The 57,671-nt window shown below is 72.3% G+C and carries 50 protein-coding genes, 1 pseudogene and 1 riboswitch (2 of these 52 cut by a window edge); of the genes and pseudogenes, 35 read left to right on the top strand and 16 right to left on the bottom strand.

Going from position 1 to position 57,671, the window contains the following annotated elements:
- The 12 genes and pseudogenes from ACN28C_RS17400 to ribH all read left to right on the top strand — a co-directional run.
- Window positions 1–513 carry the final stretch of a primosomal protein N' gene (locus ACN28C_RS17400; RefSeq protein ID WP_422774471.1) on the top strand. The gene continues 1,419 nt to the left of window position 1, outside the view, so the window shows 513 of its 1,932 coding nt (coding positions 1,420–1,932); its start codon lies beyond the left edge, outside the window; it ends in the stop codon at window positions 511–513.
- A gap of 243 nt (window positions 514–756) precedes the next feature.
- Window positions 757–1,740: an AAA family ATPase gene (locus ACN28C_RS17405; RefSeq protein WP_422774472.1), complete on the top strand. Its 984-nt coding sequence runs from the start codon at window positions 757–759 to the stop codon at window positions 1,738–1,740.
- Between the two features lie 145 nt (window positions 1,741–1,885).
- Entirely contained in the window at window positions 1,886–2,506 is a 621-nt protein-coding gene (gene def / locus ACN28C_RS17410; protein ID WP_422774473.1) for a peptide deformylase, read from the top strand.
- A gap of 7 nt (window positions 2,507–2,513) precedes the next feature.
- Window positions 2,514–3,440, top strand: coding sequence for a methionyl-tRNA formyltransferase (gene fmt / locus ACN28C_RS17415; RefSeq protein WP_422774474.1), 927 nt, complete (start codon window positions 2,514–2,516; stop codon window positions 3,438–3,440).
- Entirely contained in the window at window positions 3,437–5,014 is a 1,578-nt protein-coding gene (locus ACN28C_RS17420; protein ID WP_422774475.1) for an RsmB/NOP family class I SAM-dependent RNA methyltransferase, read from the top strand. The genes fmt and ACN28C_RS17420 overlap by 4 nt, the downstream gene beginning before the upstream one ends.
- Window positions 5,015–5,125: 111 nt before the next feature.
- A complete protein-coding gene (locus ACN28C_RS17425) occupies window positions 5,126–7,261 on the top strand; it encodes a xanthine dehydrogenase family protein molybdopterin-binding subunit (protein WP_422774476.1) in 2,136 nt (711 codons plus the stop codon).
- Complete coding sequence (rpe, locus tag ACN28C_RS17430) at window positions 7,258–7,938, top strand: ribulose-phosphate 3-epimerase (protein WP_422774477.1); 681 nt, start codon at window positions 7,258–7,260, stop codon at window positions 7,936–7,938. The genes ACN28C_RS17425 and rpe overlap by 4 nt, the downstream gene beginning before the upstream one ends.
- Window positions 7,935–8,942, top strand: a complete 1,008-nt coding sequence (locus ACN28C_RS17435) for a GGDEF domain-containing response regulator (RefSeq protein ID WP_422774478.1) — start codon at window positions 7,935–7,937, stop codon at window positions 8,940–8,942. The genes rpe and ACN28C_RS17435 overlap by 4 nt, the downstream gene beginning before the upstream one ends.
- 81 nt (window positions 8,943–9,023) lie before the next feature.
- A riboswitch (FMN riboswitch) is annotated at window positions 9,024–9,196 on the top strand.
- Window positions 9,197–9,357: 161 nt separating this feature from the next.
- On the top strand, window positions 9,358–10,419 hold the full coding sequence (gene ribD / locus ACN28C_RS17440; protein ID WP_422774479.1) for a bifunctional diaminohydroxyphosphoribosylaminopyrimidine deaminase/5-amino-6-(5-phosphoribosylamino)uracil reductase RibD: 1,062 nt from the start codon (window positions 9,358–9,360) through the stop codon (window positions 10,417–10,419).
- A gap of 4 nt (window positions 10,420–10,423) precedes the next feature.
- Complete coding sequence (locus tag ACN28C_RS17445; protein ID WP_422774480.1) at window positions 10,424–11,134, top strand: riboflavin synthase; 711 nt, start codon at window positions 10,424–10,426, stop codon at window positions 11,132–11,134.
- Window positions 11,131–12,333, top strand: a pseudogene (locus ACN28C_RS17450) (bifunctional 3,4-dihydroxy-2-butanone-4-phosphate synthase/GTP cyclohydrolase II); the annotation flags it as partial. The gene ACN28C_RS17445 and the pseudogene ACN28C_RS17450, both read left to right, overlap by 4 nt.
- 143 nt (window positions 12,334–12,476) lie before the next feature.
- Window positions 12,477–12,956, top strand: a complete 480-nt coding sequence (gene ribH / locus ACN28C_RS17455) for a 6,7-dimethyl-8-ribityllumazine synthase (RefSeq protein WP_422774721.1) — start codon at window positions 12,477–12,479, stop codon at window positions 12,954–12,956.
- A 37-nt stretch (window positions 12,957–12,993) separates the two neighbouring features.
- Here ribH and ACN28C_RS17460 read toward each other — a convergent pair whose 3' ends face one another.
- The 3 genes from ACN28C_RS17460 to ACN28C_RS17470 all read right to left on the bottom strand — a co-directional run bounded on the left by ACN28C_RS17460 (window position 12,994) and on the right by ACN28C_RS17470 (window position 15,505).
- The gene (locus tag ACN28C_RS17460; protein ID WP_422774481.1) at window positions 12,994–13,770 is read right to left on the bottom strand and encodes an amino acid ABC transporter ATP-binding protein; all 777 of its coding nucleotides are present in this window, start codon (window positions 13,768–13,770) and stop codon (window positions 12,994–12,996) included.
- A complete protein-coding gene (locus ACN28C_RS17465; RefSeq protein WP_422774722.1) occupies window positions 13,767–14,582 on the bottom strand; it encodes an amino acid ABC transporter permease in 816 nt (271 codons plus the stop codon). The genes ACN28C_RS17460 and ACN28C_RS17465 overlap by 4 nt, the downstream gene beginning before the upstream one ends.
- A gap of 65 nt (window positions 14,583–14,647) precedes the next feature.
- Complete coding sequence (locus ACN28C_RS17470; RefSeq protein ID WP_422774482.1) at window positions 14,648–15,505, bottom strand: ABC transporter substrate-binding protein; 858 nt, start codon at window positions 15,503–15,505, stop codon at window positions 14,648–14,650.
- 207 nt (window positions 15,506–15,712) lie between these two features.
- Between ACN28C_RS17470 and ACN28C_RS17475 the strand changes: the two genes are divergently transcribed.
- The 5 genes from ACN28C_RS17475 to ACN28C_RS17495 all read left to right on the top strand — a co-directional run bounded on the left by ACN28C_RS17475 (window position 15,713) and on the right by ACN28C_RS17495 (window position 20,144).
- Entirely contained in the window at window positions 15,713–16,234 is a 522-nt protein-coding gene (locus ACN28C_RS17475) for a SigE family RNA polymerase sigma factor (protein WP_422774483.1), read from the top strand.
- Complete coding sequence (locus ACN28C_RS17480) at window positions 16,231–17,454, top strand: GerMN domain-containing protein (protein ID WP_422774484.1); 1,224 nt, start codon at window positions 16,231–16,233, stop codon at window positions 17,452–17,454. The genes ACN28C_RS17475 and ACN28C_RS17480 overlap by 4 nt, the downstream gene beginning before the upstream one ends.
- A gap of 148 nt (window positions 17,455–17,602) precedes the next feature.
- Window positions 17,603–17,866: a phosphoribosyl-ATP diphosphatase gene (locus ACN28C_RS17485; protein WP_121159833.1), complete on the top strand. Its 264-nt coding sequence runs from the start codon at window positions 17,603–17,605 to the stop codon at window positions 17,864–17,866.
- Between the two features lie 89 nt (window positions 17,867–17,955).
- Entirely contained in the window at window positions 17,956–18,801 is an 846-nt protein-coding gene (gene hisG / locus ACN28C_RS17490) for an ATP phosphoribosyltransferase (protein ID WP_422774485.1), read from the top strand.
- Between the two features lie 209 nt (window positions 18,802–19,010).
- Window positions 19,011–20,144, top strand: a complete 1,134-nt coding sequence (locus ACN28C_RS17495; RefSeq protein WP_422774486.1) for a hypothetical protein — start codon at window positions 19,011–19,013, stop codon at window positions 20,142–20,144.
- Window positions 20,145–20,215: 71 nt separating this feature from the next.
- On the opposite strand, the gene ACN28C_RS17500 is transcribed toward ACN28C_RS17495, so the two are convergent.
- Together ACN28C_RS17500 and ACN28C_RS17505 are read right to left on the bottom strand one after the other, a co-directional pair.
- A complete protein-coding gene (locus ACN28C_RS17500) occupies window positions 20,216–20,512 on the bottom strand; it encodes a hypothetical protein (RefSeq protein ID WP_422774487.1) in 297 nt (98 codons plus the stop codon).
- The gene (locus tag ACN28C_RS17505) at window positions 20,509–21,744 is read right to left on the bottom strand and encodes a hypothetical protein (RefSeq protein ID WP_422774488.1); all 1,236 of its coding nucleotides are present in this window, start codon (window positions 21,742–21,744) and stop codon (window positions 20,509–20,511) included. Before ACN28C_RS17505 ends, ACN28C_RS17500 begins: the two co-directional genes overlap by 4 nt.
- 621 nt (window positions 21,745–22,365) lie before the next feature.
- Here ACN28C_RS17505 and ACN28C_RS17510 point away from each other — a divergent pair.
- A complete protein-coding gene (locus ACN28C_RS17510; RefSeq protein WP_422774489.1) occupies window positions 22,366–25,245 on the top strand; it encodes a helix-turn-helix transcriptional regulator in 2,880 nt (959 codons plus the stop codon).
- A 93-nt stretch (window positions 25,246–25,338) separates the two neighbouring features.
- Here the strand turns inward: ACN28C_RS17510 and ACN28C_RS17515 are convergent, their stop codons facing one another.
- The 3 genes from ACN28C_RS17515 to ACN28C_RS17525 all read right to left on the bottom strand — a co-directional run bounded on the left by ACN28C_RS17515 (window position 25,339) and on the right by ACN28C_RS17525 (window position 30,244).
- Entirely contained in the window at window positions 25,339–28,821 is a 3,483-nt protein-coding gene (locus ACN28C_RS17515) for a phosphatidylinositol-specific phospholipase C domain-containing protein (protein ID WP_422774490.1), read from the bottom strand.
- Window positions 28,822–29,087: 266 nt separating this feature from the next.
- Window positions 29,088–29,453 (bottom strand): GntR family transcriptional regulator, encoded by a 366-nt coding sequence (locus tag ACN28C_RS17520; RefSeq protein WP_422768617.1) that lies wholly within the window; start codon window positions 29,451–29,453, stop codon window positions 29,088–29,090.
- Entirely contained in the window at window positions 29,450–30,244 is a 795-nt protein-coding gene (locus ACN28C_RS17525) for a hypothetical protein (protein ID WP_422768618.1), read from the bottom strand. The genes ACN28C_RS17520 and ACN28C_RS17525 overlap by 4 nt, the downstream gene beginning before the upstream one ends.
- Window positions 30,245–30,461: 217 nt before the next feature.
- Here ACN28C_RS17525 and ACN28C_RS17530 point away from each other — a divergent pair, with 217 nt between their 5' ends.
- Complete coding sequence (locus tag ACN28C_RS17530; protein WP_422768619.1) at window positions 30,462–31,232, top strand: hypothetical protein; 771 nt, start codon at window positions 30,462–30,464, stop codon at window positions 31,230–31,232.
- Between the two features lie 160 nt (window positions 31,233–31,392).
- Window positions 31,393–31,806 (top strand): hypothetical protein, encoded by a 414-nt coding sequence (locus tag ACN28C_RS17535; RefSeq protein ID WP_422768620.1) that lies wholly within the window; start codon window positions 31,393–31,395, stop codon window positions 31,804–31,806.
- A 710-nt stretch (window positions 31,807–32,516) separates the two neighbouring features.
- On the opposite strand, the gene ACN28C_RS17540 is transcribed toward ACN28C_RS17535, so the two are convergent.
- On the bottom strand, window positions 32,517–33,104 hold the full coding sequence (locus tag ACN28C_RS17540) for a TetR family transcriptional regulator C-terminal domain-containing protein (protein ID WP_422768621.1): 588 nt from the start codon (window positions 33,102–33,104) through the stop codon (window positions 32,517–32,519).
- Window positions 33,105–33,206: 102 nt separating this feature from the next.
- Here ACN28C_RS17540 and ACN28C_RS17545 point away from each other — a divergent pair, with 102 nt between their 5' ends.
- From ACN28C_RS17545 to ACN28C_RS17560, 4 genes are all read left to right on the top strand, one after another.
- Window positions 33,207–33,680 (top strand): GNAT family N-acetyltransferase, encoded by a 474-nt coding sequence (locus ACN28C_RS17545; RefSeq protein ID WP_422768622.1) that lies wholly within the window; start codon window positions 33,207–33,209, stop codon window positions 33,678–33,680.
- A gap of 107 nt (window positions 33,681–33,787) precedes the next feature.
- The gene (locus ACN28C_RS17550) at window positions 33,788–34,177 is read left to right on the top strand and encodes a hypothetical protein (protein WP_422768623.1); all 390 of its coding nucleotides are present in this window, start codon (window positions 33,788–33,790) and stop codon (window positions 34,175–34,177) included.
- A 10-nt stretch (window positions 34,178–34,187) separates the two neighbouring features.
- Window positions 34,188–34,868 carry a hypothetical protein gene (locus ACN28C_RS17555; RefSeq protein ID WP_422768624.1) on the top strand — a complete coding sequence of 227 codons (681 nt, stop codon included), beginning with the start codon at window positions 34,188–34,190 and terminating at the stop codon, window positions 34,866–34,868.
- 62 nt (window positions 34,869–34,930) lie between these two features.
- Window positions 34,931–37,948 carry an AfsR/SARP family transcriptional regulator gene (locus ACN28C_RS17560; RefSeq protein ID WP_422768625.1) on the top strand — a complete coding sequence of 1,006 codons (3,018 nt, stop codon included), beginning with the start codon at window positions 34,931–34,933 and terminating at the stop codon, window positions 37,946–37,948.
- Between the two features lie 94 nt (window positions 37,949–38,042).
- Here ACN28C_RS17560 and ACN28C_RS17565 read toward each other — a convergent pair whose 3' ends face one another.
- The 7 genes from ACN28C_RS17565 to ACN28C_RS17595 form a co-directional block, all read right to left on the bottom strand.
- Window positions 38,043–40,019, bottom strand: a complete 1,977-nt coding sequence (locus ACN28C_RS17565) for a PQQ-binding-like beta-propeller repeat protein (RefSeq protein ID WP_422768626.1) — start codon at window positions 40,017–40,019, stop codon at window positions 38,043–38,045.
- 102 nt (window positions 40,020–40,121) lie between these two features.
- On the bottom strand, window positions 40,122–40,982 hold the full coding sequence (locus tag ACN28C_RS17570) for an oxygenase MpaB family protein (protein WP_422768627.1): 861 nt from the start codon (window positions 40,980–40,982) through the stop codon (window positions 40,122–40,124).
- An 8-nt stretch (window positions 40,983–40,990) separates the two neighbouring features.
- Window positions 40,991–42,235, bottom strand: coding sequence for an MAB_1171c family putative transporter (locus tag ACN28C_RS17575; RefSeq protein ID WP_422768628.1), 1,245 nt, complete (start codon window positions 42,233–42,235; stop codon window positions 40,991–40,993).
- Between the two features lie 26 nt (window positions 42,236–42,261).
- Window positions 42,262–42,774, bottom strand: coding sequence for a hypothetical protein (locus ACN28C_RS17580; protein ID WP_422768629.1), 513 nt, complete (start codon window positions 42,772–42,774; stop codon window positions 42,262–42,264).
- A 51-nt stretch (window positions 42,775–42,825) separates the two neighbouring features.
- Window positions 42,826–43,275, bottom strand: coding sequence for a helix-turn-helix domain-containing protein (locus tag ACN28C_RS17585; RefSeq protein WP_422768630.1), 450 nt, complete (start codon window positions 43,273–43,275; stop codon window positions 42,826–42,828).
- A 362-nt stretch (window positions 43,276–43,637) separates the two neighbouring features.
- Window positions 43,638–44,696 (bottom strand): polysaccharide deacetylase family protein, encoded by a 1,059-nt coding sequence (locus tag ACN28C_RS17590; protein ID WP_422768631.1) that lies wholly within the window; start codon window positions 44,694–44,696, stop codon window positions 43,638–43,640.
- 139 nt (window positions 44,697–44,835) lie between these two features.
- Window positions 44,836–45,930 (bottom strand): DUF4037 domain-containing protein, encoded by a 1,095-nt coding sequence (locus ACN28C_RS17595; protein WP_422768632.1) that lies wholly within the window; start codon window positions 45,928–45,930, stop codon window positions 44,836–44,838.
- A 293-nt stretch (window positions 45,931–46,223) separates the two neighbouring features.
- Here ACN28C_RS17595 and ACN28C_RS17600 point away from each other — a divergent pair, with 293 nt between their 5' ends.
- The 11 genes from ACN28C_RS17600 to ACN28C_RS17650 all read left to right on the top strand — a co-directional run.
- Window positions 46,224–47,150: a DMT family transporter gene (locus ACN28C_RS17600; RefSeq protein ID WP_422768633.1), complete on the top strand. Its 927-nt coding sequence runs from the start codon at window positions 46,224–46,226 to the stop codon at window positions 47,148–47,150.
- 89 nt (window positions 47,151–47,239) lie between these two features.
- Window positions 47,240–47,710 carry a PH domain-containing protein gene (locus ACN28C_RS17605; RefSeq protein WP_422768634.1) on the top strand — a complete coding sequence of 157 codons (471 nt, stop codon included), beginning with the start codon at window positions 47,240–47,242 and terminating at the stop codon, window positions 47,708–47,710.
- Between the two features lie 433 nt (window positions 47,711–48,143).
- Entirely contained in the window at window positions 48,144–48,764 is a 621-nt protein-coding gene (infC, locus tag ACN28C_RS17610; protein WP_422768635.1) for a translation initiation factor IF-3, read from the top strand.
- 20 nt (window positions 48,765–48,784) lie between these two features.
- Window positions 48,785–48,979: a 50S ribosomal protein L35 gene (gene rpmI / locus ACN28C_RS17615; protein ID WP_421493814.1), complete on the top strand. Its 195-nt coding sequence runs from the start codon at window positions 48,785–48,787 to the stop codon at window positions 48,977–48,979.
- 32 nt (window positions 48,980–49,011) lie between these two features.
- A complete protein-coding gene (gene rplT / locus ACN28C_RS17620; protein ID WP_101366673.1) occupies window positions 49,012–49,404 on the top strand; it encodes a 50S ribosomal protein L20 in 393 nt (130 codons plus the stop codon).
- A 31-nt stretch (window positions 49,405–49,435) separates the two neighbouring features.
- Window positions 49,436–50,317: a TrmH family RNA methyltransferase gene (locus tag ACN28C_RS17625; protein WP_422768636.1), complete on the top strand. Its 882-nt coding sequence runs from the start codon at window positions 49,436–49,438 to the stop codon at window positions 50,315–50,317.
- Window positions 50,318–50,748: 431 nt separating this feature from the next.
- Entirely contained in the window at window positions 50,749–51,810 is a 1,062-nt protein-coding gene (gene pheS / locus ACN28C_RS17630; protein ID WP_422768637.1) for a phenylalanine--tRNA ligase subunit alpha, read from the top strand.
- Window positions 51,811–51,887: 77 nt separating this feature from the next.
- Entirely contained in the window at window positions 51,888–54,515 is a 2,628-nt protein-coding gene (locus ACN28C_RS17635; protein WP_422768638.1) for a phenylalanine--tRNA ligase subunit beta, read from the top strand.
- Window positions 54,516–54,884: 369 nt separating this feature from the next.
- Window positions 54,885–56,264: a quaternary amine ABC transporter ATP-binding protein gene (locus tag ACN28C_RS17640; RefSeq protein WP_422768639.1), complete on the top strand. Its 1,380-nt coding sequence runs from the start codon at window positions 54,885–54,887 to the stop codon at window positions 56,262–56,264.
- Window positions 56,261–57,151, top strand: a complete 891-nt coding sequence (locus tag ACN28C_RS17645) for an ABC transporter permease (protein ID WP_422768640.1) — start codon at window positions 56,261–56,263, stop codon at window positions 57,149–57,151. Before ACN28C_RS17640 ends, ACN28C_RS17645 begins: the two co-directional genes overlap by 4 nt.
- Before the next feature lie 114 nt (window positions 57,152–57,265).
- Window positions 57,266–57,671: the beginning of a glycine betaine ABC transporter substrate-binding protein gene (locus ACN28C_RS17650; protein ID WP_422768641.1), read on the top strand. The gene runs 488 nt beyond the window's last position; 406 of the gene's 894 nt are visible here — the first part of the coding sequence; its start codon is at window positions 57,266–57,268; its stop codon lies beyond the right edge, outside the window.

Raw genomic sequence — 57,671 nt, forward strand, 5'->3', positions numbered from 1 at the left:
GTCGCGGAGGGCGGCTACGGCGCCGTGCTGCTGCTCGACTCCTGGGCGTTGCTGACCCGGGCCGACCTGCGGGCCGGTGAGGAGGCGCTGCGCCGCTGGCTGGCGGCGGCGGCGCTGGCCCGCCCCGGTGCCGTCGGTGGCCGGGTGGTGGTGGTCGCCGACGGGGCACTGGCCCCGGTGCAGGCGCTGCTGCGCTGGGATCCGGGCTGGTTCGCCGACCGCGAGCTGGCCGAGCGGCGGGAGCTGGGATTTCCACCGGCGGCCCGGATGGCCAGCCTGACCGGGATGGCGGCGGCGGTGGCGGACCTGGTCGAGGCGGCCCGGTTGCCGCCCGCCGCCGAGCTGCTCGGCCCGGTGCCGGCCCCGGAGGGGCAGGAACGGATGCTGGTCCGGGTGCCCCGCTCCCAGGCGGCGGCGCTGGCGGCGGCCCTGCACGAGGCGGCGGCGGTGCGGACCGCCCGCAAGGCCGGCCCGCCGGTACGGATCCAGGTCGACCCGCACGACATCTTCTGAGCGGCGGTGTCCCTGATTCTGACCGGATGCTGACCGAGAACCCGCCACGGAGGGTTGTTTCGGCCACGGTCACGGCCGGGTACCCAGCATGGTGGACGGACCGGGAGTCCGACCGGTGGGCCAGGTTTCGGGTGATACCATCGCCGCTCATGCTCCAGTGAAAGGCGTGACGGAGAGTGACCGCGCCGGTTCGGCGTACATACTATTGATCTTGAATAGCCTGGGATCAGGGGTGGGTAGGCCGTGACCGGTCATCAGTCGATCGTCCTGAACGGGGATCTTGGCAGCGGCAAGAGCACCGTCTCCATCGAGCTGGCCAAACGGCTCGGCCTGCGCCGGGTCAGCGTGGGTGACCTCTACCGGGAGATGGCCCAGCGGCGGAAGATGACCGCACTCCAGCTCAACCTGCACGCCGAGCTGGACCAGGCGGTGGACGGCTACGTCGACCAGCTCCAGCAGGACATCGCGGCCTCGGGCGAGCAGTTGATCGTCGACAGCAGGCTCGCCTGGCACTTCTTCAAGGACGCCCTGAAAATCCACATGATCACCGAGCCGACCGAGGCGGCGCGCCGGGTGCTCGCCCGCCCCTCCGGGCCGGCCGAGAGCTACACCTCGATCGAGGAGGCGCGGGCCAAGCTCCACGAGCGCAGCGAGAGCGAGCGGGGCCGCTTCCTCGTCCGGTACGGCGTCGACAAGGCGAAACTGCGCAACTACGACCTGATCTGCGACAGCACCAGGGCGTCGGCGGACGAGGTGGTGCAGCACATCATCGCCGCCTACGAGGGCTCCTTCGGCCAGCAGATCCTGCGCGACTCACCGCCGTTGCTGCTGCTCGACCCCTCCCGGATCTATCCGACCCAGGAGATCCAGGGGCTGCGCGGCCTCTGGGAGTCGGACTACGTGGCACAGATCGGGCAGGCCGGCGAGGAGGCGCTGGAGCCGCTGCGGATCGGCTACACCGGCGAGAAGTTCTTCGTGGTCGACGGCCACCGGCGACTCAGCGCCGCGCTGCGCAACGGCTTCGCGGTGGTGCCGGGACAGCTCGTGGCCGAGTGCGACGAGCCGGTGGTCGGCGGGCTGAGCGCCGTCGACTACTTCCGGGCCGAGGTCGGGGTCAGTGTGATCTACGACTGGGACGCCGCGCACGGCACCCAGCTTCCGCTCCCCGACCACGTCCTGGAGCGCACCGACGCCGTCCTCGCCGGTGAGCCCGGCAACCAGAGCTGACCGGGGCAGATCTCCGCAGCTTCCGCCGGCGGCTGCCACCTGTCCGGTCACCGGCCGGGGCGTGCCGGCGTACCGGTCGTTCCTCCGGTGCGCCCGTAGACTGGGCGGGGCACCACCGATCCCAGCCACGAAGGAGTCCTCCCGCGTGACCGTCCAGCCCATCCGTCTCTTCGGGGACCCGGTGCTGCGCACCCCGGCCGAACCGGTCGTCGACTTCGACGCCGAGCTGCGCAAGCTGGTCGCCGACCTGACCGACACGATGCGCGAGCAGAACGGTGCCGGCCTCGCCGCGCCGCAGCTCGGCGTGGGCCTGCGGGTGTTCGCCTTCGACGTCGACGACGTGCTCGGGCACCTGATCAACCCGGTGCTGGACTTTCCCGACGAGGAGGAGCAGGACGGCCCGGAGGGCTGCCTCTCCATCCCGGGGCTCTACTTCGACACCAAGCGCCGGCTCAACGTCGTGGCCAAGGGCTTCAACGAGTACGGCGACCCGGTGCAGATCGTCGGCACCGGGCTGATGGCCCGGTGTGTGCAGCACGAGACCGACCACCTCGACGGGGTGCTCTTCCTCGACCGGCTCGACGCCGAGGGGCGCAAGGAGGCGATGAAGGCGATCCGGCAGGCCGACTGGTACGACCGGGACGCCCCGCCGGTGGTCAAGGTCAGCCCGCACGACACCCCGGCCAACCGCCGCCAGGGCCGCACCGCCAGGCGGGGTCTCGGCGACCCGGAGCGCTCGGCGAGCCCGTTCGGTCTGGGCCGGTGACGCGGACGTGCGCCTGATCTTCGCCGGTACGCCGGCCGTCGCCCTGCCCGCCCTGGACGCCATCGACGCCTCCGGGCACGAGCTGATCGCCGTGGTGACCCGGCCCGACGCCCCCGCCGGCCGAGGCCGAGGGCTGGCTCGGTCACCGGTCGGCGCCTGGGCCGACGAGCGGGGCGTCGAGGTGCTGACCCCGGCCCGCCCCCGGGAGCCGGAGTTCCTCGACCGGCTCCGCCGGCTCGCCCCGGACTGCGTGCCGGTGGTCGCGTACGGCGCACTGGTGCCGCCGGAGGCGCTGGAGATCCCCGCGCACGGCTGGGTCAACCTGCACTTCTCGCTGCTGCCCGCCTGGCGCGGCGCCGCGCCCGTGCAGCACGCCGTGCTGCACGGCGATCAGGTCACCGGCGCCAGCGTCTTCCAGCTGGAGGCCGGGCTGGACACCGGACCGGTCTTCGGCACCGTGACCGAGGAGATCGGGCCCACCGACACCTCCGGCGACCTGCTGGAGCGGCTGGCCGCCAGCGGGTCCGGGCTGCTGGTCGCCGTCCTCGACGCGATCGGTCAGGGCACCGCGCGGGCGGTGCCGCAACCGGTCGACGGGGTGTCGCTGGCGCCGAAGCTGACCGTGCCGGACGGTGAGGTCCGCTGGTCGGAGCCGTCGTTCGCCGTGGACCGGCGGATTCGCGCCGCCACCCCGGCGCCCGGTGCCTGGACCATGTTCCGGGGCGACCGGGTCAAGCTCGGCCCGGTGCGGCCGGTCGGCAACGGGCCGGAGCTCAAGCCCGGCGAGCTGCTGGTCGAGCGAGGCCGGGTGCTGGTCGGCACCGCCACCACACCGGTGGAGCTGGGCGAGGTTCGCGCGGCCGGCAAGCGGGCCATGGCGGCGCCGGACTGGGCCCGGGGCGCTCGGGTCGCCGGTGGGGAGCACGTCGGGTGAGCGAGCGTATCGACCGCATCGGCGGCACCGGGCATGCCGGCGCCGCGCAGGGCCGCGACGACCGTCCACGGACGGGTGACGACCGCCCACGCACGGGCGCCGGGCGGCGCGACGACCGCGACCGCGCGCGTGGCGGCACCGACCGGCGCCGCGACGACCGCGACCGGGGACGGGGCCAGCCGGACCGGGACGGGCGGTCGCCGCGCACCGGCCGGCCGGCGGTGGACCTGCCCCGGCAGGTGGCGTACGAGGCGATCGAGGCGGTGCACCGGGACGACGCGTACGCGAACCTGGTCCTCCCCGCCATGCTGCGCGACCGGCGGCTGCACGGCCGGGACGCCGCCTTCGCCACCGAACTGACCTACGGCACGCTGCGGCTCAGGGGCACCCTGGACGCGATCCTCACCGCCGCGGCCGGCCGGGACGTCGCCCGGATCGACCCGCAGCCCCGGGACGCGCTGCGGCTCGGCGCCTACCAGCTTCTCCACACCCGCGTCCCGGCGCACGCCGCCGTCTCGTCAACCGTCGACCTGGTGCGCTCGGTCGCCCCGGGCGCGGCCGGCTTCGCCAACGCGGTACTGCGGGAGGTCGCCGGCAAGGACGCCGACACCTGGCTGGCCGAGCTGGCCCCGCCGGCCGAGAGCGACCCGGTCGGGCACCTGGCGCTGCGCTACGCCCATCCGCAGTGGATCGTCCGCTCGTTCTCCGAGGCGCTCGGCAGCGACGTCGGCGAGACCACCCGGCTGCTGATCGAGGACAACCAGCGCCCGCCGGTGCACCTCTGCGCCCGCCCCGGTCGGGTGGACGCGGTCGCGCTCGCCGACGAGGTGGGTGGCGCACCGGGTGCCTTCTCGCCGTACGCCGTCTACCTGCCCGGCGGTGCCCCGGGCGAGCTGTCCGCCGTCGCCGACGGCCGGGCGCACGTCCAGGACGAGGGCTCCCAGCTGGTGGCCGCCGCGCTCGCCGCCGCCGAGCTGGACGGCACCGACGAGCGCTGGCTCGACCTCTGCGCCGGGCCGGGCGGCAAGGCGGGCCTGCTCGGCGCGCTGGCCGCGCAGCGGGGTGCCCGGCTGACCGCGGTCGAGGTGGCCGAGCACCGGGCCCGGCTGGTCTCCCAGGCGGTGCGCGGGCTGCCGGTGACCGTGCTGACCACCGACGGGCGCGCCGTCGGGCGGGACGGCGACCTGCCGGAGCAGGGTTTCGACCGGGTACTCGTCGATGCGCCCTGCACCGGCCTCGGCTCGTTGCGGCGGCGCCCCGAGTCGCGCTGGCGCCGCCAGCCCGCCGACCTGCCGGCGCTGACCCGGTTGCAGCGGGAGCTGCTCGGCGCCGCGCTCCGGGCGGTCCGCCCGGGCGGGGTGGTGGGATACGTGACCTGTTCGCCGCACGTGGTGGAGACGCACGTCTCGGTCACCGAAGGGGCCCGGCGCTCCGGGGTGCCGGTCGACTTCGTCGACGCCCGACCGCTGCTGCCGGCCGGCATGCCCGGCCTCGGTGACGGCCCGACCGTGCAGCTCTGGCCGCACCGGCACGGCACGGACGCGATGTTCCTGGCCATGCTCCGCCGGGGCTGACCGGGCCGGCGCCCGAGGCCGAGCCACCGCTCGGCGGCCGAAGCCACCCGCACCCGAGCGAATTCGGCGGAATCCGGCCGGCGGGGCGGTTCGCATCCCTACATTGCTGGTGTGGACGGGATAACCCTGCCGGGCCGGGCCATCGGCACCCCACTGGACCGGTTCGACGGGCCGGCGAAGGTCACCGGCACCGCCCGGTACGCCTACGAGCACCCCGTCGACCGGCCGGTCTATCTCCATCCGGTGCAGGCCACCGTCGCCGTCGGGCGGATCGTCGCGGTGCACACCGAGGCCGCGCTGGCCGATCCTGGCGTCCTGACCGTCCTGACGCACGAGAACGCGCACCGGGTCGCCTCGCTCGACGATCCGGAGGTGGCGGTCCTGCAGACGCCGGAGGTGCCGTACCGGGGGCGGATCGTCGGCGGCGTCGTGGCGGAGAGTTCCGAGGTGGCGCGCCGGGCGGCCGGCCTGGTCCGGCTCGACTACCAGGCGGAGCCGCACGACGTGCTGCTGCGGGTCGACCACCCGGACCGGTACGCCCCGGAGGTCATGAACGGCGGCTTCGCCACCGACAGCATCCACGGCGACGCCGAGGCGGCACTTGCCGGCGCGGCGGTGCGCCACGACGCCACGTACACGACCCCGTGGCAGCAGCACGCCCAGATCGAGCCGCACGCCACGATCGCGATCTGGGTCGACGACCGGCTCATCCTGCACGTCGCCACCCAGGGGGTGCACCGGTTGCGGGAGTCGCTGGCCACGCTCTTCGGGCTCGAACCGGAGCGGATCCGGATCAGCTCGCCGTTCGTCGGCGGCGCGTTCGGCGGCAAGCTGCACACCCATCCGGACGTCGTACTCGCGGTGCTGGCCGCGTTCGCCGTGCCCGGCCGGCCGGTGAAGCTCGCGCTCACCCGGCAGCAGATGTTCGCCGAGGTCGGCTACCGCACCCCGACGATCCAGCGGGTCAGGCTCGGTGCCGGGCCGGACGGCCGGCTGGTCGCGGTCAGCCACGAGACCGTGCAGCAGACGGCCCGGATCAAGGAGTTCGCCGAGCAGAGCGTCACACCGACCCGGGTGATGTACGCGGCGCCGGACCGCAGCACCACGCACCGGGTGGTCCCGCTCGACGTGCCGGTGCCGACGATCATGCGCGCCCCCGGCAAGACCCCCGGGATGTACGCGCTGGAGTCGGCGATGGACGAGATGGCGATCGCCTGCGGGCAGGATCCGGTCGAGTTCCGGATCGCCAACGAGCCGCCGGTCGATCCCGAACTGGACCGGCCGTTCTCCAGCCGCAACCTGGTGGCCTGCCTGCGCGACGGCGCCCGCCGCTTCGGCTGGGCCGGGCGGGACCCGACGCCCGGGGTACGCCGGGCGGCGGGCGGTTGGCTGGTCGGCACCGGGGTCGCCTCGTCGATGTACCCGGTCTACCGGATGCCCGGTTCGACGGCGACGATCCGGTTGGAGCCGGACGGCCGGTACACGGTCTCGATCGGTGCCGCCGACCTCGGCACCGGTACCTGGACGACCCTGGCACAGATCGCGGCCGACGCGCTGGCCGCGCCGGTCGAGCGGATCGACCTGCGGATCGGCGACACGGATCTGCCGCCGGCGATCGCGGCCGGCGGCTCGTCCGGGATGACCTCGTGGGGCAGCGCGGTGGTCGAGGCGGCCCGGCGGCTGCGGGCCCGGGTGGCCGCCGAACACGTCGGCGCGGTACCCCCGCAGGGCATCGAGGCGAGTGCCGAGATGCCGGACAATCCCGAGCTGGAGCGCCTCTCGATGTACGCCTTCGGCGCCCAGTTCGCCGAGGTCCGGGTGCACGAGGCGACCGGGGAGGTCCGGGTGCCCCGGCTGGTCGGCGTCTTCGCCGCCGGGCGGATCATCAACCCGAAAACGGGTCGGTCCCAACTGCTCGGCGGGATGAGCATGGGGATCTCGATGGCGCTGCACGAGCGGTGCGTGCTCGATCCCCGCTTCGGGCACGTGGTCAACCACGATCTCGCCGAGTACCACATCGCCACCAACGCCGACATCGGCTGCGTCGAGGTGCACACGCTGCACGAGGAGGATCCGCACGTCAACCCGATGGGTTCCAAGGGCCTCGGTGAGCTGGGCATCGTCGGCACCGCCGCGGCGATCGCCAACGCCGTCCACCACGCCACCGGGGTACGCGTCCGGGACCTGCCGATCACCCCGGACCGGTTCTTCGAGACAGTGCCGGGCGTTCGTACACTGGCGCGGTGACCGTACCAGCGCCGATCGTCGCGCCCAGCATCCTCGCCGCCGACTTCGCCCGGCTCGCCGACGAGGTCGCGGCGGTGGAGTCCGCGGCGGACTGGCTGCACGTGGACGTGATGGACAACCACTTCGTGCCCAACCTGACCATCGGGCTGCCTGTGGTGCAGAGCCTGCTGGCGGCGACCTCGCTGCCGTTCGACGTACACCTGATGATCTCCGATCCGCGGCGCTGGGCGCCGAGCTACGCCGACGCGGGCGCCTACAACGTGACCTTCCACGTCGAGGCCTGCGACAACCCGGTCTCGCTGGCCAAGGACCTCCGCTCGGCCGGGGCGAAGGCGGGCCTGGCGATCGACCGGGACACCCCGATCGAACCGTACCTTGACCTCTTGCCCAGCTTCGATACATTGCTGATCATGACTATCAAGGCGGGCTTCGGGGGGCAGCGGTTCATCCCCGAGATGCTCGACAAGGTCCGCACCGCCCGCCGGCACGCCTCCGCCGGCCATCTCGAACTGCGGATCGAGGTCGACGGGGGGATCGCGGCCGACACCATCGAGCAGGCGGCGGCGGCCGGCGCCGACGCGTTCGTCGCCGGTACCGCCGTCTACGGCGCGGCGGACCCGGCCGCGGCGGTGACCCGGCTGCGGCGGCTCGCCGAGCGCGCCCTGCCGGGGGCATGAGCGTCGACGGGGTCGCCGAGGAGCGGCCCGACCTGATCCTGGTGGTCGACGACGACGAGGACATCGTCCGGTTCGTCTCGTTCAACCTGCGGCTGCACGGCTTCGACGTGGCGCAGGCCAGCGACGGCCAGGAGGCGCTGGAGGTGATCGAGCAGCGCCGCCCCGACCTGGTCGTGGTCGACCTGCGGATGCCCCGGATCGACGGGCTGGAGCTGACCCGCCGGCTGCGGGCCAACCCGATGACCTCGGCACTGCCGGTGATCATGCTCACCGCCAAGGGACTCACCGTGGACAAGGTGCACGGCCTCACCGCCGGCGCCGACGACTATCTGGTCAAGCCCTTCGACAACGCCGAGCTGATCGCCCGGATCAGCTCCACGCTGCGCCGCAACAAGGAGTTCCGCGAGGTCTCCCCGCTGACCGGGCTGCCCGGCAACACCCGGGTCCGCCGCGAGATCGGCGACCGGGTCCGCAGCGGCGTCGACTACGCGGTCGGCTACATCGACATCGACCGGTTCAAGAGCGTCAACGACCGGTACGGCTTCGTCCGGGGCGACGAGTTCATCAGCGCCCTCGCCCGCAGCCTGCACCGGGCGGTGGTCTCGGTCGGGCTGCCCCCGGCCTTCCTCGGGCACATCGGCGGCGACGACTTCGTGATCGTCTGCGCCCCCGAGCAGGTCCGGCCGCTCACCGAACGGGCCGTGATCGACTTCGAGAAGACCGCCGACGAGCTCTACGACCCGGAGGACGCCAAGCGCGGCTACGTCGAGCTGAAGGACCGGCGCGGCAACATCCAGCGCGCCCACCTGGTCACCCTCTCGATCGGGGTCTCGCTCTCGGTGCCGGAGCGGCGCTTCACCGACCCCCTCGAGGTGATCGCGGCCGCCTCCGAGATGAAGACGGTGGCGAAGAGCCAACCCGGGTCGTACGTGGCGATGGACCGGCGGCGTACCCCCGGGGTGCCGGCGGCGGAGGCGGGGGAGCGGCGGCGCGGGGCGAAGTGACCGCCGTCACGTCGATGTGAGGTCGGTCGCCTCGCGGGCCCATACGGCCCGGTTCCGTGCAAGACTCGACCGGTACCCACCACGCGCTGGCGGGACTCGGTGTAATTCCGAACCGGCGGTGATCCGGGCCCAGGCCCGGTAAGCCCGCGACCCGGTCGGCCTCGGCCGCCCGGTGGACCTGGTGAGAATCCGGGGCCGACGGTTGGGGGCGGGCAGTTTCCGCGCCCAGACAGTCCGGATGGGAGACAGCGCGCGGGACGGACGGGTCCACCGGACGGCGTGCGCCGCACCGGGGGTCCCTTCGGGGTCTCGGCTATGCCGTTCCCCACGCTCCGCCGCCCGCCCGGTCACCGACCGGTGACGCCTCCCACACCCGCCCGCGCGCCACGACGACGGGCGAGGGGAAGGGAACGGCATGGGGGGCGTCTCCGCCGACGAGGCGATGCGCCGCGCTATCGCTCTGGCCGCTCGCGGCCTCGGCACGACCAGCCCCAACCCGCTGGTCGGCTGCGTCCTGCTCGACCCGTACGGCGACGTCGTCGGCGAGGGTTTCCACGCGTACGCTGGCGGGCCGCACGCCGAGATCGTCGCGCTGGCCCAGGCCGGCGAGCGGGCCCGGGGCGGCACCGCCGTGGTCACCCTGGAGCCCTGCGACCACACCGGGCGTACCGGGCCGTGTAGCGGGGCGCTGATCTCGGCCGGGGTCCGCCGGGTGGTGGTGGCGGTGGCCGACCCGAACCCGGTCGCCGCCGGCGGGATCGAGCGGCTGCGCGCGGCCGGCGTCGAGGTCGAGGTCGGGATCCGGGCGGCCGAGGCGGAGGCCGGCAACCTGGCCTGGCTGACCGCGGTACGCCGGGGCCGGCCCTACCTGACCTGGAAGTACGCCGCCACCCTGGACGGCCGGATCGCGGCGGCCGACGGCACCAGCATGTGGATCACCTCCGAGGCGGCCCGGATCGACGTGCACGCGTTGCGCGGCACCGTCGACGCGGTGATCGCCGGGGTCGGCACCGTCCTCGCCGACGATCCGAGACTCACCGTGCGGAACCTGCGCGACGGCACCCTGGCCATCCGGCAGCCGCTGCGGGTCGTGGTGGACAGCGCCGGCCGTACCCCGCTGGACGCCCGGGTCCGGGACGGCGCCGCGCCCACCTGGGTGGCGACCGTCAAGGAGGTCGGCGCCGGCCCGGAGGGCCGGGTCGAGCTGGCCGAGCTGCTCGCCGAGCTCTACCGGCGCGGGGTCCGGGCGGCGCTGCTGGAGGGCGGCCCCACCCTGGCCGGCGCCTTCCTCTCCGCCGGCCTGGTCGACAGGGTGGTCGGCTACCTGGCGCCGAAACTGCTCGGCGCCGGCCCGGCGGCGCTGGCCGACGCCGGCCCGCGCACCATCTCCGAGGTCATCGACCTGGAGTTCACCGACATCACACCGGTCGGACCCGACCTGCGGGTCACCGCGTATCCCCGGAAGACGGAGGGCTGAAGCAGTGTTCACCGGAATCGTGGAGGAGTTGGGCGAGCTGGTCCGGCGGGACGACACCGGCGGTGACTCCGCCCTGGTCGCGGTCTGCGGTCCGGTCGTCACCGCGGACGCCCGACACGGCGACTCGATCTCCGTCAACGGGGTCTGCCTGACCGTGGTGGCGATCGACGGTGACACGTTCACCGCCGACGTGATGGGCGAGACCTTCCGGCGTACGGCGCTGGGGGCGCTGCGTCCGGGGGACCCGGTCAACCTGGAGCGGGCCGCCACGCTGGGCAGCCGGCTCGGCGGGCACCTGGTGCAGGGGCACGTCGACGGGGTGGCCGAGATCGTCGCCCGGGAGCCGGCCGAGCAGTGGGAGACGGTCACCTTCGGGCTTCCCGCCGACCTCGCCCGCTATGTCGTGGAGAAGGGTTCGATCACCGTCGACGGAGTGTCGCTGACCGTCGCCGCGCTGACCCCGCAGACGTTCTCGGTCGGGCTGATCCCGACCACGCTGGCCGCGACCACGCTCGGCCGCAAGAGCGTCGGGGACCCGGTCAACCTCGAGGTTGACGTCCTCGCCAAGTACGTCGAACGACTGCTGACCACCGGCGGGCGACTGCCGGTGGACGGACTGGAGGCCGTGGAAGTGAGCGAGCGTAGCGAGCGAATCAGCCAGTTCAGCGCCAGCGTGCCTCATGGCGGCACGGAGCGAAGTGGAGTGCCGGCATGAGTACCGAATTCGGCACCATCGAGCAGGCGCTGGCCGACATCGCCGCCGGCCGTCCGGTGGTGGTGGTCGACGACGAGGACCGGGAGAACGAGGGCGACCTGATCTTCGCCGCCGAGCGGGCCACCCCGGAACTGGTCGCGTTCATGGTCCGGCACACCTCGGGTTACATCTGCGTGCCGCTGACCGAGCAGGAGTGCGACCGGCTCGAACTGCCGCCGATGTACCACACCAACCAGGACAGGCGCGGCACCGCGTACACGGTGACGGTGGACGCCCGGGAGGGGGTCAGCACCGGCATCTCCGCCGCCGACCGGGCACACACCATCCGGCTGCTCGCCGACCGGGGCACCGACGCCACCGATCTGAGCCGGCCGGGGCACGTCGTGCCGCTGCGCGCCAGGGCCGGCGGGGTGCTGCGCCGCCCCGGGCACACCGAGGCGGCCGTGGACCTGGCCCGGCTCGCCGGGCTCCGGCCGGCCGGGGTGCTCTGCGAGCTGGTCAACGACGACGGCAGCATGATGCGCCTGCCCGACCTGGTCACGTTCTCCGCCGAGCACGGCATCACGCTGATCACCATCGCCGACCTGATCGCCTACCGGCGGCGTACCGATCGGCAGGTCGAGCAGGTCGCCGAAGCCCGGCTGCCGTTGCCGTACGGGCCGTTCCGGGCCCTCGGCTACCGGGTGCACCACGACGGTGCCGAGCACATCGCCCTGGTCTACGGCGATCTCGGCGACGGGCAGGACGTGCTGGTACGGGTGCACTCCGAGTGCCTGACCGGGGATGTCTTCGGCTCGCTGCGCTGCGACTGCGGCCCGCAGCTCGACGCCGCCCTGGCACGGGTCGCCGCCGAGGGGCGCGGAGTGGTCCTCTACATGCGCGGCCACGAGGGGCGCGGCATCGGGCTGCTGCACAAGCTCCAGGCGTACCAGTTGCAGGATCACGGCCGGGACACCGTGGACGCGAACCTGGAGCTCGGCCTGCCCGCCGATGCCCGGGACTACGGCACCGGCGCGCAGATCCTCTACGACCTCGGGGTGCGCTCGATGCGGCTGCTGACCAACAACCCCGCCAAGCGGGCCGGGCTGGAGGGCTACGGTCTCACCGTGGTCGGCCGGGAGTCGATGCCGGTCCGCCCGACGCCGGAGAACGTCCGTTACCTGCGGACCAAGCGGGACCGGATGGGACACCTGCTGGACGAGCTGGAGACCCCGGCCGACGCCGGGGAGCTGTCGGAGCTCGCGGAGCTGTCGGAGCTACCGAAGACGGCCGAGCTCGCGAAGACGGCGGAGTTCACGAAGACGGCGGAGTTCACCAAGATGACGGAAAGGCTGGCGTGACGATGGCGGGGTTCGGGGAGCCGGGGCAGTCGACGGTGGACGCCTCCGGGCTGACCGTGGGGGTGGTGGCCGCGCGCTGGCACGGCGAGCTCACCGACCACATGGTCGACCGCGCGGTGACGGCGGCCAAGGCGTGCGGCGTGGACGACGTACTGGTGGTCCGGGTCGCCGGTTCGGTGGAGCTGCCGGTGGTGGCCCAGGCGCTGGCCCGGCGCTGCGACGCCGTGGTGGCGCTCGGCGTGGTGATCAGGGGTGCCACCGCGCACTTCGACTACGTCTGCCAGTCGGTGACCGAAGGGCTGACCCGGGTCGCGCTGGACAGTGGCACACCTGTCGCGCACGGCGTGCTGACGGTGAACGACCTGGAGCAGGCCCGGGACCGGGCCGGGCTGCCCGGCTCGGCCGAGGACAAGGGCTGGGCGGCCACCACGGCGGCGCTGGAGGCCGCCGTGGCGATCCGGGACATCGCCGCCCGGCCCTAGCAGGGCTCACCGGTGACGCCGCCGGCCCCGGCCATCGTCATCGGGGTGGGAGCCGGCCCGCCTCGATGATCCGGCGGAGAAACTGCCGGGTGCGCGGCTGGGTCGGCTCGCCGAGCACCTGCTCGGGCGGCCCCTCCTCGAGCACCCGCCCGCCGTCGAGGAAGCAGATCCGGTCGGCGACCTCGCGGGCGAAGCCCATCTCGTGGGTGGCCAGCACCATCGTCATCCCGTCCGTCTTCAGGTCCCGGATCATCGTCAGCACCTCGCCCACGAGTTCTGGGTCGAGCGCCGAGGTGACCTCGTCGAGCAGCAGCAGCCGGGGCGAGTTGACCAGCGCCCGGACGATCGCCACCCGCTGCTGCTGGCCGCCGGAGAGCCGGTCCGGATAGTCGCCGGCTTTCTCCGCCAGCCCGACCCGGCCGAGCAGGTCGTGCGCCTGCGCCTCGGCCTCGGCGCGGTCCCGACGGTGCACCCGGACCGGTGCCAGCGTGATGTTCTCCAGCACCCGCAGGTGCGGGAAGAGGTTGTATGCCTGGAAGACGATACCGATCCGCCGGCGCACCAGATCGGGGTCGACGCGCGGATCGGTGATGTGCTCGCCGTCGAGGTGGATGGTGCCGTCCTCGGTCTCCTCCAGCAGGTTGACGCAGCGCAGCAGGGTGGACTTGCCGGAGCCGGAGGCGCCGATCAGCGCCACCACCTCGTGCTCGGCCACCGTCAGGTCGAGACCGTCGAGCACGACGTGCCCGCCGTAGACCTTGCGCAGCCCTCGGCAGCGCAACACCGGCCCGGCCGGCGTGGGCGGGCCGGTCACCGGGCGGCCTGCCGGCGGGCGGCGCGCAGGGTCACCCAGTCGGTGACCGCGATCAGCGGGATGGCGAGCAGCACGAAGAGCACCCCCGCCACAATGTACGGCGTGTAGTTGAAGGTCTCGGCGGTGGCGATCTGCGCCGCCCGTACCGCGTCGATCGGGCCGGCGAGCGAGACCAGCCCGACGTCCTTCTGCAGCGCGACCACGTCGTTGAGCAGCGGCGGGGCCACCCGGCGGACGGCCTGCGGCAGCACCACGTGCCGCATCGTCTGCCGATAGGTGAGGCCGAGCGACCGGGCGGCGGCGAGCTGGCTGGGATGGATCGACTCGATGCCGGCCCGGAAGACCTCGGCCAGGTAGCCGCCGTAGGTGAGCACCAGCGCCATCCCGCCGAGCACCAGCACCGGCGGCGTCCCCTGTAGCCGCAGGCCCGGCACGCCCAGGGTGAGTACGTAGAGCACGATGATCAGCGGGAGCCCTCGGAACGTGTAGGTGTAGCCGGCGGCCAGCGCCCTCACCGGGAAGAAGACGGGCCCGCGCAGGGTACGCAGCACCGCCACCACCAGGCCGAGGGCGAGCGAGCCCAGCGCGCAGAAGACGAGCAGCCGCACGTTGAGCCAGAGCCCGGCGAGGATCTCCGGGAGTGCCGCCCGGCCGATCTCCGGGTCGAGGAAGGACTGCCGGACCCGCTCCCAACCGGGTGACCCGGTCACCGCCAGCACCAGCAGCACGCCGAGTACCCCGGTCGAGGCGGCGGCGACCAGCACGGAGCGGACCGTCTGCCGTTTCCGGTAGGCGGTCCGCTCGCGGGCGATCGGGGACGGGTGGTGCGCCGCGGCCGGGTGGTGTTCCGGTGACCGGGGGTGGTGGTCGGCCAGGGTCACGTCAGGTCGGCGACGCCGGTCACCTCGGAGAGCCAGGTCTTCTCCAGGTCGGCCAGCGTGCCGTTCGCCCGTAGCGCGTCGACCGCGCCGTTGACGCAGCCGGTCAGCGGCGAGTCCTTGTCGAGCAGCAGGCCGAAGGTCTCCGGGACCCCGACCTGGGGCAGCTGCCCGACGACCGTGGCGTCCTCGATCTCCGCCGAGGTGATGTAGAAGGCGGTGGGCAGGTCGACGACGATGCCGTCGAGCTGGCCGTTCTGCAGAGCCTTCTTCGCGTCGTCGTTGCTGTTGTAGACCTGCGGCTTGACGGTCGGTTCGATCACGTCGGTGATCGCCTGGTAGCTGGTGGTGCCCACCTGCGCCCCGAGTTTGGCGCCCCGCAGGTCGGCCAGCTTCGTCTTCCCCGCGATCGTGGAACCCTTGCCGGCGACGACGGCCTGCCGGACCAGGTAGTACGGCGAGGTGAAGTCGACCGCCTGCTTGCGTTCCTCCGTGATGGAGAACTGGTTGATGTCGAAGTCGAACTCCTTCGGCCCGGGGGCGATGGCGGCGTCGAACCTGACCCGGACCCACTGCACGTCGATCCGGGCGAAGCCGAGCTGCTGGGCCACCTCGTACGCGACGGCCGACTCGAAGCCCTTGCCGTTGGCCGGCAGGTTGTCGCTGAACCACGGCGCGTACGCCGGGTCGTCGGTGGCGATGGTCAACGTGCCCGGCGTACGGGTCTTCAGCTCCGCCTTGGTGCAGGCGCTCTGGGGCGGACCCGGTGCGGGTTGGTTCTGGGGCGCGCAGCCGGCGAGGGCCGCGAGAACGATGGTGGCGGTCGTGAGCGCGACCGGCAGTGATCGGCGAGCCATGGCCGACAGCATAGGCACATGTCGACGCGTACCCATAGACGTCGTTCTCGATCCGATGCGGATGTCGGTCGGATTTCGGCAGGTCGAGCGCGATATCGGGGTGTCGAGTGGTGTCGACCCGCCCTGGGCGGTAAACCGGAACGGCGGGTCGCGCGTCAACCTGCCGTGACGACCCATCTGGTCTCCGACCCGCCCGGCGGGAGGACCATGACACGACCGGAGCCACCGCAGTGGACGGCGGACGAGGCGATCGCCAGCCTCTTCGCCGCCCACTACCGCCCACTGGTCCGGCTCGCCACGCTGCTCCTGCACGACCAGGGCGTGGCGGAGGAGATCGTGCAGGACGGCTACGTCGCCCTGCACGGGCACTGGTCCCGGCTGCGGGACGCCGACCGGGCCCTCGGCTACCTGCGGACCAGCGTGGTCAACCGCTGCCGTTCGGCGCTTCGGCACCGGCGGGTGGTGACCGCCCACCTCGCGGCAGCCCGGCCGGCGGCGGACGCGCCGAGCGCGGAGAGCGGCGCGCTCGACCTGCTCCGGCACGACACGGTGATCGCGGCGATGCGCACCCTGCCGCCCCGGCAGCGCGAGGCGCTGGTGCTCCGCTACTACCTCGACCTCTCCGAGGCCGAGACCGCCGACCTGATGGGCGTCAGCCGGGGCGCGGTGAAGAGCCACACCTTCCGTGGACTGGCCGCGCTGAAGCAGAGCCTGGGAGCAGAACGATGAGCGACGAACGGTGGCGCGGCCCGGCGGAGCCGGTGCCGGGCGACGAGGAACTGTTGCGCCGGATACTCGCGGCCGAGGCCGACCGGATCGATCCGGAACCGGGCGCCCTGCCCGCCGTCCAGCGGCGGATCGCGGCCGGCGACCGGGGCGCCGCCGGGCGCCGCTGGTGGGACATCACCGGGCGCCGCTGGTGGGGCGGCGGGCCCGGCTGGTCGCTGCCGGAGATGACCCGGCGCCGGTCGGGCCGCTGGTCGCCGTTTGCGGCCGGCGCGGTGACCGTGGCCACGCTGAGCCTGGTGGCGGTCGCCGCCGGCCTGGTCGGTACCGTCGTGCCGACCCCCTCCGACCGGACCGAGCCGCCGCCCGGCGCCGCCGGCACGGACGGCTCCGCGACTCCGACAACCCCGACCGGCGACGTCCGCCCCGGTCCGACTCCGTCCGGCGGCGCCCTCGCCCCCTCGCCCGGCACCTCCGCCGGTACGCCGGCAGCCGCACCCGGCGCGCCCACCGACAGCCTGGCCGTCTACTACCTCGGCGGTGACCCGGACAAGCCCCGGCTCTACCGCGAGTTCCACCGGCTCTGGCTGCGCGACGGCTCGGCCCGGGACCGGATCACGGCCGCGGTACGCAACCTGCTGGACAGCCCGGTCGGGATGGACCCCGACTACCGCAACGCCTGGCCGGAGGGGACCGACCTGCGTGGCGTGACGGTCGACGGTGAGATCGCCACCGTCGACCTGGCCGGCGCGGCCCGCCACGACGTCGGCGCGGCGACGGCCCGGCTCGCCGTGCAGCAACTGGTCTGGACCGTCACGGCGGTGCCGGGCGTCTCCGGGCTGCGGCTGCGGCTCGACGGGGCGCCGGTCGACCGGCTCTGGGACCGGGTCGACACCGCCGGTGTGCTGCGCCGCGCCTCGGCGGTGGAGGCGCTCGCCCCGGTCTGGCTGATCTCGCCGCAGCACGGCGACGCGGTCGGGCGCACCTTCCCGGTGCACGTGGCGGGGATCCTGCCCGAGGCGACCGCCCAGCTCCGGATCCGGCGGGACGGCCGGGTCGTACGCGAGCAGGTGGTCACCCTCTCGATCGCCGGCCCGGCCCAGGGGGAGCGGACGGTCACCGTCACCCTGCCGCCGGGCAGGTACACCGTCACCGCGTACGCGATCTCCCTCGCCGACGGCAGCGAACAACACCTCGACGACCACACCATCACGGTCCGCTGACCGCTGCGCCTGAGATGTTAGGAAGGGCCCCCTGTACAACAGAAAACGATAATGGGGGGCCCTTCCTTACCTGCTCGGCGGTTCACATGGTGGGCTGCGACGGCACCCGGGGGCCGGGGCGGCACGGGAGGGCTGCGAGAATCGCGGGGTGAAGACGTTCGAGGAGCTGTTCGCCGAGTTGCAGGCCAAGGCCGCGGCCGGCACTCCCGGCTCGGCGACGGTGGCCGCGCTGGAGCGCGGTGTGCACGCGATCGGCAAGAAGGTCGTCGAGGAGGCGGCCGAGTCGTGGATGGCCGCCGAGCACGAGGGGCCGGAACGCGCCGCCGAGGAGATCTCGCAGTTGCTCTACCAGGCACAGGTGCTGATGCTCGCCACCGGCCTGGAGCTCAAGGACGTCTACCGACATCTGTGAGTGCCCCGCCCGCGTCCCGCCACCCGGTCACCGCCGGGGGACGCGTCCGTCAGTCCGATTCCGATCCCTGACCGCGAGGAGCACCTCCGATGCTGCGCATCGCCGTACCCAACAAGGGCACCCTCTCCGGCCCTGCCGCGCAGATGCTGCGCGAGGCGGGCTACCGCCAGCGCGGTGACGACCGCGACCTGATCTGCCGGGACGACCCCAACGACGTCGAGTTCTTCTACCTGCGTCCCAAGGACATCGCCACCTACGTCGGCTCCGGCGACCTCGACCTCGGCATCACCGGCCGGGATCTGCTGGTCGACTCGGCCAGCCCGGCCGAGGAGATCGTCGACCTCGATTTCGGCGCGGCCACGTTCCGGTTCGCCGCCCGGCCGGAGACGGTCGCCGCGGTCGACCAGATCGCCGGCCGCCGGATCGCCACCGCCTATCCCGGGGTGGTGCAGGGCTATCTGACCGAACACGAGCTCGCCGCGACGGTGATCCGGCTCGACGGCGCGGTCGAGAATGCCGTACGCCTCGGCGTGGCCGATGTCGTCGCGGACGTCGTCTCCACCGGTGCCACGCTCCGGCAGGCCGGACTGGAGATCATCGGTGAGCCGATCCTGCGCTCGTCGGCCGTGCTGGTCCGCCGGGTCGGCGCGCCGGCCAACGGGCAGGTGGACCAGCTGGTCCGGCGCCTCCAGGGGGTGTTGGTCGCCCGCCGGTACGTGATGCTCACCTATGACGTCCGGGCCGACCTGCTGGAGAAGGCCTCCGCGCTCACCCCGGGGATCGAGTCCCCGACCATCTCGCCGCTGCACCGCGAGGGCTGGGTGGCGGTGCAGGCGATGGTGCTGCGCCAGGACCTGCACCGGATCATGGACGAGCTCTACGATGTCGGCGCCCGGGCTATCCTCGTCACCGATATCCACGCCTGCCGGTTGTAGTCCGCGCGGCCTGTCGACCGGTCGGGAGACCGGTCGGCGGGCCGACGCCACTTGTCGGCGGCAGAGAACCGTGGGCCGGGCCGCCCGCTTTCCGGAGCCGGCCGGCTGCGGCCAGCTCTGCCGGTGTAAGTGTTCGGTAAGAATCTCCGGCTCCGGTGCGGGCCATAATCAGATATCGATCATGGTTACATCGCCACGGGGGAATTCGGATGCCGAAACGTACACTGTCCCGTCGCCTCTTCGCGGGCGCGCTGGGGCTGGCCACGATGCTCGCGCTGCAACCGGGTGAGGCGCGGGCCGCCGCGCCGGCGGACCTGCCGACCTACACCTACCTCGACCTCGGACCGCTCGGCACGACCCCGGGCGGCAGGGCGTTCAGCGAGGCCGCCGCGGTGAACGCCGCCGGGACCGCCGCCGGTCTGGCGACGACGTCGCTGCGCGGCTACAGCCTGCGCGCCACCACCTGGACCGGCGGCGTGGTCCGGGACCTCGGCGCGATCTCCACGACGGCGTACTCGTCCAGCCAGGCGACGGACATCAACGACCTCGGTGTCGTCGTCGGCGCCAGCCACGTCAACGCCACCGACCCGATGCACGCGTTCGTGCACCGGCACGGTGTGATGTCCGATCTCGGCACCGGCTACGGTCCGGGCAGTGGGAGTGTGGCCCAGGGGATCAACGAGGCCGGCGTCGTCGTCGGCTGGCGGTACGAGGCACAGGGCGCGCCCTACCGTGGGGTGGTCTGGCGCGACGGCGAGATCGTGGAGATCGGCTCGTTCGGCGGCACCGCCGGCCCGTGGGGGACGCTCAGCGTCGCGAACGCCGTCAACGACCACGGGCAGGTGGTGGGTGCGGCGGCGACTCCGGACGGACCGCTGCACGGCTTCGTCTGGATGGACGGCGTCCTGCGCGACCTCGGCACGCTCGGCGGCAACGGCGAGTCGACCGTCGCGCATGACATCAACGACCGGGGGGAGGTGGTGGGGATGTCGCCGACCGCCGACGGGGAGATGCGCGCCTTCCTGTGGCGGGACGGCGACATGCGCGACCTGGGCGCACTGGGCCGGGACCTCTCGGTGGCGTACGGGGTGAACGGGGTGGGACAGGTCGTTGGGACCCTCCAGTCGGCGGCGGACTTCCGCAACGACCACGCGTTCCTCTGGCAGGACGGCACGATGGTCGACCTGAACGAACGTGTACCGGAGCTGCCGGCGTCCGTCACGCTCCAGTCGGCGCAGGACATCAACGACTCGGGCATGATCGTCGGGTTCGCCTGCCCGATCCCCTGCGACCTCGGCGGTGACGAGGTGCGGCGCGGCTTCCTGCTGACCCCGACCGACTGATCGGGACGCGTACCCCCGACCGGGACGCGCGTACCCCTGACCGGGACGCGTTTCCGTTTGCCGCCGCCCCGTCACCTGCGCGTTCTCCGCCGCTGATCCGCCCGGGCACCGCAGGTCGCGGTTGCCCGGGCGGCCTCCTCAGGTGGGCCCAACTCGACGGTGACCGGCTCGCCGTCGAGTTGGGCCCGGAACGCGTCGGCGATCTCGTCGGCCCGCTCGGCCGAGACGTCGGCCTTGAGCCGGACCACGACCCGGGGTGGCATGGAGAGACCCTCGGCGACACTGTCGACGTACGGTTCGTCGATCAGCCGCATCCACCGCCGGTCGCGCGGCTGGTCCAGGACGACGACGAACGCCCCGGCGGTCACGAGATGGTCATCACCGACACGCCCAGCGCGGCCTCGATCGCGGTCACGTTGATGAAGTGGACGTTGTAGAAGCACTCGCGCGCCGGTACGGAGTTGTTCCACGGGTTGGAGGTACCGCCGGTGCAGCTCGTGGCCCTGTCCGTCAGGTACGCCGAGCTGACGATGCCGAGCGCGGTGATGTTGCCGTTCGACACCGCGACGGCGAACCCGGGACCGCCACTGTCGCCCTGTCCGGCGAGCGGCACGCTCGACGACGACGTGCGCGCGAAGTAACCCGGCCCCGCGCCGTTCGGGCCGACCACGTTGATCCGGTGCACCGTCGCGTTGCACACCTCACCGGACATCCCGCCACCGGCGCACACCTTCTGGTCGATCGACGGGCCCGAGCGACTCGTGATCTGCCGGCCGGTCCCGGACGACCAGTCGCCCCGGTACATGAACGCGGAGTAGCTGCGGTTGGTGATGAGCATCGAGTCGGTGGTGGCGTGTCCGGCGTTGGAGCGCCCGACCGGCACCGAGGAGAGCCCGAGCACGGTGGGGGTCGTCCAGTCGCGGTTGGCGCCGCAGTGTTCGGCGGTCAGCATGCCGACCGTGCCGGAGGAGGTGCGGGCGGCGAAGCCGGTGGAGCAGTGCGCGAAACTCCCGGAGACGGGGCCCGGACGCTCGATCACCGCCCCGCCCCAGAACGGCGCGCTGTCGGAGTATCTCGCCAGCGGCACCATCGCACCCGCTTCGGAGATCTCGGTGGCTCCGAGCCGGCGCAGTTCCGCCCGCTGTTCCGCGGTCGCCGACGGTTCCACGTCGGCGTGCAGGCCACGCAGGTCCGAGGTGCTGGAGACCGCCCCGATCGGGATGCCCCGCAGCTTGGCCGTCTTGATCAACGCTCGGGCGCGAGCGACGATCTGCTCTTGGTTGTAGGGGACGCTGACGACCGACAGCGTGACCCCGCTGCGGAGCCGGGACGCAAACGTCCGCAGCGTGGAGGGCTGGTCGCCGGCCCAGTACACCCGGACCGTCCGGCCGTCCGCGTCGAATGCCGAGCCGGCGAAGCCGCGCAGGCCCTCGGTGGCGGTGAGTCTGTGGAGCTGGGTCATCAGCTCCAGCTGTGCGGACTGGTCTGCGGGTGCCGGCGCCGCCGCGACCGGGCCGGTGCCCGCGCCGCCTGCGGCGGCGAGCACGCCGCACGACACCGCGACCGCCAGCCGCCTGAAGACGTGTTTTCTCGAACCCACTGCGATCCTCCCCGTGATCACCCCGGGGGCAGCGACCGCCCGGGGCGTGAGCGCCGGCATCGACCGGATGGCCGACCAGAACGGACATCGACGCTCACTTGCCTTGAATTGCTGATCACATTTACCACAGTCGAAGGGTGGTGGCAATGGTGCTCGCGAGTCACGTGGTGTGCGTACTCTCCGGAATTTCCGGTGATGTTCCGGGAGCTGAGAACGTCTCGACTGATGGATCGTCCAGGTCTTGTGTCTCGCAGGTTCGATGGGTATTAATAGGGGTACGACATATCGACGGCGCCGGATTACCGAAAGTTTTCGGCAACTGTCTGGGCGGTCTCCACGGCGCCGGATCTGGTCCCGGGAGAAGTGCCATCCGCGCTACCGGTCAACGGCGGCGGCCCACCGGCGCCGCCAGCTGACGGGGGCGGGACCCGGTGCGGAGGGAAGGACGCCCCCTCCGCACCGGGGTCGGCGCCACGGCCGGCGCGACCCGGCTCGTCCGGCCGGAGCGGAGACCGGCCCGATGCCCCTGCCGTGCTCCCGAACGCTGGAGTCCGATGCTGTGCCGGTTGCGTCCATCCGGGACCATCGATAGGCGGACTTCACTGTAATATTCGAGGAGCCATGCCGCTTTCCGCCGGACCCGGAGCGCTCTGGGCCGGGCGCGTGGCCGAGACCGCGGTGCTGCGCGACGCCATAGCGGGCCTGCGCACCGGCACCGGCGGGGTCGTCTGGGTCGAGGGTGAGCCGGGCATCGGCAAGTCGTCGCTGGTGGCGGTCGGCGCGCGGATCGCCGCCGACCTCGGCTACCACGTGTTGCGGGGCGTCGCCGACCAGTTGGTCCATCCTCCGCCGCTCGGCGTGCTCTGCGACTGCCTCGAGATCGGAGCGCGCTCGTCCGATCCTCGCCGCGTCGAGATCGCGGCGTTCCTGAGCGCCCGGCGTCCCGCCCTCGACCTCGCCGACGCCACGTACGCGACAGCCGTCGAGATGGTGGTCGCCCTCGTGGACGAACTCTGCAGCACCAGCCCGACGGTACTGGTCGTCGACGACGTCCAGTGGGCCGACGACGCTTCCCTGGACGCCTGCCGCAGGCTCGCCTCGGCAGCGGTCCACCTGCCGCTGCTGCTGGTGCTCTGCTACCGCCCCGGCTCACACCGACCGGCCGTGCAGCGGCTGCGACCCGCCGCCCGCGACCGGGACGCCATCCGGATCTCGCTCGGCCCGCTCGACCAGGCCGCGGTGCGCGACCTGCTCACCGGCGTGCTGGGTGCACCACCCGGGGTCGGACTGGTCGGGCTGGCCGCCCAGGCGATGGGCAACCCGCTCTACCTGCGGGAACTGGCCGAGTCGCTGGTCCGCGAGGAGATGGTGGAGATCGGCGCGGAGGCCGAGGTACGCGATCCGGCCTCCGCCACCGTGCCCAGGTCGCTGGCTGCCGCGCTGGACAGCCGGCTGAGCTACGTCCGGGCCGACACCGTCGACCTGCTCCGGGTGGCGACCCTGCTCGGTGGGGAGTTCACGGTCACCGAACTTGCGGTGCTGCTGGCCCGGCCGGCGATCGACTTCTCCGGCGACCTGCACGAGGCGGTGGCCGCCGGGATCCTGGTCGACGCCGGGCAGCGGATGCGGTTCCGGCACCCGCTGATCCGGCAGGCACTGCACGACAACATGCCGGCGGCGCTGCGCGCGGCACTGCACCTCGACGCGGCCCGGGCGTTGCAGGCCGCCAGCGTCGAGCCGCAGCGGGTCGCGCAGCACCTGCTCGCATCCGGAGTGGTCGGCGACCGGTGGGCGCGGCGCTGGCTGACCGAGGCGGGACCGCTGCTCGCGGGCCGGACGCCGCAGCTCGCCGCCGAACTGCTGCGCCGGGAACTGGACCACGACCCCACCGACGACCGCGAACGGGCGATGCTGGGGATGACCCTGGCCCGGGTGCTGCTCGCCACCGGCCGGCACGAGGAGGCGACGGCACGGGCCCGCCAGGCACTGGCGGTGGTCGCGGACCCGGCCGACCGGGGCCATCTCAGCTGGGTACTCGCCCGCGCGCTGTTCAGCGGTGGCGAGAACGAGGCGGCGGCGAGCGCCCTGCGCCGGGCACTCGGCTCCGCCGACCTCCCCGAGGTCTGGCGCGCCCGGCTGCTCGCCTCGCTGGCGATGTTCCAACGGGCCGGCTGCGGGGACCTGGCGGCAGCCGACCTCACCGCCCGGGAGGCCCTGGAGATCAGCGAGGCGGCGGGTGACGCCTTCGCGGCGGCGTACGCGCTGACCGACCTCTGGATCAACCATTCGGTACGGCGGCAGCACCGGCTCGCCCTGGACTGCGTGGATCGGGCGATCGAGACCCTGGGCACCACCGCCGACCACGTGGACCTGCGCGCCTTCGCGCTGCACGGAAGGATCTTCTCGCTGCAGAACCTGAGCCGGTGGGCCGATGCCGAGGCGGCGCTGCGGGAGGCGCGGGAGTTTCTGCACCGGGCGGGCCGGGCCGAGGACACCACCTCCGGGGTCACCGCCGGGGTGCTGATGTTCTGGCTGGGACGCTGGGACGACGCCCTGGCGGAACTGCACGCGGTCGAGCAGAACGGTTCGGCGTCGACGTACCGGGGCCTGCGGGAGGGTGGGCCGGGGTGGCTGTGGCACGGGGTGGCCGCGGTCGTCGCCGCCCGCCGGGACGAGCGGGCCGAAGCCGCCGCGCACGTCCGGGCCGTCGCCGACCGCCCCGTCGTCACCGTCGCCGACCGGGAGAACACCGACTTCCTCCGGGTCGGGCGGTCGCTCGCCGCCGAACAGGACGGAGACCAGCAGCTGGCTCTGGCCCTGCTCGGCGACTTCCTCGAACGTCGGCCCGGCGAGATGACGCTGACCCACCAGTGGCTGCCCGGCATCGTCCGGCTCGCCCTGGCCGTCAAGGACCGGTCGGCGGCCGAGGCGGCCGTGCGGGCCTGCCTGGCGGAGGCGGCGGCGGAACAGGTGCCGGCCCGGGCCGTTGCGGCCGCCGAGTGGTGCCGGGGACTGCACGACGGCGATCCGCTGCCGCTGCGCACGGCCGTGCAACACTACCGCGGCGCCGGGGCTCCGGTGGACCTCGCCGGGGCGCTGGAGGATCTCGGCGTCGTCCTCGCGCAGCGTGGCGAGACGGCCGAGGCGCGCGCCGCCCTGGACGAGGCGATCGAGCTGTACGGCGGGTTCGGCGCCGCCTGGGACATTCGCCGGGCCGGGGCGCGACTGCGGGCGTACGGGGTCCGGCGGGGGGTGCGGGGTGCCCGGGTCAAGCGCGCCGGGCACGGCTGGGCGGCGCTGACCCCGACCGAGCGGAAGGTGGCGCTGCTGGTCGCGGCCGGCCGCTCGACGCCGGATATCGCGCAGCGCATGTTCCTGACCCGGCGGACGACCCAGACACACATTTCGCGGATCCTGGCGAAGCTCAGCATGCGGAGCCGGGTGGAGATCGCCCGTGCCGCCTTCAGCGAGGACCCGGACGGAGTCGCCACGGACCACTGATGACTCCGGCGCGGCGGGGCGGGAACGCCCGCCCGGGTCGGCCCCGGACGGACGCCCCCTCTCGACCGGACGCCCCCTCTCGACCGGTACCGGTCAGGTCGCCGGACCGACCAGCTTCCACGGCTCGTGGTCCGGGCCGGCTCCGGTGCCGGGGGCGTTGCCCTGGGTCCACCACTTGGCCCGCCAGACGTTGCCGTTGTACTTGACCGTGACGTTCTCCACCGGCTGGGTCGACGGGTCGTAGACCCTGGTGGCGTTCCAGGCCGGTGCCGAGCAGCCGCCGGCCGGCGGGTTCACCTTCCCGGCCCCCCGGTTCTGCTCGGCGACCGAGGCGTACGTCGTGGCGCCGAGCTTCACCGTGGTGTTCACCGGTCCGGTGGCCGGGATGTAGTAGACGATCGGCACGTCCAGGCTCCGGCCCGCCGGGATGATCTGGCAGTAGTCCAGGTGCAGGCTCACCCGGTGGAAGTTCCCGGTGAGGCCGGTCCGGGCGTTCGGCCCGGTGTGCCCGGCCCGGACCTGCCATCGGCCGCCCTGCTCGCCGGTCTGCCAGTCACCGTCCTTGATCAGCGCGGGTGTCGAGGTGGGCAGGTCGAAGGAGATGACATTCTCCTTGCCACCGCCGATCGTCACCCCGGTGTTGTTGGTGATCCGGACCGTCGGGGTCAACGGCCAGAGCTGCGCCGTCTCGGTCGGGTACCGCACCAGGTCGACGGTGACGTCGACCGCCGAGCTGGACCGCTGCGCACTGCTGCCGGTTCCGCGGCTGCTGTCGTACGCGTCGAGGTCCTGGAGCCGGTCGTGCAGCCGGCTGGTGAGGGTGTAGCCCATCACGCACGGGTTCCTGGTGCTGGTGTCGGCCTCCTCCGGGCAGTCGTAGTCGCCGGAGAGTTCCCACATCATCACGCCGCCCGCGCCGCTGCGGTCGACGTAGTCGACGATCTGGTCGATGCCCTGCAGGTCCTGGATGGAGAGGAAGGTCCGCTTCTCCGCGTTCCAGAGCCAGGCGGTGCGGGTGACCCCGTCCCAGTGCCGGTCGTAGCTGCCGGTGCGCCGGTCGGCGGGGTCGGTCTCCGGGCTCAGGCCGACCGCCCTGGCATAGCGGGGCGTGACGTCCCGCTCCAGGTTCTTGGCGTGCCACATCGGGTTGACCCCGGCGCCGACCTCCTCACCCTCGGTGGAGAGGTCGTGCCAGATGTTGTCGATCCCGACCGCGCCGTTGCCGCAGGGTCGGACCAGGCCGGTCCCGGGCTGGCAGTCCTCGCCGACCGACGTCCCCCACATGCCGTTCTCGCCGCCGGTGACGTCGCGCCAGCCCCGGGTGTAGTACGGGATACCGATGTTGATCCGCCCGGCCTGCATCGCGCCGCGCAGGTAGTGGAACGCCCAGTCGGTGTTGAAGTAGCCGATCTTCTGGTATTCCGGGGTGTCGTAGAGTTCGGTCAGCTCCGGGTCCCGGCCGTCGTCGTAGAGGGCGGCGTTCGGGCCGACCACGTCGTTCCAGGAGCCGTGGTAGTCGTACGCCATCAGGTTCGTGTAGTCCTGATAGCGCAGTGCCTTGTGGTTCTCCATGCCGCGTACGAGGTAGCCGGAGGCCGAGGAGGCGGAGGTCAGCAGGTAGTACTCACCGTCCGCCGCCGCGGCCCGGTCCAGCCGGTCCCGCAGCGTCCTCATCAGCGCGGTGTACGCCGCCGGAAGCCCTTTCCGGCGCGGCTGGGCGACCGCCCAGTCGTTCGGGTTGCCGGTGTCGTCCAGCACGGTCGGGTACTCGAAGTCGATGTCGACGCCGTCGAAGTCGTACCGGCGGAGGAACTCGACCACCGAGTCGGCGAAGGTGTCGATCCCGGCCTGGTTGGTGCTGCCGTCGGCGTTGGTGGTCATCGGGTAGAAGCCGCGGCTCTCCGCCCAGCCACCCACCGAGACCAGCGTCTTCACCCGGGGATGCAGCTTCTTGTAGGTGCTGAGCAGGTTGAAGTGGCCCCGGTAGGGCAGGCTCCCGTCCATCTCGGTGCCGTCGCCGTCCCAGGTCATCCCGGTGGCCGGGTTGCCCGGACCGTCCGCGCCGACCGAGATCCGGTTTCCCTCGATCCAGGCGAAGGCGTAGTTGACGTGCGTCAGCTTCGACCACGGGATGTTGTCGACCAGATAGCGCGGCTTCCCGTCGGCACCGGTACGGGTGCCGTTGAAGTAGCCGATCACCCGCCGGTCGCGGCCCTGGCCGAGCCACTCCCGCCCGTCACCCTGGTAGACGTCGCAGTACGGGGCGGTGGTGCCGGCGGTCGGAATCATGCCGTCCGGGCGGCACTGCGCGTGGTCACCGGGCACCGCCGGCCGGCTGCCGCCGTCGTCCCCGCCGGGGTGCGCCTCCTTCGGGGTGCCGGCACCCAGGTTGGGAAACGCCGAAACGTCGGTCGGGTTCATGCTGACGATCTCGTCGATCAGGCCGCCGCCGGGGAAGTCCATCATCACGATGCCGGTCCGGTCCATGCTGGACCGGCCGCCGAAGTTGTCGCCCCGGCCGGAATAGAACTCCGGGCAACGGCCGTCGGTGCCGTGCAGACACTGGAGGAGGAACTCGTTGACCCCGGTGGCGGTCGGGGTGCCACCGGCGACGGTGCCGGGGTGGGCCGAACTCTTACCCGTGCCGCTGCTGAAGTTCAGGTACAGCGAGTCGGGTTCGTGGTGGTGGCTGCTCTGTTCCCCCCGGTTGGCGTCCCATACCCCGTTGGTCTTCCGGAGATGAGCCCGGACGGATTCCCACTTGTCGTTGATATGGCTGATCGTGGGAACGTCGTACTCGTCCTGGACGTACCTGTTGTCATCGAAAAAGCCACCGCCCGGGTAGAGCTGACCAATTCCGTAGCCCTCGTAGATGCCACCGAACGGTCCGCGGAACCCGAGCAGGACGACCTTTCCGCGTACGTCGCCGAGGTTCGGCGTCGTCGCCTGCCGGCCACCCCTGACCGACTCCGCCCAGAACAGGTCCCGCCAGGCCCTGCCCTGACTCCTTCCGATACCGTCGCTGTCGTAGTAGTCCCCGTCGAGATACGAGTCGAAGACAGCCGTCCGCCATGAGCCGCTGTCGAACCCGTCGGCGTCGGAGCAGTTTGACGTGCCCTCGCCCGTGCACTCCGCCTTCAGGTTCAGCAGGACCGTCTCGTCGGGGTAGGCGTCGAGGAAAGCCTCGATCTTCGTCAGTACGTCGGTGAAATTGGTGTACTGGTAGTAGACGCCATGATGGATGGTGAATCGCAGGCCGTCATCACCGTTGTCCACCCGGACCCGGATGTCGATCGACCGGATGCCGGCCTCCAGTTGGACGGTCAGCGTTTCCGCGCTGTAGCCGTGTGGTTCCTGGGTCTGGCTGATGCTGGTGGAGATGAACTCGCACTCGCTGCCGTCGCCGCTCGACGAGTGGCCGCAGAGCGCGAGAGAGTTGTGGGTGCCGGGGATCGACAGGTCGGCCAGACTGGCGTCGTCCGGCACCCGGGACATCCAGTTCCGGTTGGACTCCGAGGCGGACTCGATGTCGTGGTAGTACCCGCTGGCGGCTGCCGGTGCGGCGGGTGTCAGCACGACCGCCGCGGTCGCGACCAGGGTCAGGACCAGGAACGGGACGGACAGCCTCCGGCGCGAAACGCGCCCCTTCCGGGGTATTGGTGGGCCGGTTCGAGGATGTGTCTGCAAGGTGCGCCTCCCTGCGTGAGCGCTCGCGCCCGGCGTGGCGCCGGGCGGTCGTGCTCGAAGTGTCGGTGCGCCGGAGGTGCCGAGACATCTGTCAGATGACGACGGTCTGCGCCGAGCGCGTACGGGCGCTGCGGTCGCCGCTCAGCTCGACCGACTCAGGGTGTCGCGGCCCGGCCGAGTGCCGCCTCGACGATCCTGATCGCCTCGGCGGGGTCGATGCCGACGCTGGTGACGACCGCCGCGTAGTCGTGGGCGGCGCGGCGGGCCTGTTCGAGGGCCTGCTCGCCGGCGGCCGAGACGAACGAACCGGCCCGGCCACGGGTCTCGATCAGCCCGGCCTCCTCCAGCTCCCGGTATGCCCGCCCGACGGTGTTCACGGCGAGGCCGAGGTCGGCCGCGAGCCGCCGGATCGTCGGCAGTCTCGTCCCGACGGCGAGGGTGCGATCCTGGATCTGTCTCGCGAGCTGGGCCCGGAGCTGCTCGTACGGCGGAGTCGGCGAGTCCGCGTCGATGACGATCATCCGGTGACCATGGCACGTCGGGCCGTCGTCCCGACACGGGTACTCCGGAAGTGGATCAGGCAGTAGGCGATGGCACCCACCACCACGAGTCCGATCGAGGCGACGTTCCACCAGCCGAACGATTCTCCGTACAGGAAAATTGCCGGCAGCGTCCAGACCAGGCTCGGGGTGACGAGGGCGCGGGCGTCCTCGACCCGCATGATGACGTCGGCGGTGAGCGACGCCTCGTCGTCGGCCACGGCCGGGCTCGCCAGCACGTTGCGCAGTTGCAGCACGATGCCGACGGCGGCGCCGGTGAGACCGATCAGGACGACGGTCGCCCCGCGCCGCAGGCCGGGGTCCGGAACCGCGAGCACGCTCACCGCGAGCAGCAGGGCGGCGGTGAAGCTGACGACCGTGAAGACGGCGTACGGCCGGCCGAGCACCGCCGACCAGCCGAGCTGGACCGGGTGGGCGACCCGCCGGGACAGCCGCGCGCCGGCCTGCCGGTCGACGTGCCGCACCCACCAGCCGAGCAGCCACTGCGCCACCAGCAGCCCGACCACCAACGCCACCAGCGCCAGCGTGGGTAACCAGGAGGAGGTGACGTTGTGGGGCAGCGTCGACACGTGGGTGAGTGCGGCGCCGACGATGAACGCGGCCAGCAGCAGGCTGTCGGCGACCCTGGCCCGTCGCCGCACCGCCAGCCGCGCCGCGAGCAGCGGGGTCGGCTCGACGTCGGCCAGGCCGTGCCGCTCCAACCACACCCCGGCCAGCCACCGCTTCGGATCCGTCTGAGCTGACGGTCGCATGCCCCACCTCCGTACGTCGCAAGTCTTGTCTCATCAGCTTGGGTCATAGTATGCGACAATGTCAACCCTGGGTCGGGCGGGCACGTGCCGGCCCTTCTGTCCGCATCCGTCCTGCGCGTCTGCGTCACGCCTCCGCGGGCGGCAGTAATCGAAACCCCTTGTCGTCCAGATCGGCTAACATCCCCGCCATCTTTGTCGAGGGAAGGAAACAGTGCAGGTGCGTTCTCTACGGTCGGCGGCTTCCGGCCTTGTCCTCGTCGCGGCGCTGGGCCTCGCCATGGCGGGCTGCGGCAACGGCGAGGAAGCCTCCGAGACATCCGCGCAGCCCGGAAACACGCCCACGCCGATCGAGCTCAGCCCGGTGGAAAAGCTGGCGGACGCGGCCGCGAAGACGAACCAGAAGCCCCTCACTGTTGTCGTGCGGGGGCCCGGGGCGACGACCGAGGCCAGGCTGGACCCGGATGCGAAGAAGGCCACGATGAAGGTCGTTGTGGACGACGGGAGCAAGACCCTTCGCGTCGACCTGATTCAGATCGACGCCGATTTGTATATGCGGGCGCCTGACCTGCCCGGGGCTTCGAAGAAGTGGATGCACAGCGTCATCTCGGCTATCCCGGCGGACAGCCCGCTTCGCGTGCTGCCCGAAAGTGACCACAGCGGCGTCGCCGATCTCGTCAACTGCGTCGTCACGGCCGAGCGAAAGGGCGGGCGCGAGTTTGCCGGCACGCTGGACCTCACCCGCTCCCGCAAGATCGATCGAGTGCTGCTCACCGAGCTCGGTGCCAGGGCAAAGGCCGTGCCGTTCAGCGCTCTCACGAGTCCCGATGGCAACTTCTTCGAATTCACCATCGACATACCAAGCGTGCTGCCGAGTTACAGCACGATCAGCTACGAGTTCAGCAGGATGGACGGCGTAGACGCCGAACGTCCAGCCGCCTCCGAGGTCACCAAGCTGCCAAAGTCAATTATCGATCAGTTCGACCTCTGAGCGGCCGGTTCACAGCGGTATCGGGCGCCGAGTCCCGCGTCCGCCCGTGAAGCGCGACTCGGCGCCCGCTAATACCGATTGGTCGCCCGGCTGCCCTGGCTCTGGCCCAGGCGCGGCCTGGAGGACACCAGGACCTTGCCTGCCGACAAAAAGGAGAGGCGTGACAGTGCCGGAAGCGGCGACGACAGACGTACCTGCGGGTGCGGAAGCTGCGGCGTGGGCCGCGGAACTGGTCTGTGGCGAGCTGCGCGAGGCGTACCTGTTGGTCGCGGCGGCTGTGCTGCTCGACCGGGCCGGTGACGGCCCGGTGCATCCGGAACTGCGCCAGGCGCGCCGCTGCGGCGAGGAAGCTCTCAATCTGGCCGCCCACGTCGAGCGGCCGCTCGGCAGCGGGCTGACGCAGCTCCGGGGCCAGATCGGCGGCGGTGACGTGGCGAGCATCGGCCGGGTCGTCGGCTCGCTGAACGTGTCGCGTACCCGGTTTACCGAGGCCGCCGAACGCGTCGCCGGGCTCCCTGGGCGGCTCCACCACGCCGAACGGCAGCTCCGGGAGACCGCCGACCCCGGCTGCTGATCGCGGACGTGACCCGGGACTGGTCGCGGGCGGCCGAACACCTCGGCCTGCTCACCGGGAGCCTGACCGAGGCGGCCGGCGCGCTGGTGTCGTACGCCGATCAGGTCACCGGCGCGACCGCCTGCCCAGACTCTCCCGGCCGCCATCCTCCGGTGGCCGGGAGCCGAGCTGGCCCGGGGCGGGTGCCGGGCTCCGGCCGTGGTCACCCGGGCGGTCGACGGACGACCCCGCCCGCCTCGGCGCCGCTACCTGCGAAGGGACCTGAGATGGCAGCAAGCAGCGCACCGGCACCGAACGGAGGTGCCGAGTGATCTATCGCAGCGGACGACGAATCTTCCGGTCGGACAAGGTTCGCGCCAAGCGGTTCTGTTCGCGGTGACGCGGCCTCGACCCCGCCGAGGTGTACGCCTACCTGCGCGCCCTCGCCGACGAACTGGACCGGGCGTGCCGGCATCGTGTGGCTCCCTGAACGTCTGCTGCCGCTCCAGCTTCCAGGAACCTGGCGCGGTGGTCGCCCAGAAGCGTTGCTCGAAGTCGGGCCAGTAATCCTGGAGGCACAAGTCCTCACCGGCATCTCCAGCCAAGAGATCCTGCATCAGGTATGTCCATCTTGGCCACGATCCGCCTCCCACCACTCATGCCCTGACCACCCTCTGCGGCCTGCTATGGGTGAATCACTCAGGGTAGGTCGATGGGGTGGACTTGTCTCTTTAGGCCAATTGGAGAGCGGTCAGCGTGGCGTCGAGCGCCGCGATCTGGGCGACCGGCGGATAACCGTCCGGGTCGGCGGAGGCGAGCGCCGCAGCCCCCTCCACCATGGCGATCAGGGCGAACGTGGCCGTCGCCACCCGCGCCTCCGGCCACCCCGGCGCGACGGCGGAGACGAGTCGGGACACCCGGTCCCGCCACGCCCGGTTGTTGGCGCGGTGCTGGGCGGTCAACTCGTCGTCGCCGACGGCTGCGGCCAGGAAGCCGACCCAGACGACGCTCTCGGTCGCGGTCTCCTCGTCCAGCGCGAGCCCCTGGGCGAGTACGGCACGTAGTGCGGCGGCCGGATCCGCCGCATCCGCCTCCAGCGCCTCCACCCGGGCGCGGGTCCGCTCGTGCAGCAGGTGGCGGGCGTGCAGCAGCAGGGCACGGCGGTTCGGAAACCGGTGCATGACCAGCCCGGTCGTGCAGCCCGCCGCAGCGGCGACCGCGCGGATCGTCAGCCGCTCGATCCCGTGCCGGGCCAGCACCTCCCACACGCCACGGGACAACTGTGCCTCCTGGGCCGGCCGGTCCGCCCTCCGTGACATGGATCCCACCCCGCATCGCTCCACAGCACCGGTAACGTTCGTTACCGTAACAGACGTTACCGATTGGCGAGAGCGTGGGCCAACCCAGGACGGAGAAACACCATGCCGGATTCCGAACGCTGGACGATCGAGGTACGGCCGTGGCACGACCCGGCCGGCGCCGCACTCCGGATGCGTCAACGGGCCGAACTCGACGCCCGGTACGGCAGCGACAACCACGAACCCGGCACACTGCCCTCGGAGTCCGACATCGACATCTTCCTCGTCGCGGTCGATCCGGTCACCACGGAGGCCGTCGGGTGCGGCGCCCTGCGTCGACTGGACGCCACCACCGCCGAGATCAAGCGGATGTACGTGGAGCCGCACGCCCGGGGCAGCGGCGTGGCCACCGGCCTGCTCTCGGCCCTGGAGTCGGCCGCGATCGATCGCGGCTGGACGACGCTCCGGCTGGAGACGGGGACCGCCCAGCCGGACGCGCAGCGCTTCTACCGCCGCGAGGGCTACCGCGAGATACCGCTCTTCGGCCACTACGTCGGCTCGACCCTCTCGGTCTGCTACGAGCGCACACTCCGCTGACCAACGCCTGGAACGTCCACCGACCGCCGGTCTACCGCCCGCCTGCGACGGCTTGACAGATCCTTGACGCCGCTGCGGCACCGTGGTCGACAGAAAGGAGTGTCACGATGACTCGACGTTTACGACGGCTCGCCGTCGCGGTCGGCGCCGTGGTCGCCGCCAGCGCGGCCGGACTGCTCGGCGCCGGCCAGGCCGGGGCGACCGGCCCGAGCCAGGTGCCGCCGGACGGCACCGTCTGCACCAGCCTGATCCGGGCGGACGCCGGTGTGGTCCTCAGCGGCAGCAGCACTGTCAACAGCGGTTCTGGTCCACTCTGGAGCGTAAAGGTGGCCAGCTCGGCCAATGGCCCGGAGAGCGAGGTCCTCCGGACCCCGGCCCGGACGCTGCCGCCCACCACCGTTGTCCCGCCCGCTCCGGGCACCTGGTTCTTCCGGGGCTGCCTGCGGAACACCGGCCCACTGACCACCAGCGTCCAGCTCCAGCTCGACCCGATCTAGAGGAGGGACCGTGTTCACCGCACGAATGCGCAGGACGGCGATCGCCGGCGCGGTTCTGGTCGGCGCCGGGCTGGCCCTGAGCGGAGCGACCGCGGCACAGGCGGCGGTTGGCGGCAGCCTGCCCGCCGGATCCACCGTCTGCACCGAACGCACCCGTTCCGCGCAGGGGATCGCCTTCTACGGCTCTCTCCAGGCACCCGTCAGCGGGGTGACCGCCACCTGGACCGTCCACGCCAGCAGCACCGCCGACGGCCCGGAGACCACCCTGCTGCGGCTGCCGTCCCGGGAGCCGAGCACCACCTACCTGAGCTGGCCGGGCACCTACTACTACCGGCTCTGCGTCACCAACAGCGTCACCGTGACCGGGACGCTGCGCTTCACCTTCTTCGCCCAGGGCAGCGGCGGGATCGGCGGCTTCGGCCCGGCGACCGCCGTGCTCGGCCCGGCCGGCAGCTACTGCGGCCTGGAGACGAGCGTGCCGGCGCGGCTGACCGGCACGTCGACGGTGCCGGTGCGCTGGTCGGCGGAGGTCGGAAACTTCAACGCCGAGTTTCTTCGCACCGAACAGTACGGCACCAGCGCCGGGATCGACCGGCTGCTCACACCGGGAGCCGACGAGATATTCCAGGTCTGCGTGACGAACACGGGCGCCACCACCGCCACCATCTCCTTCGACCTCACCAGCCCGTGACCAATCAGCGCCGTTGGTGAACCCCTCCGCCGGTCCCTGCGTGGCATCCGGCGGAGGGGACGATGGCCAGGTTCCGCATTCTCGGCCCGCTGGAGGTCGACGCCGTGGACGGCCGGCCGGTCCTGCTCGGCGCGGCGAAGCCACGGGTGCTGCTCGGGGTGCTGCTGCTGTACGCCAACCGGCCGGTCGGGGTCCCCACCCTTGTCGAGGCGCTCTGGTCGGGGAGGCCGCCCCGGACCGCCGCCGGCGCCCTGCGTACGCACGTTTCCACGCTTCGCACCTCGCTGCGGCTCACCGGGCTACGAGCGCGGTCGCCCGGCTACCAGCTCGACGTACCGGACAACGATCTCGACATGCTCCTCTTCGACCGGCTCGCGGCGCAGGGGCGCCGGGCAGCGGCCGGCGGGGAGCTGTCGCGCGCCGCCGACCTCTGGGAGCAGGCGTTGGGGCTCTGGCGGGGCCGGCCGCTCGACGGCCTCGATGTCACCGCCGTCGAATCCACCCTGGCCGACCTGACCGAGCGGCGCTTCATGCTGCTCGAACAATGGGCGCGGGCCCGGCTGACGCTCGGCGAACACACCGAGGTGCTACCTGCCCTGGCGGCGGCAACGGCCGAGCAGCCGCTGCGCGAGCGGCTGTACGAGCTGATGATGCTGGCGCTCTACCGGTCCGGCCGGCAGGCCGACGCGCTGGAGGCGTTCCGGCGGCTGCGCCGGCGCCTCGTCACGGAGCTGGGCGTGGAGCCCGGGCCGCCACTGCAGCGCCTGCAACGGCAGATCCTCTCCGCCCACCCGGCGTTGGATCCACCAGCACCGGACGATGTCCCAGCGGTCACGGCCGGCACGGTACGGACGCCCCGGCGACCGCCTGAGGCACCCCGGCAACCGCCGCCGAGGCCCCGGAAGATGCCGCCCGCGCGCCGGGAAATGCCGCCAGCACCCCGGCAGCTGCCGCCGGACGTCGCGGCGTTCACCGGCCGGCACCGGGAGATCGCCGCCGCACACTCCCGGCTCTCCGCCGGGTCACCGCTGCGCCCACCCCCGGTGCTGGCGATCAGCGGGGCCGGCGGCGTCGGCAAGTCGGCGCTCGCCGTCCATCTCGGACACCGTCTGGCACACCGGTTCCCGGCCGGCCAGTTCTACGTCGACCTGCGGGGCGCCACGGCGGGCCTGCGGCCACTGCCCCCGCTGGAGGTGCTGGGCCGGTTTCTGCGTGCCCTGAACGTCCGGGACACCGACCTGACCACCGTGGACGAGGCGAGCACGGCCTTCCGGGCCGCCACGGCGGAGCGTCGCCTGCTGCTGGTGCTCGACAACGCCCTCGACGCCAGCCAGGTCCGCCCGCTGCTGCCCGCCGGCCCGCACACCGCCGTACTCGTCACCAGTCGCCGGGTGCTGGCCACCCTGGACGGCGCCGATCACCTCCGGCTGGACGTCCTCGCCCCGGCCGAGGCGATCCGGTTGCTCAGCCGGCTCGCCGGCCCGGAGCGGGTCGCCGCCGATCCGGCGGCCGCCGCTCGGGTCACCCTGGCCTGCGGCTTCCTGCCGCTGGCACTGCGCATCGCCGGTGCCCGGCTGGCCGCCCGGCCGAGCTGGCCGATGCGCGAACTGGCCGACCGGCTCTCCGACGCCCGCCGTCGCCTGGACGAGCTACGCATCGCCGAGCTGGGTGTGCGGTCGAGCTTCCAGATCGGGTACGAACTCCTGCGCGACAGCCCTGACCCGGGTGACCGGGACGCCGCGCTGGCCTTTCCGGTGCTCGCCGGTGCCGACGCGGCCGAGCTGAGCCTGCCGGCGGTGGCGGCCCTGCTGGACCTGCCCGAGCCGGACGCCGAGCCGCTGCTGGACCGGTTGGTCGACGCACAGCTGCTGGCCAACCCGGCGGTGGGCCGGTACCGGCTGCACGACCTGCTGCGGCTCTTCGGCCGGTCCCTCGCCGGCTCGCCGGACCCGGCACCGCTGTGCCGACTGCTGCGCTGGTACGCGGCAACCACCTGGCAGGCCTTCCGGCTGCTGCGACCGGCGGATCCCCGGCCGGCGAGTGCGGGGGAGTGGGCATCCGGCGGTACGGAGTTCCCCGACGTCGAGGCCGCCCTCGCCTGGTTGGAGACGGAGCGGCCGAACCTGCTCGCCGCCGTACACCAGGTGGCCCGGACGCCGGAGCTGCCCGGGGCCGCCGCCGTCAGCCTGGCCCGGGCGCTCTTCGCGTTCTTCCACGTCCGGGGCTATCTCAACGAGTGGGTCGAGGTGAACCTCACCGCACGAACGGTCGCGCGCCGCTGCGGCGACCTGGTCGCCGAGGCGCACGTCTGCCGGGACCTGGGCGCGGCGTTCGAGGTGCGCGGCGAGTACGGCGCGGCCCTGGACTGCCTCCGCGACGCCCTGAACCGGTACGCGACAGCCGGCGACCGGGACGGCGAATCGGCCTGCCTGAACGGCCTCGGCGCGGTCTACGACAGCCTGGGCCGGCTCGACGAGGCGGCGGAGTGCCTGGAGCGGAGCATCGAGATCAGCGAGGCGCTGGGTGACCGGCACAGCGTCGGCATCAGCCTGAACAACCTCGGCGAGGTCTGCCGGCGGCGCCGCGAGTACGACCGGGCCGCCGAGAGCCTGCACACCGCCCTGGCCATCTTCCGGGGCACCGGCAACCTGCGTAGCCAGGCCGCAGCCCTCAACAACCTGGGCGAGGTCTTCGACTGTCGGGGTGCCTACCCGGAGGCGCTCTCCTGCTACGAGCAGAGCTACGCGCTCTTCCGCCAGCTGGGCGTCTCGCTCGGCCAGGCGACGGTACTCGCGGCCACCGGCCGGGTGCTACGCCTGCTCGGCCGGCACGCCGAGGCGCTGGACCGGTTGGCCGAGGCGCTGGCCGTCGCCGAACGGGTCGACGAGCGGCGCAGCGCCGCGACCAGCCTGCGCGAACTCGGCATCACCCGGCACGAGCTGGGCGACCCCGAGGCGGCGCGGGCGTGCTGGCAACGTGCCCTGGCCCTCTTCGAGGCGCTCGGCGTCCCCGACGCCGACGAGGTCCGCACCCTGCTCGCAGCGCCCGCGGGGGACGGGACCTCCCACGGCCCTGGATAGTCCCTGGCCACCGCCCTCGCCACACCGGTCGAGGCGCGGCGCACCCGTCGAGTGGGTGGGCGGGACGTCGCGCCCCGCCCACCCACTCGCCGGCTCACGGACTGGTGCAGGTGAACGAGGCCGGCGGCGAGTTGCTGCCGGTCCAGCTGCCGAGGAAGCCGAACGAGGTGGTGCCGTTCGCGGCCAGTGATCCGTTGTAGGAGGCGTTCCGGACGGTCACGTTCGCGCCGCTGCTGGTGACGGAGCCGTTCCAGAGCTGACTGATCTGCTGCCCGTTGGGGAAGGCCCACCGGACCGTCCAGCCGTTGATCGCGGTGGAGCCGGCGCGGACGGTCACCTCGCCCTGGAAGCCGCCCTGCCACTGACTGACGATGCGGTAGGTGACGCTGCACGCCGTGGTCGGCGGCGTCGTGGGCGGCGTCGTCGGTGGGGTGGTGGGCGGCGTCGTCGGTGGGGTGGTGGGCGGCGTCGTGGGTGGCGTCGTCGGCGGAGTGGTGGGTGGCGTGGTCGGGCCGCCCGGCAGACCGAAGGAGTAGAACGTGGTGCTGACCGGACCGAGGCGCTCGTACCCGTTGCCCCAGTAGAGCCTGCCGTCGACGATGGCCGGGCCGGCGTTCGAGGCCCCCTGGCCCCGGTACTCCCAGAGCACCGCACCGTTGCTGGCGTCCAGCGCGTACATGTAGTTGTTGAGCGAGCCGTAGTAGACGACGCCGTTCGCCGTGGTGGCCGGGCCGACCGCCAGGCCGCCGTGCGGTTCGGGCACCTGCCAGATGATCTCACCGGTCGCCGCGTCGAGCGCGCCGAAGGAGCTGTAGTCGATCGTCTGGCCGTTTGGCAGCTGGTACGGCTCCCGGTCGTAGTTGGTCTCGGCGAAGAAGATCCGCTCGCCGTCGTTGGCGGTGCCCCACTCGATGCCGCCGATCACCGAGCCCGGCCCGACCGACGCGCTCCAGATGATCTCTCCGGTCGCCGCGTCGAGCATCCAGAACTCGCCGCTCTTCTGGCCGGCGCCGACCGCCTTCCGGGGCTGCCCGTCCGGGCCGGGGATGGTGAAGAGGTGGGTGCCGTCGCTGGTGTCGTGGTCCGGCCCCGGGTTCGGGCAGTTGTTCGGCGGGAAGCCGGGTACGCAGGCGAGGTTCCAGGCGTCGAACCGGGCCGGTCCGGTCGACCACTTGATCTCACCCGTGGTCAGGTCCATCGCCACGATGGCGTCCTTGGCGTTCCACGGCGGCAGGCACTCCTGCGGGGTGCCGCCGTTCTCCTGGCACTGTTGCGCGCTCGCCGGGATGGAGTAGTTCTGCCCGGTGCCGACGTAGGCGGTGTTGCTCTCCGGGTCGATGGTCGGTGTGCTGCCCCAGACCGAGGCGCCGCTGAAGACGTCACCACCCGGGCCCTGGTCCGGCAGCGTGTGGGTCTGCCACCGCACCTCGCCGGTTGCCGCGTCGACCGCGACGAGGCTGCCCCGGAACGTGCAGCAGTCGTACGCCGGGTCGCCGGCGTTCAGGAACTCCAGCGAGGAGACGCCCTGGTAGAGGATGCCGTCGTGGATGGCGGGCGACGAGGTGAGGATCGCGTCCGGATGGGTCTCCATCCGGGTGTTCCAGCGGACTGCGCCGGTCGCGGTGTCCAGGGCCAGCAGCCGGGCGCCAGCCTGGGTGCCGAGGTAGACGGTGTCACCGGCGACCACCGGGGCGGTCCGGGAGAAGGTGTCGGCGACCCCGGAGAGCTGGGCGACCGAGCGGGACCAGATCACGTCGCCGGTCGCGGCATCGACCTTCCAGAAGGTCCCGCCCCAGTCCGGGAAGTAGACGGCGCCGTCGACCACGGCCGGGGTGGCCGAGACGTCGCCGTCGGTGGTGACGGTCCAGGCGACCTCCAGATCGTCCACGGTCGACGGAGATAGAACGTGTTCGTCCGGGTTTGACCGGGTATTCCTGATGTCGTGTCCGCCCATCACCCACTGCGAGCCGTCCTGGGCGCTTGCCGGTGGGGCGTGTACCACCGGTACGAGGGCCACCACGCAGGCCAGGGCGAACCCGGCCGCTGCGGCGGTCCGTCGAGAATTGCTCATCGCAGATCCCCTTACGAGTGAGACATGTCTATAGAGGCATATCTCAATGTCGAGTGTGGTACAAGTGGACCGGCCGCGTTGGCGGGCCGGTTCACCGACCGTTCACCCGGTGCGGCGGGCCGGGCCGACCGTGGCGACGTCGTACCCGTCGGGGTAGGTCTTCGCCCGCAGCCCGCCCTCGAGATACTGGCGCCCACGCGGCGCCGCTCCGTGCCGTAGATAGCTGGCGCGGGCGCCGAGGCCGGCGGTCAGCAGCGTGCGGGCCCACCACGGTGGTGGTGGCACCCCGACAGCTTCCCGCACCGGGCGGTCGAGCAGCGCGTCGGCGACCCGCTCACCGACCGGTCTCAGCGGCCTGGGCAGGTCGGCGAGGAGTCCCTTGGTGGCTGTGATGAGCTGCCGGGCAGCCGCCGTGGGCGCTAACCGCTCCGCCTCGAACGCGTCGTACCAGGTGGCGTAGCTCGCCAGGTCCGGAGGGATGTCGGCGATCCGCAGCCGCCGGCCGAGGTCGGCGTAGAAGTGGTAGATCGCGGCCCGTTCGTGACAGCAGAGAGGGCGCCAGCCGTACCGGTCGATCCAGCGGGTGCCGACGAAGACGAAGGTGCCGAGTACGTAGCGGTGGTCGTCGTTGTCGATCGCGTACCGGCGGTGCAGCTGGTTGAGCCGCCGGGTGGCCGCGCGGCCCAGCGGGTGGTCCAGGCCATGCTCGATCAGGGTGTACATCAGGATGCCGGTGTCGTCGGCGCGCCGCTCGGTCCGGGTCGTCGTCTCGCCGGTCGCGGCGAGCAGCTCGGCGATCGACGGCACCGCGAAGGTGCGCCAGAAGGCGAGCAGCAGCCCCATCCGCACGTCGAACGGGAACTCCCAGAGGGCGGTCATCCGGTAGATCCGGTGGGCGTCCCGGGCCGGGTCGAGTTCGCGGATCTCCCGTAGCCGGTCGAACCGGCCGCGCCGGTGCAGCATCTCCGCGCTCAGCTTCCCACCGGCGTACCGCGGGAGGCGCCGGTGGTGGTCGTCGCGGGCGGCAGCCGGCGTAGCGCCGAGGAGACCTGACCCAGGAATCCCAGATCGGTGGCGAGGTCGCCACCCTCGTCCGGCCGCGCCGGAGGTGCGGCGCCCACCGCGGCGTTCGGTGCTGCGGGCCGCGGCCCGGGGCCCGCAGCCCGCAGCCGGGCGAGGGCGTCCCGGAGTCGGACCGCCTCGCGGGTCGCGGCGTCTCGCCGGTCGACGCGACCGGCCGGCACGGCGGCCTCGTCGACCGGCGCCAGGTAGGGTGCGAGCGCCATCCGGGCGTCGCGGATCTCGATGACCCGCCGGTAGAGCGCGAAGTCGAGGTCGCGCAGCATCCGCAGGTCGGCCCGGCGCGACGCGGGCGGGTCGAGGGCGATCTCCGGCATCGCCTCGTACATGGCGTGCCACAGGGGATAGAGCCGGAGGTAGCTGCGAGCCCGGCCGAACTTCTCCACACCGGCGGAGAGGCGCGGTCCCCAGGACGGGATCGTGAAGCCGGTGGTGATCACCAGCGCCCCGAGGCAGGCGCAGAGCGTGCCGGCGTCGCTCAGGGTTGGCAGCCTCGTGCCGAGCCAGGCGGCGACGACGTAGCCACCCTTGCCCAGGCAGTAGCCGAGCGCGACGATCGACCCGACCGCGACCAGCCGCAGGCCCCGGCGCAGCCAGGGTCGGCCGTCGCTGCGGGCGACCCGGTCGGCGAACTGGAGGCTGCGCCAGGCGGCCACCCCGAGCCCGAAGGCGAAGGCTGTCACGTAGACGAGCAGGAACGTCCCGCCGACCGGCCGGGGACCGTAGACGTCGTCGAAGTCGCTCGGCTCGTCGACGGTGGCACCGCTGTTGGCGAAGAGCACCGCCATCGCGACCAGCACCAGGCCGTAGCAGAGCACCAGCACCTTCGCCCGGGGCAGTGCCTCGGCCGCCGGCATGTGCCAGAGCATGAGCATGATCAGCGCGGTGAAGCTGTAGCCGACGATGCAGCTGTAGACCAACAGCGAGGCCAGGTTCGGTACGCCGAAGAGGCGGCTCACCGCCGAGTAGACGGCCGGGACGGCCATGGTGAAGCCGGCCGCCGGCAGGGCGATGCAGAGGGTCAACGTCCAGAGGTTGAGGTTGCGGGGGTTGCGGGCCAGGGCCGCCACCTTGTATGCCGCCGCCACCCACGCGACCGTCGCGCAGACCAGGAAGATGCCGCTCTTGCCGTCCATCCGGCCCGAGCCTAGTGCTCCAGAGCCTAGTGCTCCAGCGAGTGGCCGAGCCGCGCGACCAGCGGGTCGCCCGAGTCGCTCGGCGCCCGTGGGGCCGGCGGCCGCCACAGCCCGGTCCGCTGCCCGAGCAGTGAGGCCAGGGTCTCCGCCTCCTGTTCCTCCCGGCTGCTGTAGTTGGTCCGGGCGAACATCGCCCGGACCACCCCCGGGTCGAGGTGCCGGAAGAGCTGCCGGCTGCCCCGCGCCTCGTCCATCAGGTGCAGCCGGTGTTCCAGCAGCAGGTGCGCCAGCTCGTGCAGGGCGATGTGCACCCGCTGCACCCCGGTCGCGGCGGCGGTCACCACGAGGTAGTCGGCGACGTCGGTCGAGACACAGAGCCCGCACGGCGCGCCGGGCGGCAGGTCGAACGCGATCAGGTGGACCGGACGGCCCCGGTCGGCACCGACGTCGTGGATGAAGGTGTCGAGATCGAACGGATCCGGTACGCGGATACCGCGCACGAGTTGCTCACAGCGCCGGCGGATCTGCCGTAGCGTCATGGGCGCACCGTCCCTCTGCGCGGCGTGCTGTCGCCAGACCGCGACACGCATTCACGGGCCATCATCCGCGTCCGCCTTGCCCTGTTCAAGGACGCGGATCACCCCGAGTAGCTGGGTGAGGGCGTCGATCGCCGACTGGGCCTCCGGGATCACGGAGTTGCGCAGGGCGACGGTCCGGGCGCGTACCTGCTGCAAGGCGGCGGCGAGGTCGAGTTCCCGGTCCACGTCGGCGGCCAGCCGGTCGCTGGTGAAGTACTCCACGGGTACGCCGAAGAATCTCGCCAGCGCCCGGAGGTGGCTGAGGTTCGGATCGCTCTTCTTACCGGTACGCAACTGTCCGATGTAGGTGTGGGAGATCGACTCGCCCTGTGCCGCGGTCGCGTCCGCCACCTCGCGCAGGCTGTACGGGGTGCCGTCGGGCTTGCGGATCCGGTCGAAGAGCCGGTCGAGGCGGCCGGCCAGCGTACCCGGGCCGCAGGCGTCGCCCGCTGCCTCAGCCATCTGGCCTCCTCTCGGAAGCCCTCTGGCCTCCCCTCGGACGAATACAATCGTTTACAGCATGCCATACCTCTGTACACAGATGTTGACGTCCTCACGTCCTGTGTGCGTATCATCGCTGCGGACGCTCGGGTGCGCATGACCGGAGGATTGTGCCGGGGCGCGCGAGCGTGGGGAGGTGTCGTCGTTCAACGGGGGAGACGGGATCGGGTTTCCCTACGCCAGAGCCCGTCGTATCGACGACCCTGCGGGGCGAGTTCCGGGTCGCCATCTCGGTGGCCCGGGCACCGGCGGTCGCCGCGCGCCGGTGCGGAGGACGGGCGTCCTCCGCACCGGGCTGCCGGTGTGGGTGCTGCCGGTGTTGGTCAGCTGGCACTACAGGTTGGCGACATGCCCGATCCGCTGCCGGTGCCCTGGAAGCCGAACTCGGTCGACCCTCCGGCGGGAATCCGGCCGTTGTAGCTGACGTTGGTGAAGGTCACCGCGCCGCTGTTGCCGCTGCGGTTGGCGTTCCAGGCGTTCGTGACGCTGGCGCCGGAGGGCAGGGTCATGCTCACCGACCAGCCGTTGGTGCCGGACGAGCCGGCGGTGACCCGTACCGTGGCGACGAAGCCGCCGTTCCAGGAGTTCAGCGAGACCGTGGCGGAGCAGCCACCCGGGCCCTGCGTCGGCGGGTTCGTCGGCGGATTGGTCGGCGGGTTGGTCGGCGGGTTCGTCGGCGGGGTGCCGTCCGGCGCCACGGCCCGGCCGGTGGTCGGTGAGATCTGCCCGGGGCAGAGGCCGCGGCTGTTGAGGTTTGCGACGATCTGCGGTACGGCGTTGATGGTCGTCTGGTAGCCGTCGTGCATCAGGATGACGCCGCCGTCCTGCAGGGTCGAGGCGGCCTGCACGATCTGGCTGGTGCTCGCACCGTTCCAGTCCTGGGAGTCCACGTTCCACAGCACCTCGGTGAGGCCGAACTGGGCCTCGACCGACCGGAGCGTCGCATTGGTCTCGCCGTACGGTGGCCGGAAGAGCCGGGGCGTCCGGCCGGTCGCCTGCTGGATGGCCTGCTGGGTCTGTTGGATCTCCGAGGTCATCTGGGCGGCACTCATCTGGGTCATGTGCGGGTGGGTCCAACTGTGGTTCTCAACCCACATCCCGGCCGTCACCTGTGCCCGGGCGAGTGCGGGATTCTGTTGCACGCGCTGCCCGACGTTGAAGAAGGTGGCCCGGGCACCGGCCGAGGTGAGCGCGTTGAGCAGCGCGTTGGTGGTGCCGGCGTTCGGTCCGTCGTCGTAGGTCAGTGCCACGTACCCGTTGCAGGGTGCGGCGGCGACCGGTGGAGCGGCGACCGTGACGCCCACGGCGCCGGTGGCGACCGCCAGGGCGGAAGCCGCCAGCGCGACGCCGAGGCGGCGCGGCGCGTGACGTGGATGGGACATGGAGACTCCTCGGTACGGAGGGGCGGGACGGCCCGGTGGTGGTGGTATGAAACATTTCGATACTCAGATCGAAACACATACAGTGGCAATAGTCGATCCCTTCTCCGTCGGCGTGGGTCAGGCGGCGTGGGTCAGGTGCTCAGGAGGCGTCCTGCCGCCACGCGGCGGCCGTCAGCGCCCGGGCCAGCTCCGGCCGGCACAGCACGGGTGTGCTGTCCACGTACTGGTCGATGCCGCCGATCGGCGGCAGCCCGGCAATGCCGGGATCGGTGATCGAGGTCAGCAGCGCGGCCGCGAACCGGTCGGCGCCGATGACCGGGTACGGCCGGTCGTGGAACCAGCGCCGGCTCGGGTCGACCGGCGCCGCCAGGCCGAGCCGGTTCTGCCAGGCGCCGGCCGCCTCGTACGCCGTGCAGAGCGCCGCCTGCCGGTGCGCGGCATCCCCGGTCAACGCCTCGTCCAGGGCGGCGGCGATTGTCACCGCCTCCTCGACGCCGGCGAACGCGCTCCCCAGCCACTTGCTGTACGGCGCGTACCGCCGGGCCAGTAGCAGGCAGAGCCGCATCACGTCCCGGACCAGTCGGGCCGCCACCACCCGGCTGCCCGCCTCGGCACCGGCCTCGGCGGCCCGGCCCACGAACGGCTCCTCCTGGCCGATCCGCGCCCACTGGCAGGCGAGCAGGTAGCGCCAGACGTCGTCCGGATACCACCGGAGTCGGGCCCGGAGCGCGGTCAGCTCGCCGACACCGTCGTGAAACACCGCACCACCGGTCGCCTCGGCCAACAGTTGCGCGGGCGTGGCCAGCCAGTCGAAGGTCTCCACACCGGCCCGGGGATCGAAGCCCAGCCGCGCGTCGCACCACCGGCCAAGCTCGGTGACCTGCACCAGGTGCGCCACCGGCCCGTCGGTCGAGGCCGGCACCCGGACCCGGCCCGTGGGTGGCGCGAAGTGGGTCGGCCAGCCGCCGACCTCCTTCGGCAGCCGTTCCGCCAGCAGGGTCGCGATCGGCTCGGCGTACCGGGCGAGGTCGTCGGCGGAGAGGAAGAGAGTGAGCCGGGGTCCCCAGTCGTGGTCGACGGAACGCTCGGTGTCGAAGCCGAGCACCTCCGAGCCGGGGCCGATTCGCGCGGCCGCGTGCCGAAGGCCGGGGTACTGCCGCGCGAGGAGCGGGCGCACCGCCTCGGCGTAGAAGAGCCGGCACAGTCGCAGCCCGGGCAGGAACGGTGCCCCCACCCGGCTCACCGTACGGCCGGCGCCGGGTGCGGCGCCATCGGTATCCGGGACGACGCCGGATCGCTGATCGGCGTCCGGACAGCGCCACCGGCCGTCCTCACGATCGCGTACGCGCTGAACCGGCTCCGCATCAGCGCCTCGGCGGGCCGGAGCGATCTCGGTCACGATCGCTGACGGCCGGCGCTGCTTACTGTGAAGCTGGACCGGCGCCGCGTGAAAGCTGGTCGAACGGCGACCAGCCCGCTTCGGCGTTCGGGCGGGGTGTCGCTGTGCGGAGGGTGCCGGGTGTTCCGGTGAAGGTGCTGCCGGGCTGGGCCGCGATCGGTGTGACCGTGCTGGCCGGCGTCGGCTCGGCGGCGCAGAGCCTGGCCAACGCCGAGGTGGGCGAGCGGACGGGGCATCCGGTCATCGGAGCCCTGGTCAACAACACCGGGGGCGTGGCGCTGGTCCTGTTCGGTCTGGTCGCGCTGCCGTCGATGCGTGCCGGGCTGGGCGTGCTGCGCCGGACCAGGCTGCCCTGGTGGACGTACCTGGGCGGGTTGTGCGGGGCGTTCTTCATCGCCTCGGCGACCTACGCCGTGCCGGTGCTCGGCGTCGCCGTCTTCACCATCGCCCAGGTCGCCGGCAACAGCGGGGGCGGGCTGATGGTCGACCGGACCCGGCTGGCCCCGGCTGGCCGGCTGGGACTCACCCGCGCCCGGCTGGCCGGCGCGCTGCTCGGGATCGCGGCCGTGACGCTGGCCCAGCTCGGCCGGCCGGTCGGGGAGTTGGCGGTGGGACTGGTCCTGCTCGGAGTCGCCTGCGGCGTGCTGGTCGCCGTCCAGGGAGCACTGAACGGACGGATCTCCACGGTCGCCAACCCGGCCGCCGCCACAGCGGTGAACTTCACGGTGAGCAGCGCGGCGATGCTGCCGGTGGCGGCGGTGACCGGCGCCCTGGCCCAGCTCGGCGCCGCGGACTGGCCCGGCGAGTGGTACCTCTACGTCGGCGGCCCGCTCGGGGTGTCGATCACCGTCGCGATGCTGGTCGGGATCCGGTCGATGGGGCTGCTCCGCACCGGCCTGGCGCTGGTCGCCGGGCAGTTGGGCGGGGCGCTCCTGCTCGACCTGCGCCCGGGTGGACCCGGCGCCAGCCTGGCGGTGCTGGTCGGCGCGGTGCTCACCCTGCTCGCCGTCTTCGTCTCCGGCCGGGCCACCCGGGGCACCCCGGCCGCCACCTGACGCCGGTCGATCATGGTTAACCGGGGGCCCTTCCTATGCAGAAAACGATAAGTGGGGGCCCTTCCTTACGGTCTGGCAGACTGGGCGGCGTGAGTGATTCCGCTGCCGTCCGTGACGCGGGCCTGGTGCGGGTGCGTCCGCGGCGTATCCGGGTGGTCTGCTGGATCCTGGCCCCCGCGTTGGTGTTGATGTTCGCCCTGCTCAGCATCGGGCTGAGCGGCTCGACCGGCACCGGTGCGGCCACCTTCCAGCGGGGCGACCAGCTCGCCATGGCCGGACTCGGCGTGCTGGGTGCCTTCGTGGTGCTGCTCTTCACCCGGCCCCGGGTGGAGGCCGACGCGCGCGGGGTTCGGGTGCGCAACGTGCTGGGCGCGTACGACCTGCCCTGGACCGTTGTCCGGACGGTGCGCTTCGACCGCGGCTCGGCCTGGGCCAGTCTGGAACTGCACGACGACGACCTGGTGCCGGTGCTGGCCCTGCAGGTGGTGGACCGGGAGTTGGCGGTGGACGGGGTACGCGCGCTCCGTGCCCTGCACGCGGCAGCCCAGCCGGCCGGGTAGGGCGCGGGTGAACTCTCGCCGCAGGTGGGAGTCGGGCGGTCGACCCCGGTGGAGCGGCGGCCGCCGGCCGACGGCTGACCGGGGGCGGAATCGCCGGGTGGAATCGTGGGGCGGCTCCGGCATGCCCGTTTTGGCATCCTGCGGGCTGACCTGCTAATCTCTACCAGTCGACCACTGTCTCGGGTGTTGCCCGGTGACAGTCAACGAAGCGGAGCGCCTGCTCCCACCCGTGTCACCTCTTTCGGTGGCCGGGTCCGGTCACCGGTTCGGTTCGCCGTGCCGGGTGCGATCGTCGATCGCCGCTGACCGGTCGAGCGGGCCCCGGCATGCGCCGGGGCCTTCTGCTTTGGGTCGGGGACGTTAGGACCGGCCACCGCTGACGCGCGGCCGGTGAGGATCACCACGAGGAGGCCACATCAGCGTCGAACCACGCGTGAACGAGCAGATCCGGGCACGTGAGGTCCGACTGGTCGGCCCTGACGGCGAGCAGGTGGGCATCGTCCCGCTGGAGCGCGCCCTGCAGCTGGCCACGGACGTCGACCTGGACCTGGTCGAGGTTGCGCCCATGGCACGCCCGCCGGTGTGCAGGCTCATGGACTTCGGTAAGTACAAGTACGAGTCCGCACTCAAGGCGCGCGAAGCCAGGCGTAACCAGCAACAGACCGTCATCAAGGAAATGAAGCTCCGACCGAAGATCGATCCGCACGACTACGAGACCAAGAAGGGTCACGTGGTGCGGTTCCTCAAGGCCGGGGACAAGGTCAAGGTGACGATCATGTTCCGCGGTCGCGAGCAGAGCCGACCGGAGCTGGGCTACCGGCTCCTGCGCCGACTCGAGTCCGAGATCTCGGAACTGGGGTACGTCGAGGCCGCTCCGAAGCAGGACGGCCGCAACATGATCATGGTCCTGGCTCCGCATCGGGCCACCAAGGCCGCCGCGACGGCGGCCCGAGCCGGCTCGCCCCGCGAGCGGGAAACCGGTGCCGCGGAGGCGCCGCCGGCTGCCGGACCGACACCCGGCCCGGCCGGACCCGCCGGAACCACCGGCGAGTAACAGGGGAGAGACGCACCACAATGCCGAAGATGAAGAGCCACACCGGGATGGGCAAGCGGGTCAAAGTGACCGGCAAGGGCAGGATCGTCCGCCAGCAGGCCGGCCTCCGGCACAACCTGGAGAAGAAGCCCTCCACCCTTACCCGCCGGCTCACCGGCACCGTCGAGGTGGCCAAGGCCGACGTCAAGCGAATCAAGAAGCTGCTGGGCCGCTGACGCGCGCCTCTTGACCTGAAGGAGTAGTTGAGATGGCACGCGTCAAGCGGTCAGTTAACGCCCAGAAGAAGCGCCGTACGCTGCTGGAGACCGCCAGCGGCTACCGGGGTCAGCGCTCCCGGCTCTACCGCAAGGCCAAGGAGCAGGTGCTGCACTCGATGCAGTACGCCTACCGGGACCGGCGCGACCGCAAGGGTGACTTCCGGCAGCTCTGGATCACCCGGATCAACGCGGCGGCCCGCGCCAACGGGATGACCTACAACCGGCTCATCCAGGGCCTGAAGCTGGCCGGTGTCGAGGTCGACCGCAAGATCCTTGCCGACCTCGCCGTCAACGACCCGACGGCCTTCGCGGCCATCGTCGAGGTCGCCCGCGCCGCCGTGGCGGCCGAGGGCACCGGTGGCGCGTCGGCCCAGGCCGCCTGACCACCCGCGACATCCGATTGAGGCGTCCCGCATGACGGTGAACCCGCAGGCGGGGCGCCTCGACCATGTCCAGGACGCGGAACAGCTCTTCACCCCGCGTACCCCGAGAATCGTCGCGGCCCGGCGGCTGCACCGGCGCCGGGACCGGGACGGCAGTCGCCGCTTTCTGGCCGAGGGGCCGCAGGCCGTCCGCGAGGCGCTGGCCGCGCCCGACGTGGTGGTCGAGCTCTTCGGCACCCCGGCCGCGCTCGACCGGTACGCCGACCTCGCCGCCACCGCCGACCGTGCCGGGGTGCCGGTCTCCCGGCTGACCGACGAGGCGCTCGCGGCACTGACCGAGACCATGGCGCCGCAGGGCATCGTCGCGCTCTGCGTCCAGTTCGACGTGCCGCTCCGCACCGCGCTGGACCGGCGCCCCCGGCTCGTCGCCGCGTTCGCCGAGATTCGCGACCCGGGCAACGCCGGCACCGTGCTGCGCACCGCCGACGCCGCCGGAGCCGGAGCGGTGGTCTTCGCCGGTGAGGCGGTCGACCCCTACAACGGCAAGTGCGTACGCGCCACCGCCGGCAGCCTCTTCCACCTCGACCTGGTCCGGGCCGCCGACCCGGCGCTGGTCGTGGCCGAGCTGCGCACGGCCGGGCTGACGGTGCTGGCCGCCTCCGGCCATGGCGAGACCGACCTGGACGACCTCGCCGACGCGGGCGGCCTGGCCCGCCCCACCGCCTGGCTCTTCGGCTCCGAGGCGCACGGCCTGCCTGCGGAGCTGGCCGAGGCCGCCGACGCCCGGGTACGGGTGCCACTGCACGGCCGGGCCGAGAGCCTCAACCTGGCTGCCGCCGCCGCGGTCTGCCTGTACGCTTCGGCCAGAGCCCTGCGACCCGGGGGCGCCCGCCCCGCGGTGCGGAGCGCATGATGGATCCTGGGGCAGCAGAACCGACCAGGGAGTTGTCGACCCGATGACCGAGTCCGGGAAGTGTGGCGTCCGCGAGGCGCGACGCCGCTCGTTTAGCCAGCCCGCCGGTGGCGGCGGGCGGCAGGGCTGACTCCGACCTTCTCCCTGCGCACCTCCGACCGGCGGGCTGCGGCCCAGCCGCACGTCTCGGCTCAGCCGCACCTCCGTAGACTCTGGGAGCCGTCCGGCAGGGCCGCCCCCCGACCTGTCCACGGCGTCGCCGGTGCGCCCCGCCGCACACCGACCACGCACGCCCGGTCGCACCCGCCACCCCGAGGTGGACCCACCCGGGCGGCCGGCGCGGTGCCGGAGGGCATCCCGCGCGGCCCGGCGGGACATTCGACGCCGAGCGGGGAGCACCGCCCGCCACGCAGAGGGAGCAACCGCACGTCATGACGTACCGCAACGACCCGTACGACCCGAAACAGGTCGCCCTGCTCGACCCGGACGCGCTGGCGGCGGCGGTGGCCGACGCGAGGGCCGCGTTCGACGCCGCCACCGAGCCGGAGCGCCTCGCCGAGTTGCGCCGGGCACATCTCGGTGACCGGGCACCGGTCTCGCTGGCCCGCCGGGAGATCGGCGCCCTGCCGCCAGCGGCCAAGTCCGACGCCGGCAAGCGGGTCAACGAGGCCCGCCGGTCGATCGAGGACGCCTACGCGCAGCGGCTGGCCGTCGTACAGGCCGCACAGGCCGAGCGGATCCTCGCCGAGGAGCGGGTGGACGTCACCCTCCCCTACGACCGGCGGCCGCGCGGCGCCCGGCACCCGATCAGCACCCTGGCAGAGCGGATCGGCGACCTCTTCGTCGGGATGGGCTACGAGATCGCCGAGGGGCCCGAGATCGAGCTGGAGTGGACCAACTTCGACGCGCTGAACATCCCGCCTGACCATCCGGCCCGGGGCACCATGGACACCTTCTATCTGGACCTGCCGGGGCTGGTGCTGCGGACGCACACCTCGCCGGTGCAGGCCCGGACCATGCTGGCCCGCAAGCCGCCGATCTACGTCGTCTGCCCCGGCCGGGTCTACCGGACCGACGAGCTGGACGCCACGCACAGTCCCGTCTTCCACCAGGTCGAAGGGCTGGTGGTGGACCAGGGGATCACCATGGCGCACCTGCGTGGCACCCTGGACCACCTGGCGAAGGCGATGTTCGGGGCCGAGGCGCGGACCCGGTGGCGGCCACACTACTTCCCGTTCACCGAGCCGTCCGGCGAGTTCGACGTCTGGTTCGCGGCGCACCGGGACGGCCCGCGCTGGGTCGAGTGGGGCGGCTGCGGCATGGTCAACCCCCGGGTACTGCGCGCCTGCGGGATCGACCCGGACGTCTACTCCGGATTCGCCTTCGGGATGGGCATCGAACGCACCCTGATGTTCCGGCACGGCATCGGCGACATGCGGGACATGGCCGAGGGCGACGTGCGGTTCACCCGCGCGTTCGGGGTCGAGGTGTGAGCGGGATGGTGAACGACGTGGTCCTGGTGAACGACGTGGTCCTGGTGGACAACGCGACGGATGCGGTGGTCTGAGTCATGCGAATTCCTGTTTCCTGGCTGCGCGAGCACGTCGACCTGCCCGCCGAGGTGGGCCCCGAGGAGCTGGACCAGGCCCTGGTCAACCTCGGCATCGAGACCGAGTCCATCGTGGATCTGCGTGGCACCGTCACCGGTCCGCTGGTGGTCGGCGAGGTGCGCGAGATCGAGGAGCTGACCGGCTTCAAGAAGCCGATCCGGTTCTGCCGGGTCGACGTCGGCGCCGCGAACGGCAGTGGCGAGCCGCAGGAGATCGTCTGCGGGGCGACCAACTTCGCGGTCGGCGATCGGGTGGTGGTGATCCTCCCCGGTGGCGTACTGCCTGGCGGCTTCGCGATCGGCGCCCGGAAGACGTACGGGCGGAACTCCAACGGCATGATCTGTTCGGTCCGCGAGCTGGGCATCGGCGACGATCACGCCGGCATCCTGGTGCTGCCCGAGGACGTGCCGGCCAAGCCCGGGGACGACGCGCGGCCGGTGGTCGGGCTCGACGACGTGGTCGTCGAGGTCGAGATCACCCCGGACCGGGGGTACGCGATGTCCGTGCGCGGCCTGGCCCGGGAGCTGTCGCACGCCTTCGAGGTGCCGTTCCGGGACCCGGGTCTGGTGCCCGCGCCCGGGGCGACGCCGGAGCCGGCGTACCCGGTGCGGGTCGTCGACACCGTCGGCTGTGACCGGTTCGCCGCCCGGGTGGTCCGGGGGATCGACCCGGCCGCCGAGTCGCCGGTCTGGATGCGGCGCCGGCTGACCCACGCCGGCATCCGGACCATCTCGCTGCCTGTCGACATCACCAACTACCTGATGCTGGAGCTGGGCCAGCCGATGCACGCCTTCGACCTGGACGCGCTCCGGGGCGAGCTGGTGGTCCGCCGGGCGGTGCCGGGGGAGCGGCTGACCACCCTGGACGGCGTCGACCGGACCCTCGACCCCGAGGACCTGGTGATCTGCGACGCCGGACTGCCCGGCTCGGTCGTCGGGGACAGCGGAAGCGGTGGGGTGCCGATCTCGCTCGCCGCCGTGATGGGCGGCGAGACCAGCGAGGTCGCCGAGAGCACTGTCAACGTGCTCTTCGAGGCGGCGCACTGGGACCCGGTGGTGGTCGGCCGGACCGCCCGTCGGCACCGGCTCTTCAGCGAGGCGGCCAAGCGCTGGGAGCGCGGTGTCGATCCGGCGCTGCCGCTGGTCGCCCTGGCACGGGCGGTCGAACTGTTGACGACGTACGGCGGAGGCACCGCCGGTGCCGAGGTGCTCGACATCGACCACGTCGACCCGCCGAACCGGATCGTGATCGACGCGGACCTGCCGGCCCGGCGTGCCGGTCTGCCATACCAGACGACGCGGACGGTCGCGCTGCTGGAGCGGGTCGGCTGCGCGGTCGCGGTCGACGGCGGGCGTAGCGTCGCCGGCAACGGTCACGGTGCGGCCGGCAACGGGCGGGCCGGCGGCGGCAACGGCTCGGGCGGCCGGCACGCGAGCGGACCGGAGACCCTGGTGGTCACCCCGCCGACCTGGCGCCCGGACCTCACCGACCCGGCGGACCTGGTCGAGGAGGTGATCCGGCTGGACGGCTACGACCGGGTGCCCTCGGTGCTGCCGGTCGCACCGCCTGGCCGGGGACTCACCCCGGAGCAGCGCCGACGCCGCTCGGTGAGCCGGGCGCTGGCCGAGAACGGTTACGTCGAGGTGCTCTCCCCACCGTTCGTTGCCGCGGAACTCTTCGACCGGCTCGGGCTGCCGGCGGACGACCCGCGCCGCACCGCCGTACGGCTGGCGAACCCGCTGGCCGAGACCGAGCCACTGATGCGGACCACGCTGCTCGGCACCCTGCTCGGCACGCTGCGCCGCAACCTCGGCCGTGGCCACCGGGACCTGGCCCTCTACGAGATCGGCCTGGTCTTCGAGCCCCGGCCCCGGACCGGCCCGCCGCCGGCGATGGGCGTCGACCACCGCCCCAGCGACGAGGAGTTCCGGGCCGCCGACGCGATGCTGCCGCACCAGCCGTGGCGGGTCGCCGCCGTCCTGGCCGGCGAGGTGGAACCGGCCGGCTGGTGGGGGGCGGGCCGCCCGGCCGGCTGGGCCGACGCCGTGCAGGCGGGGCGGATCGTACTGGCCGCCGCCGGGATCCCGGCGGACCGGGTCGTGATCCGGCAGGCCGAGTACGCCCCCTGGCACCCCGGCCGGTGCGCGGAGTTCCGGGTGGACGACGTGCCGGTCGGGTACGCCGGTGAGCTGCACCCGGCGGCGCTGGCCAACCTCGAGCTGCCGCCCCGGACCAGCGCGCTCGAACTCGATCTCGACGCCCTGCCGGTCGCCCCGGTCGTGCCGGCGCCCCGCATCTCCAACTACCCGCCCGCACTGATCGACGTGGCGCTGGTGCTGGATGCCGGCGTACCGGCCGACGAGGTGCGCCGGGCGCTGGCCGAGGGCGCCGGCGAGCTGCTGGAGTCGATCCGGCTCTTCGACGTCTACGCCTCGGAGCAGTTGGGCGAGGGACGCCGGTCGTTGGCGTACAAGCTGGTGTTCCGGGCGCCGGACCGGACGCTGACCGGTGAGGAGGCGGTGGCCGCCCGGGACGCGGCGGTGGCCGAGGCGGCCCGCCGGTTCGGCGCGGTGCTCCGGGGAGCCTGACCACTCCCGCCCCGGATGGTGGCCGCCGCGTCCCGCGTGGCGACCACCATCCGTTCGCGCGGGTCCTGGGCCCCGATACCGGAAGAGGCGGTGGATAGCTCTCCGTTACATCTGTCGCCTCTCTGCTCGGCGGTCGGTTCTTGTCGCCTTCCGCAGCCCCGATATCGCCGGATTTCGCCTGCCCACGCCAGGTATTGATATCCAGATGTGATCTTGAATTGGCCCTGCTAAGTGGCTCTCGGGTAAGGTCGCCGACGACCCGATTCGGGGCGGGACCGCCGACCAATGGCTGCTCACCGGCCTGATGCCAGCGATGAGAGTCGAGACGGGCGCGTCGGAGGAGGATCGCCGGCGTCCGCGCTCACCGGAATGGAGATCGTGTCCGCGTTAGCAGTGAAATCCCTCTACAAGGTCTTCGGTCACGGGGCTGAAACGGCAGTTCGGCGCCTAGCCGAGGGTGCCCACCGCGACGAGGTGCTGGCGGATCTACCCGTGACCGCTGCGGTGATCGACGCGAATTTCGAGGTTCGGCGTGGTGAGATCTTCGTCGTGATGGGCCTCTCCGGGTCGGGGAAGTCCACCCTCATCCGGATGCTCAACGGGCTGGTGCGGCCCACGCATGGCAGCGTCGAGATCGACGGTGTCGACCTGACCAGGATGAAGCCGGCCGCGCTGCGCAGTCTGCGCCGCGAAAAGATCAGCATGGTATTCCAGCACTTCGCGCTCCTCCCACACCGGACGGTGTTGGAGAACGCGGGTTACGCGCTCGAAGCGGCGCGGCGGCCCCGTGCCGAGCGCCGCGAGCGGGCGATGGACGCGCTGCGGATGGTCGGGCTGGAGAGCTGGCAGGACAACCTGCCGCAGGAACTGTCCGGTGGCATGCGCCAGCGGGTGGGTCTGGCCCGCGCCCTCGCCGCAGGCACCGACATCATGCTGATGGACGAGGCATTCTCCGCGCTCGACCCGCTGATCCGCCGTGAGGTCCAGGACCAGCTTCTGGAACTGCAGGCCGAGCTCGGCAAGACCATCGTCTTCATCACCCACGATCTCAACGAGGCCATGCGGCTCGGTGATCGTATCGCCGTCATGCGCGACGGCCGGATCGTCCAGATCGGCACCGCCGAGGAGATCCTCACCGATCCGTCCAACGACTACGTCGCCCAGTTCGTGGCCGACGTGGACCGGACCCGGATCCTCACCGCGTCGTCGGTGATGGAGAAGCCGCTGAGCGTGGTGGACGTGAACGCCGGCCCTCGGGTGGCGGCACGGGCGTTGCGGGAGACGCAGACCTCGGCCGTGTATGTCACCGGACGTGGTAAGCGCTTCCTCGGGACGGTCACCGAGGATCTGGTCGATCGAGCGGTCCGGGAGGGGCAGAAGGACCTCGGCGGAGTCGTCTCGACGGAGCACGCCCGGTCGGTGCCGGGCGACACCCCGGTCGCGGACCTCTTCGGTGCGTGCGCGGCGAGTACGTATCCGGTGGCCGTGGTCGACGACGAGGGTCGGCTGGCGGGCGTGATACCCCGGATCACCCTGCTCAATGCCCTCGGCAGTATCGGCGCGGCCATCTCCGCCGGGTCGGACTCCGGTCCGCCGGGAGCTTCCGGTCTGTCGAAGGAGGACGGCCCGCCCCGGGCGGACAGCGCGGACCCGACGATGGCCGCCGTCGACGGCCCGGACACCGCCGGCACCTGGCAAAGTCCGGCACAGCCCGGCCCCGCGACAGAGACGAAGGGAGAACCGGTATGACGGTGGCCGACACTCCCCTGGACGACGTGCTGCCCTACGTGCCGGTCGGGGACTGGACCGAGAATGTGGTCGACTGGGCCACCAGGCAGTTGGGACCGCTCTTCGACGCCATCGCCAGCTTCGTCGAATCACTGGTCAACCCATTGGTCGACCTGCTGACCGCGCCGCCGGCGATCGTCGTGGTGGTGCTCTTCGCGGCCCTCGGCTGGTGGTTGCGCGGCTGGAAGTTCGGGCTCGGTACGGCGATCGGGCTCGGACTCGTGGGTGGGATGCCCTACTGGGACGAGACCATGCACACCCTGGCTCAGGTCATGGTCGCAAGCGCCCTGTCGCTGCTGTTCGCGGTACCGATCGGCATCTTCGTCGCGGAGAACCGACGCGCGTCGGCGGTGGCCCGGCCGGTGTTGGACCTGATGCAGACCCTGCCGGCGTTCGTCTATCTGATTCCGGCCATTTTCTTCTTCGGCATCGGTACCGTGCCGGGGGTGCTGGCCACGGTGGTGTTCAGCATGCCGCCCGGCGTCCGTCTCACCGAACTGGGCCTGCGCCAGGTGGACCGTGAGGTGGTGGAGGCCGGCGAGGCGTTCGGCGCGTCGCCGTCGATGATCCTGCTGCGGACAAAGCTGCCCCTGGCGTTGCCGACCATCATGACCGGCGTCAACCAGGTCATCATGCTGGCCCTGTCGATGGTGGTCATCGCCGGCATGGTCGGTGCCGGCGGCCTGGGTGACGTGATCATGCTCTCGCTCTCCAGGGTGCAGGTCGGCCAGGGATTCGAGGGGGGCATAGCCGTGGTGATCCTCGCGGTGGTCCTCGACCGGCTCACCGACTCGATCGGTGCGCGCTCCGCCCTGGCCAGGGCGGACCGCGCCACACAGCGGGCCTGAGCCCAACTCCGGACCCGCGCACCGTCCCGACCCGCAGGGAGGTCCGGTGCCGGCACCCTGCCTCGCCGTTCGCGAGTCCTGCCGGTGTCTTTTCGTAACAAGGAAGGAAACACCATGTGGAGCAAGACCTTGAGACGCGGCATCGCGCTGGCGGCCGCGGCGGCACTGGCGTTGGGTGCCGCCGCCTGTGGCGGTGATGCCGACGACTCCGGCTCGACCGGGGACTCCAACAAGATCACCATCGGCTACATGGCATGGGACGAGGCCATCGCCGCCTCCAACCTGTGGCAGAGGATCCTGGAGGACAAGGGATTCGAGGTCGAGCTCAAGAATCTCGAAGCCGGGCTCGTCTACGGTGGCCTGGCCAAGGGTGACATCGACCTGTTCCTGGACGGTTGGCTGCCGCAGACCCACGCCGCCTACTGGGAGCAGTACGGCGACAAGCTCGAGAAGATCGGTGTCTGGTACGACAACGCGAGCCTGAGCATCGCCGTCCCGCAGTACGTCGACGGAGTCGACT

Source organism: Plantactinospora sp. WMMC1484, assembly GCF_049315195.1.
Classification (GTDB): domain Bacteria; phylum Actinomycetota; class Actinomycetes; order Mycobacteriales; family Micromonosporaceae; genus Plantactinospora.

Bases quoted from the DNA above. Each gene is read 5' to 3' on its own strand.
- ACN28C_RS17435 (WP_422774478.1), top strand. From the start codon at position 7,935: ATGAGCGTCGACGGGGTCGCCGAGGAGCGGCCCGACCTGATCCTGGTG.
- ribD (WP_422774479.1), top strand. From the start codon at position 9,358: ATGGGGGGCGTCTCCGCCGACGAGGCGATGCGCCGCGCTATCGCTCTG.
- ribH (WP_422774721.1), top strand. From the start codon at position 12,477: ATGGCGGGGTTCGGGGAGCCGGGGCAGTCGACGGTGGACGCCTCCGGG.
- ACN28C_RS17470 (WP_422774482.1), bottom strand. From the start codon at position 15,505: ATGGCTCGCCGATCACTGCCGGTCGCGCTCACGACCGCCACCATCGTT.
- ACN28C_RS17475 (WP_422774483.1), top strand. From the start codon at position 15,713: ATGACACGACCGGAGCCACCGCAGTGGACGGCGGACGAGGCGATCGCC.
- ACN28C_RS17480 (WP_422774484.1), top strand. From the start codon at position 16,231: ATGAGCGACGAACGGTGGCGCGGCCCGGCGGAGCCGGTGCCGGGCGAC.
- hisG (WP_422774485.1), top strand. From the start codon at position 17,956: ATGCTGCGCATCGCCGTACCCAACAAGGGCACCCTCTCCGGCCCTGCC.
- ACN28C_RS17495 (WP_422774486.1), top strand. From the start codon at position 19,011: ATGCCGAAACGTACACTGTCCCGTCGCCTCTTCGCGGGCGCGCTGGGG.
- ACN28C_RS17510 (WP_422774489.1), top strand. From the start codon at position 22,366: ATGCCGCTTTCCGCCGGACCCGGAGCGCTCTGGGCCGGGCGCGTGGCC.
- ACN28C_RS17520 (WP_422768617.1), bottom strand. From the start codon at position 29,453: ATGATCGTCATCGACGCGGACTCGCCGACTCCGCCGTACGAGCAGCTC.
- ACN28C_RS17525 (WP_422768618.1), bottom strand. From the start codon at position 30,244: ATGCGACCGTCAGCTCAGACGGATCCGAAGCGGTGGCTGGCCGGGGTG.
- ACN28C_RS17540 (WP_422768621.1), bottom strand. From the start codon at position 33,104: ATGTCACGGAGGGCGGACCGGCCGGCCCAGGAGGCACAGTTGTCCCGT.
- ACN28C_RS17545 (WP_422768622.1), top strand. From the start codon at position 33,207: ATGCCGGATTCCGAACGCTGGACGATCGAGGTACGGCCGTGGCACGAC.
- ACN28C_RS17550 (WP_422768623.1), top strand. From the start codon at position 33,788: ATGACTCGACGTTTACGACGGCTCGCCGTCGCGGTCGGCGCCGTGGTC.
- ACN28C_RS17560 (WP_422768625.1), top strand. From the start codon at position 34,931: ATGGCCAGGTTCCGCATTCTCGGCCCGCTGGAGGTCGACGCCGTGGAC.
- ACN28C_RS17565 (WP_422768626.1), bottom strand. From the start codon at position 40,019: ATGAGCAATTCTCGACGGACCGCCGCAGCGGCCGGGTTCGCCCTGGCC.
- ACN28C_RS17570 (WP_422768627.1), bottom strand. From the start codon at position 40,982: ATGCTGCACCGGCGCGGCCGGTTCGACCGGCTACGGGAGATCCGCGAA.
- ACN28C_RS17575 (WP_422768628.1), bottom strand. From the start codon at position 42,235: ATGGACGGCAAGAGCGGCATCTTCCTGGTCTGCGCGACGGTCGCGTGG.
- ACN28C_RS17580 (WP_422768629.1), bottom strand. From the start codon at position 42,774: ATGACGCTACGGCAGATCCGCCGGCGCTGTGAGCAACTCGTGCGCGGT.
- ACN28C_RS17585 (WP_422768630.1), bottom strand. From the start codon at position 43,275: ATGGCTGAGGCAGCGGGCGACGCCTGCGGCCCGGGTACGCTGGCCGGC.
- ACN28C_RS17590 (WP_422768631.1), bottom strand. From the start codon at position 44,696: ATGTCCCATCCACGTCACGCGCCGCGCCGCCTCGGCGTCGCGCTGGCG.
- rpmI (WP_421493814.1), top strand. From the start codon at position 48,785: ATGCCGAAGATGAAGAGCCACACCGGGATGGGCAAGCGGGTCAAAGTG.
- rplT (WP_101366673.1), top strand. From the start codon at position 49,012: ATGGCACGCGTCAAGCGGTCAGTTAACGCCCAGAAGAAGCGCCGTACG.
- ACN28C_RS17625 (WP_422768636.1), top strand. From the start codon at position 49,436: ATGACGGTGAACCCGCAGGCGGGGCGCCTCGACCATGTCCAGGACGCG.
- pheS (WP_422768637.1), top strand. From the start codon at position 50,749: ATGACGTACCGCAACGACCCGTACGACCCGAAACAGGTCGCCCTGCTC.
- ACN28C_RS17635 (WP_422768638.1), top strand. From the start codon at position 51,888: ATGCGAATTCCTGTTTCCTGGCTGCGCGAGCACGTCGACCTGCCCGCC.
- ACN28C_RS17640 (WP_422768639.1), top strand. From the start codon at position 54,885: ATGGAGATCGTGTCCGCGTTAGCAGTGAAATCCCTCTACAAGGTCTTC.
- ACN28C_RS17645 (WP_422768640.1), top strand. From the start codon at position 56,261: ATGACGGTGGCCGACACTCCCCTGGACGACGTGCTGCCCTACGTGCCG.